Origin of the sequence: Delftia sp. DS1230 (genome assembly GCF_040112715.1) — a bacterium.
Taxonomy (GTDB): Bacteria; Pseudomonadota; Gammaproteobacteria; order Burkholderiales; family Burkholderiaceae_C; genus Comamonas; species Comamonas tsuruhatensis.
Window position 1 is genome coordinate 4337501 of record NZ_CP157763.1, and the last position, 55792, is coordinate 4393292.

The following is a 55792-nucleotide window of genomic DNA, read 5'->3' on the forward strand; positions in this document are numbered from 1 at the left end:
ACGGCCGAGCGTGGTGACGTGACCGTTGGGATCAATGCCCTGGAAGCCGGTGATGATGACCACGCGGCCAGCGTCGAGTTCGGCGCGAACGCGCTTGTCATCGATGGACTCGATGCGCGCCTTGGTGAAGCTGCTGTCCGTGCGCACGGGAACCTGCCAGCCCGAGAAGCTGATGGCTTCCAGGCCTTCGGCCTGCAGCGCAATGGCCAGCAGTGCCGACGACGCCTGCTCGCCCGTGGAGGCGAGCATGTCGAGTTCACGGTAGTACGCCGTTTTGGCCGAGCTGGGAGCCAGCTCGCTGGCCAGGCCCAGCAGACGGTTGGTTTCGCCACTCATGGCGCTGGGGACGACCACCATCTGGTGACCGGCCCTAGCCCACTTGGCCACGCGCTTGGCAACGTTGCGGATGCGCTCTGTCGAGCCCATCGAGGTGCCGCCGTATTTATGAACGATCAGTGCCATTGGATATCAGGGTGACGAAACTGCTAGGCACGGCGCTGTACGACAGGGGGTGCTTGTGCAAGCCAGGTGCTCAAGAGGACTGCGCATGTAGCGAAATGTCCGTCCAGACCCGTCTTGCGCAAGCCATTTGGTTTTGGCGCGCCGCCGGTTTTCGTGCAAAGTTGGACCAAAACCTGTCAATTGTACCAATCGAGCACTGACCCCAGGCGCCGCACAAAACCCCTGCCCATCTTGAGATGGATGCGGTGGCCTCGCGTACGGCAAACGCCGACCTGCGCGAGCAGTTGATCGAGCTGCGCGGCGCTCGGGGTGGTGGCATGCACGCTGCGCAGCCAGTGGCGCAGCACATTGGCCTGGCGCGCTGGGCTCAGCGCCTGCAATGCGGCGATGCGGGGCGGGTTGCCCACCGCACCCAGGTCGGCCTGGGCCATCTCCTGCAAGAGCTCGGCCGCTTCGGCGCAATGCCGGCTGCTGCGCGCAAAGGTGGCGCGAAACTGGGGGAAGGCCTGGTGCAACGCCGGCAGCAACTGGGCGCGGATGCGATTGCGGGTGTAGCGGGCATCGGCATTGGAAGGGTCTTCCACCCACTCCTGGCCGCGCGCAGCAAGCCAGTCCCGCAATACCTGGCCAGGCAGATCAAGCAGCGGTCGATACCACGCAAGTCCCGCCCTGCTCCACTGCGCCGGCATGGCGGCCAGCCCCGCAACGCCGGCGCCGCGCGACAGCGCCAGCAGCAGCGTCTCGACCTGGTCGTCGGCATGCTGCGCCAGGGCCAGGCTGCGAACGGCAGGCATGGGCACACCGCCCTGCGCAGGCCAGGGCTCGTTGGCCGCCTTGATCAACGTGGCGTAGCGCAACTGACGCGCCGCATCCTCAGGGCTTTGGCCCGGCGCGTGGCGCGCATCCACGCGGCAGATCTTCAAGGGGACGGCATGCTGCGCACAGGTTTTTTCACACTGGAGCACAAAGGCATCGGCGGCCGACTGCAAACCGTGGTGCACATGGATGGCGACGACCTGGCCCGGCCAGCGCTCGGCACAGGCCAGCAGCAACGCAGTGGAGTCCGCTCCGCCGCTGAAGGCAACGGCCAGCGGCAGCGGTGGCGCAAAGCGCTGGATGGCAGCACCCAAGGCGGCGCCTGACGCGACGCCTGACTCGGCGTCTGGTGAGGTGTCCGGCAGGTTTTGCGGCAGGTCGGTGATCGGCATTTCCACAGGCTTGGATCAGGTATGCCAGGGCTCAGGCCGAGTCCCGGCACAAAAAGAAAACGGCTCCCACAGGGGAGCCGTTCAGTGTGCCAGAGCGTGGCGCCGGCCTTCAGCGATTGTCTGCCTTGGTATCGGCGAAACGGCCGTAGCTTTGCAGGCGCTCGTAGCGGCGGTCCTGCAGTTCCTTGGGCTTGAGGTCGGCCAGCTGGCGGTAGGCATCGCCCAGCGCACGCTTGAGGAAGGCGGCCATTTGCTTGGGGTCGCGGTGGGCGCCGCCCACGGGCTCGTTGACGATCTTGTCCACCAGGCCCAGGGCCTTGAGGCGGTGGGCCGTGATGCCCATGGCATCGGCCGCGTCCTGGGCCTTTTCGCCGGTCTTCCAGAGGATGGAGGCGCAGCCTTCCGGGCTGATCACGGAGTAGACGGCGTATTGCAGCATCAGCACCTGGTCGGCAACGGCAATTGCCAGTGCGCCGCCCGAGCCGCCTTCACCGATAACGGTGGTGATGATGGGGGTCTGCAGCTGGGCCATTTCGTAGATGTTGCGGCCGATGGCTTCGGACTGGCCGCGCTCCTCGGCCTCGATGCCGGGGAAAGCGCCGGGCGTGTCCACGAAGGTGAAGACCGGCAAGCCGAACTTCTCGGCCGTCTTCATGAGACGCAGGGCCTTGCGGTAGCCCTCGGGGCGCGTCATGCCGAAGTTGCGCAGCGTGCGCTCCTTGGTGTCGCGGCCCTTCTGGTGGCCGATGACCATGCAGGACATGCCATTGAAGCGCGCCAGCCCGCCCACGATGGACTGGTCGTCGGCAAAGTGCCGGTCCCCGTGCATCTCGATGAAGTCGGTGAAGCAGTCGCGCACATAGTCCAGCGTGTAGGGACGCTCGGTATGGCGCGCGATCTTGGTGATCTGCCAGGGCGAGAGGTCGCTGTAGATGTCCTTGGTCAGCTGCAGGCTCTTTTTGCTGAGCTGCTCAATCTCTTCCGAGATATCGACTGCGCTTTCGGTCTGCACGTAGCGCAGTTCCTCGATTTTGGATTCGAGCTCGGCGATGGGCTGCTCAAAATCCAGAAAGTTCTTTTTCGCCAACTTGTTTCTCCTTGTCCCAGCCAGGCACGGTGCATGCGTTCCGGCCGGAAAACGGGGGGTTGATCGGGTGTGATCGGTTTGTCTTCAGGCGGCAGGCTGCGTCTCGAGCGAGCGCCAAATATACCAAGTCGCCACGGTGCACCACGGCTTCCAGGCCTCGGCAACCTCGCGCGCCTCGCTGCGGCTGACGGGGTCGCCTGAAAAATAGTTCTGGCTGATGCCCGAGATCAGGCCTGCATCGTCCAGCGGCAGCACATTGGGCCGCTGCAGGTAGAAGATGAGGAACATCTCGGCCGTCCACCGGCCCACGCCGCGGATGGACATGAGCTCAGCCACGATGGCTTCGTCGCTCATGCCCTGCCAGTCGTCCTGGTGCAGGCGGTGCTCGGTGAAATGCATGGCCAGGTCCACCAGGTAGTCCACCTTGCGGGCGGACAGGCCCACGGCGCGCATGTCATCCACCTTGAGCTTGAGCACCAGGTCAGGCGCCATCCGCGCAGGCAGGCGTGCGAACTTGTTCCACAGCGTCTGCGCGGCCTTCATCGAGATCTGCTGGCCCACGATGGAGCGCGCCAGCGTGGCAAAGGCATCGCCACCGGGCTGCAGGGCCAGGTGGGCAAAGCGCGGGATCAGGCGCTTCATCACGCGGTCGCGGCGCACGAGCTGGCGGCAGGCCTCGGCCCAGTAGGCAGGCGCGCCTTCGGGCGGCGCGGGCAGCGATATCTTGGCCTTGGGCGTGGCGGCAGCGGCCGCTGCGGCGGCAGGCGGCGAGCCTGCGCGCGCGCCCAGCGTCACCACCGGCAGCGGGGCCGGTTGCTGTTCGGGCACGGGCAGATCGGCCACCAGCGGCAACTGCTCGAAATCCATGGTGTCCAGGGGTTTGGCGGAGGCCATCAAAGCACCTCCCCGCACCTGGCGCGGCACGTCTGGCAAGGCATACGGATCAGCCCTTGGCGGCTGCCTCCCAGGTCGTGCCTGCAGGGGAGTCCTTGAGCACGATGCCCTGCTCCAGCAGGGCCTTGCGGATACGGTCGGCCTCGGCCCAGTCCTTGGCCGCCTTGGCGGCTGCGCGTGCGGCAATCTGCGCCTCGATGGCGGCGGCATCCACATCTGCCGCTCCTGCCTGCAGGAAGGCCTGGGGCTCGCCCTGCAGCAAGCCCAGGCATCCGGCCAGGGCCTTGAGCAGGCCCGCCGTCTCGGCACTCTTGCTGCGATTGACTTCTGCAGCCAGCTCGAACAGCACGGCCACGGCCTCGGGCGTGCCGAAGTCCTCGTCCATGGCCGCCTTGAAGCGTGCGGCAGCGGGATGGCTCCAGTCGATGGCGACCTCGGCAGGGGCCACCAGGCTCAGCGCCGTGTACAGGCGCTTGAGCGCGCCGCGCGCATCGTTCAGATGCACGTCGCTGTAGTTCAGCGGGCTGCGGTAGTGGCTGCGCACGACGAAGAAGCGAACGGTCTCTGCGTCGTACTCCTTGAGCACGTCGCGGATGGTGAAGAAGTTGCCCAGCGACTTGGACATCTTCTCGTTGTCCACGTTGATGAAGCCGTTGTGCATCCAGACCTGCGAGAAAGGCTTGCCGGTCGCGCCTTCGCTCTGGGCAATCTCGTTTTCGTGGTGCGGGAACTGCAGATCGGCACCGCCACCGTGGATGTCGAAGCTCTCGCCCAGCATCTCGCAGCCCATGGCCGAGCACTCGATGTGCCAGCCCGGCCGGCCCGCGCCCCAGGGGCTGGCCCACTTGACCTCGTCGGGCTCGCTGGGCTTGGCGCTTTTCCACAGCACGAAGTCCAGCGGGTCCTGCTTGCCGTCCTGCACGGCCACGCGTTCGCCGGCCTGCAATTCGTCCAGCGACTTGCCAGAGAGCTTGCCGTAGCCGGGGAACTTGCGCACGGCAAAGTTCACGTCGCCATCGCTGCCCTGGTAGGCCAGGCCCTTGTCCTGCAGGCGGCCGATCATGGACAGCATCTGCGGCACGTATTCGGTGGCGCGCGGCTCATGCGTGGGGCGTTCGATGCCCAGGGCGTCGGCGTCCTGGTGCAGCGCGTCGATCATGCGGTCGGTCAGCGAACGAATGGTCTCGCCGTTCTCCACGGCACGACGGATGATCTTGTCGTCGATGTCGGTGATGTTGCGCACATAGGTCACGCGATTTCCGCTGGCCCGAAGCCAGCGCTGCACCACGTCGAAAGCGACCATGGAGCGCGCGTGTCCCAGGTGGCACAGGTCGTACACGGTCATGCCGCACACATACATGCGCACATGGCCCGGTTCGATTGGCGAAAACGCTTCCAATGCACGCGACAGCGTGTTGTAGATACGCAAACTCATGGATGTTCATCAGGGGAGAAAGGGCCGCTGCAGGGGGCGCGTCCCACGCGCCGCCGGACCCTTGGCGCCGATGCAGGCATGCTCAGCAGGGAGCAGGAGCGGCAGGCGCAGAGCCCGTGTTACCCAGCACACCCCTCAGCTACAATTCACAGCAGTATAAGCCCGCGCCGCGGGGCGTTTCCCCGAGGCCCCGAAAGCACCTACATGCCTCTACGCAACTCGTTTCGCTCCGCCCTGCGCCTCGCGGCACTGGCGGCCCTGCTCGCAACAGGCCACGCCCACGCCGACGACTATACGGAAGTGAACCAGTTGCTGCGCAACGGCAAAAGCACCCAGGCCCTGGCACGCGCCGAAGCCTACCTTGCCAAGAACGCACGCGACCCCCAGATGCGCTTTCTCAAGGCCGTGGCCCTGACCGACAGCGGCAAGACCGACGAGGCCATCGCCGCGCTGAACCAGCTCATCGAGGACTACCCCGAGCTGCCCGAGCCCTACAACAACCTGGCCGTCATCTACGCAGGCCAGAACCAGCTCGACAAGGCCCGCTCCGCCCTGGAGTCGGCCGTGCGCAACAACCCCAACTACGGCGTTGCCTACGAGAATCTGGGCGACATCCACGCCCGCCTGGCCTACGAGGCCTACGGCAAGGCACAAGGCCTGGACGGCCGTGCTGCCAGCGTGCGGCCCAAGCTCAAGCTGCTGCGCGAATTGCTGGCTCCAGTCACCGGCACCAAATAGAAGACACGGCCCACACGCACGACCCCGGCGCCCAGGCACGGCGGTCTGCGCGCCATTTGGGTCTTGCCACGCCTGCGCGCACGCGCAGGAACCTGCCCGGGTTTTCCCACTCCATCCCCCAGCCCTTTGGCTTTCTCAGGAGATTTGCATGACCACACGCCGCATTGCGTCGCTTTCCCTGGCCGGCATGGCCCTGGCCGCTTCCCTTTGCACCGCCCTGCCCGCCATGGCGCAGAACGCCACACCCAAGGTGCAGCTCAAGACCAGCATGGGCGACATCGTGCTGGAGCTGAACGAGGCCAAGGCCCCCAAGACCGTGGCCAACTTCATGCAGTACGTGCGCGACAAGCACTATGACGGCACGGTGTTCCACCGCGTGATGGACGGCTTCATGATCCAGGGTGGCGGCATGGACGCCAGCCTCAAGGAAAAGCCCACGCGCGCGCCGATTCCGCTGGAAGCGGACAACGGCCTCAAGAATGACCGGGGCACCATCGCCATGGCGCGCACTGGCAATCCCAACTCGGCCACCTCGCAGTTCTTCATCAACGTGGTGAACAACGACATGCTCAACGCACCCAAGCCTGACGGACACGGCTACGCCGTCTTCGGCCGCGTGGTCCAGGGCATGGATGTGGTGGACAAAATCCGCACGGTGGCCACGGGCAACCAGGGCATGCACCAGAATGTACCCACCAAGCCGGTGACCATCCTCTCGGCCACCGAAGTCAAGTAAACCGCGCGCCGCGCCCAGCGTGGCACGCCCCTGCCCTCCACCCAACAAGGAATCGCCATGAGCAATCCCCAAGTCGAACTCCACATCGCCGACCACGGCGTCATCACCCTCGAACTCGACGCCGCCAAGGCCCCCAAGAGCACCGAGAACTTCCTAGCCTATGTGAACAAGGGCCACTACGACAACACCATCTTCCATCGCATCATCGATGGCTTCATGATCCAGGGCGGCGGCTTCGAGCCCGGCATGAAGCAAAAGGGCACCGATGCGCCCATAGAGAACGAGGCCAAGAACGGCCTGAAGAACGACAAGTACACCATTGCCATGGCCCGTACCGGCGACCCGCACTCGGCCACCGCCCAGTTCTTCATCAACGTGGCCGACAACGGCTTCCTGAACCACACCTCGCCCAGCGCCCAGGGCTGGGGCTATGCCGTGTTCGGCAAGGTGGTCAAGGGCACCGAGATCGTGGACAAGCTGCGCGGCGTGAAGACCGGCCGCAACGGCGGCCACCAGGACGTGCCCAAGGATGACGTGATCATCGAAAAGGCCGTGGCCCTGTAATCAGGCGCCATTCCGACAAGGCGGCTGCCCCCTTGGCGTGCAGCCGCCCTGTTGTCCATGCACATGGCCCGCCCCTGGCCGTGCCCATGGACAACAGCCCTGCTCCAGAGCCTTCCCCAGCCTTCATGCAGCGCCCTTGCCGGGCGCGCACCCGCCCATGGCCCAGACTGCCGCACCTCGCCCTCCCTGCGTGCCGCCCATTGCGGCCGAATGGACACTGCCCGCGGCCTGGCGCACGCTGGACTTCATCTCCGACCTGCACCTGCAGGCCTGCGAGCCCGCCACCGTGCAGGCCTTTCGCCGCTACCTGCACGCCACGCAGGCCGATGCCGTCTTTCTGCTCGGTGACCTGTTCGAAGTCTGGGTGGGCGACGACGCCTTGCTGGATCCCGGCAGTTTCGAGGCCGATTGCGCCGCCACCCTGCGCGAGGCCGCCGCCCGCAGGCCGCTGTTCTTCATGCAGGGCAACCGCGACTTCCTGACCGGAGCGCAGTTCGATGCGCTGTGCGGCACGACCACGCTGGCCGACCCCACCGTGCTCGACTGCGGCGACCAGCGCATCCTGCTCAGCCATGGCGATGCCTTGTGCCTGGACGATACGGACTACCAGCGCTTTCGCGCCATGGCGCGCTCCGCCGCGTGGCAGGCGGCCTTCCTGGCGCAGCCGCTGCCGCTGCGCCGCGAGCAGGCACGCGGCATCCGGCAGGAGAGCGAGTCGCGCAAACGTGAATCGGCCGGAGCGGACGCAGCCGCCCCCTCCGCCAGCCACACCGCCGCCATGCCCACCTATGCCGACCTGGATGCCGAGGCCACGCGCAGCTGGCTGCGCGCCGCACGCGCCGCCACCCTGGTCCACGGCCACACGCACCGCCCGGCCGACCATGAACTGGGCGATGGCCTGCGGCGTGTGGTGCTCAGCGACTGGGATTTGGCAGCCGCCGTGCCGCGCGCCGAAGTGCTGCGCTGGGAGCAGGGCCAGGGCCTGCGGCGCCTGCCGCTGTCCGAAGTACTTGAACAGGCGCCCCAACGATGAGCCTCTGGCGACAACTGGGCCACTGGGTCCGGCGGCTGGGCCGCCGCGCACGCTCCGCCGTCTCGCCGGTGCCTGAGATTCCAGCGCCGCTGTGGCTGTCCACGCTGGCCGCCTACCCCTTTCTTTCCTCGCTGACGCTGGAGGAGCAATCGAAGCTGCGCGCACTGGCCGCCGTCTTCCTGCAGCGCAAGCGCTTCCACGGCGCGCACGGCCTGCAAGTGAGCGACGCCATGGCGCTGGAGATTGCCGCCCAGGCCTGCCTGCCACTGCTGCACTGGGGCGAGCCGCAGGGCGCGCTGTCCTGGTATGACGACTTTGTCGGCATCGTGGTGCACCCGGGCGATGCCGTGGCGCGGCGCCAGAGCATGGACGAGGCCGGCGTCATCCACGACTACGACGAAGTGATCATGGGCGAGGCCATGCATGGCGGCCCCGTCATGCTGAGCTGGCAGGCCATCGGCGCAGGCCGCGGGCCGCATGCCAGCCACCACGGTCACGGCGGCCAGGCCGCCAACGTGGTGATCCACGAATTCGCCCACAAGATCGACATGCGCAACGGCGGCGCCGATGGCTGCCCGCCCCTGCCGCCCGGTTTCATGGGCAGCGGCTCCGCGCGCCAGGCCCGCGAGATATGGCAGGCCGCCTGGGCGCCGGCCTACGACGCCTTCCGTGAGCAGATCACCATCGCCGAACGCTTTGGCGGCGAATGGCCTTGGCTGGACGGCTATGGCGCCACGGCGCCCGCCGAATTCTTCGCCGTGGCCTGCGAAGCCTTCTTCGTGGACCGCGCCCGCTTTGCCCTGGAATTCCCCACGCTGGAGCCGCTGCTGGCTGCGCTCTTCAAGCCGGCCACCCGTCACCCCTGATCGGAGCAAACCTCCTTCAGCGCCTGGGCGAACAGGCGCTGCTCCTCGTACTGCCCGCCCGCCTTGCGCTCGAACAGGGTGATGGGTGGCAGGGTCCAGCCGAAACGGTGGCGCACAATGCCCACGCCCGCGATGCGCACCAGTTCCTCGGCAATGTCGGCCGGCACGATGGACACGGCCCGCTCATTGGCCGCCACCAGCTCGCCGATCACCTTGGCCGAGAGCGTTTCCACAAACGGCGGCGGCGGCTCCACGCCCGCGCGCAGAAAAAAGTCGGTGATCTGCTCGCGCATGGGCGTGCGGCGCTGGCCCAGCACCCAGTCAAGCCCCGTGAGTTCGGCCCACTGCAGAGGCCGGCGCCCCAGCCGCGTGGCCAGGCTGCGGTGGGCGATCAGGCGAGGCTCCTGCTCATAAAGCACGCTGTGCCGTATGCCGCTCATGTCCAGCACGGCCGAGGCGCGGCCAATCACGCAGTCCAGCTCATGTGCGCGCAACTTTTGCAGCAGGCGGTCGCTGGTGTCCTCATGCAGCGTGACCGTGATGCGCCGGCCTTGCGGCCGCGTCCTGCCGATGGCCTCGGCCAGCATGCGCGCAGGCAGGAAGGGGATGACACCCACCTGCAGGTGCGCCGCACGCTGCTGCCCCACGGCCTCGATGTCGTGGGCCCAATGGTCCAGGTCGGCCAGCATGCCCCGGGCGCGCGCCAGCACCAGCGCGCCCAGCTCCGTAGGCTCCATGCCACGCGCAGAACGCAGGAACAGCGGCGCGCCGAACAACGACTCCAGCTCGGCCAGGGCCTGGGTCACGGCGGGCTGGCTGGTGGCCATGCGCTCGGCCACGCGAGTCAGCGTGCCCAGCTCGCTGATGGAGCGCAGCAGCAGCAAATGCTTCATCTTCAGGCGCGTGGCCATGCGGTGGGCCAGTTGGGCAGCGGTCGATGCAGTGGGGTGTTGCGGCATGGCTTCAGGCGTGGCGCGTCATAAGCAAAACCATATTGAACAATAAAAACAAACGAATTTCTGCTTATGCATGCGTCCCAGAATTCCGGCGTCTTGCACACCCAGTACGAAAGGACCAGGCAGACCATGGATGGCATGTTTTTCATCATCGCGCTGGGCGCAGCGGCGGCCGGATTCGTGCAGGGCCTGTCGGGCTTTGCCTTCGGCATGGTGGCCATGTCGTTCTGGGCCTGGGTGCTGGAGCCGCGCGATGCGGCCGTGCTCACCGTCTTCGGCTCGCTGCTGGGCCAGGTGCTGTCGGCCATCACCGTGCGGCGCGGGTTTGCGCTGGCAAAGCTGCTGCCCTTCATCCTGGGCGGTCTTGCCGGCATACCCCTGGGTGTCTTGCTGCTGCCGCACCTGGACATGGCCTGGTTCAAGGCCTTGCTGGGCGGCATGCTGGTGCTGTGGTGCCCGGTGATGCTGCTGTCGGCCCGCCTGCCCAGGCTGGCGCGCGGCGGCAGTGTGGCAGACGGCGCCGTGGGCCTGGCGGGCGGCGTGATGGGCGGACTGGGCGGCTTCACGGGCACGCTGCCCACGCTGTGGTGCACGCTGCGCGGCTACCCCAAGGATGAGCAGCGCTCGGTCATCCAGAACTTCAACCTGTCCATGCTGGCCGTGACCATGGCCACCTACCTGGGCACCGGCATGGTCGCGCGCAACATGCTGCCGCTGTTCGCCATCGTGGCGCCGGCCATGCTCATTCCATCGCTGCTGGGCTCCAGGCTGTATATCGGCATCAGCGAGATGCGTTTCCGGCAGATCGTGCTGGGCCTGCTGTGCCTGTCCGGCGTGGCGCTGCTGGCCTCCTCGGTGCCGGTGCTGCTGCAGCGCGCGGGCTGAGCGCGCCGAACGCGCTGCCGGGAAGGCCTGGAACCAAGCCTGCCGGCTGCAGCAGATGGCCAGGCAACGGCAGCAACACGTGCAGGGGCTGGGCAACGAACTGGCCGCCGCCAAGAAGGATCTGCAGCGCGCGCAAGACTGGGCACTGCCCTCGAAAAAAGGCGGGGCAGGAATCGCTCCCTGCCCCGCCTTCAGGCGCCCGCCGCGTGGCGGGAACGCCTTCTTCTCCCTCGATGGCGCATCAGTACCGCGCGTCGGCCGGCTTCTTGTCCTTGGGCCAGTCCTTGTGCTTGTTGGCAAAGTCCGGGCGCGGCTGGTGGCTGAAGTACTCGGCCACGTCCACGGCCTCTTGGTCGCTGAGGCCGCCCTGGCCCAGCGGGAAATTGCCATGGAAGGCGATGGGCATGTTGCGCTTGACGAAGGCCGCTGCCGTGTAGGTGCGCGCCATGCCCGCACCGATGTTGAAGGACTGGTCACCCCACAGCGGCGGATAGACCCACTGGCCCTTGGCGTTCTTCACGCCTTCGCCCTCGCCGCCATGGCAGACCGCGCACTGGGCCGCATAGATCTTCTTGCCGTTGTCCACGTTGGGCACGATGGACTGGCTGATCTTGCCCACGCCCCGGCCTTCGACCTTGTCCTCGGGCTTGGTTTCGCGGCGCATCCAGTCGAAGTAGGCGACCATGGCCTTGATCTCGTCGGACTCCAGCGGCAGCGGCTTGCCGTTCATGGAGCGCAGGAAGCAGCCATTGATGCGGTCCTCCAGCGTGATGACGCGGCCCGCGCGCGGCGCATAGCCGGGGAAGAAGGCCGAGACACCGATGTAGGGCGAACCATCGGCCACCGTGCCCGCGTTCAGGTGGCAGCTGGCGCAGTTCAGCGCGTTGCCCACATTCCTGGGCAGCAGGTCGCGCGTCTCAATGTTCAGGCGGGCGCCGTAGACCAGTTGCTTCGCATTGGATTCGTCCAGCATGGCGGCCAGGCGCGGCGTCTCGAAGGGGCGTGCGCTTTCGCCCTTGGCATCGAGCTGCTTGCGCATGGATTGCACCTCCCTGGCATGGATCTCGCGCGCATCGGCACGGCCCCAGCTCTTGCGGGCGAAGTTGAGGATGTCGGCGATCTCCGCATCCTTGAGCTGTGCGAAGGCAGGCATGGTCAGCGGCCGGGCGTGGCTTTGCGTGACGGGCGCCTTCCAGCCCGCCAGCATCAGATGGATCAGCGTGGACGGGTCCTGCGACTGCAGCGAGAAATTGCCGGCCAGTGGCGGGAACACGTCCTTCACGCCGCCGCCATCGGCACGGTGGCAGTCGGCGCAGAACTGCAGATAGCCCAGGCCGCCCCGGCTGGCGTAGAGATCGGCAGGCACATCGGAAAACACTGCCGACGTGGCGGACGGCGCATGCCCGGAGGCCTGCGACGCCGGATGCGGGGCGATGACCGGCCCCGGCCCCTGGGCCACCTGCATGGGCAGGTCGTTCTTGCCTGCGGGCAGCGACTTCAGATAGATGCCGATGGCCAGCAGGTCCTCGTCACTCATGTACTGGGTGCTGTGCTGGACCACATCGACCATGTTGCCGGAGACCGTGCCGTGGCTGTTGCGCCCGGTCTTGAGCAGTTGGGCGGTCTCCTCGGGTGTCCACAGGTCGCGCAGGCTCAGTGCGCGCCAGTTCTCCACGGTCTCGCCGGCCAGGAAGTACTCGCCCTTGCGGCCCTCGCCGGTCATGGTCTTTTCCTGGAAGCCCACGCCGCGCGGCGTATGGCAGGCGCCGCAGTGGCCCAGGCCCTGCACCAGGTAGGCGCCCCGGTTCCACTGGGCAGTTTGCTGCGGTTGGGGCTGGAAGGGCGCGTCATCCAGAAACACCCAGTTCCACAGCGCCAGGCCCCAGCGCTGGTTGAAGGGAAAGCCCAGGTCGGACTCCTTGTTGGCCGCCTTCACGGGCGCCACGCCCTGCATCAGGTAGGCATACAGGGCCTGCATGTCCTCGGCCGTCATCTTGGCGTAGGAGGGATAGGGCATGGCCGGGTACATGTTGCGGCCATCGGCCGCCACGCCCTTGCGCATGGCGCGGTCGAACTGCTCGAAGCTGTATTTGCCCATGCCCGTATCGGCGTCGGGCGAGATATTGGTGGAATAGATCTTGCCGAATGGCGTCTCCAGCGCCAGGCCACCACCCATGGGCTGTGTTTTATTTCCGGTATGGCAGGCCACGCAATCACCCAGTCGCGCGATATAACGGCCACGGTCCACCAGGTTTCTTTGCTCGGCGCTCAGGTCCGCCGCATAGTCGGCGGGCAGGTCATCGATGATCTGCGGCATTTGCGCATGATCCACCTCGGGCGCCGGCGCCGAGATGGCGAGCTGCCATGCGGCAGCCGACAGCACGGCCACGCACAGCAGGCCTTGCTTGAGCGAGAGTTTCATCGTCTTCTATCCCGTGAAATAAATTATTATTGAAAGAGAAAATCGGATATTGACGAGATATTCCACCCAACGCATGCAACCATTGCAGCAAATATCAATCTCTTTGCGCAATATCTTCTTATATATACAAATTCTAGTGGAATCACCCTATTTTTTGATGCAAGCCGACGAAAAAGATAAGCCACTTGCGCATTTAACGCGGGCTTAATCCATCCACAGGAAAAGTGGCGGCGCAAATGGGGGCGCAGCAATGCAAAGCGGCCCCGCGAAGGGGCCGCCATGTGTACATCCCGGGGATGCCGGGTGCGTGGACAGGCTCGGCTCAACCCGCGTGGATCATCCGGCGCGCGGCCTGCGCCACGCTGTGTGCATCCACCCCAAAGTAGCCGCGCAGCGCCGCACGCGTGTCGCTGCGGCCGAAGCCGTCCGTGCCCAGCGTGAGGAAACGGCGGCCTGCGGGCAGGAAGGCGCGCACGGTCTCGGGCACCGCGCGCACATAGTCGGTGGCGGCAATCACCGGGCCCTGCGTACCTTGCAGCAGCTGCGCGATCCAGGGCTGGCCAGGTGCCTCGCCCGCCAGCATGCGCTGCTCGCAGGCCACGCCATCGCGCGCCAGCTCGCTCCAGCTGGTCACGCTGACCACGGTGGCGGCCATGCCCTCGCTGGCCAATTGCTCGGCGGCCTTGAGCACTTCGGTGAGGATGGCGCCCGATCCCAGCAAGGTGACATGCTGCGTGGCACGGTCCGCATCGCCAAAACGGCTGAACACATAGGCGCCGCGCAGCACGCCTTCGGCAGCGCCTGCGGGCAGGTCGGGCTGGGCATAGTTCTCGTTCATCAGCGTGACGTAGTAGAAGACATCGCGCTGCTCGACCAGCATCTCGCGCATGCCGGCGTCCAGGATCACGGCGAGTTCGCCGGCATGCGCAGGGTCCCAGGCCTTGCAGTTGGGAATGGTGGCCGCCACCAGATGGCTGGAGCCGTCCTGGTGCTGCAGGCCTTCTCCGCCCAGCGTGGTGCGGCCCGAGGTGGCGCCCAGCAAAAAGCCGCGCGCCCGCTGGTCGGCCGCCGCCCAGATGGCGTCGCCCACGCGCTGGAAGCCGAACATGGAGTAGTAGATGTAGAACGGAAGCATGGCCAGGCCGTGCACGCTGTAGCTGGTGGCCGCCGCCGTCCAGCTGGCAATGGCGCCGGCCTCGCTGATGCCCTCCTCCAGGATCTGGCCGTCCAGCGCCTCGCGGTAGGACAGCACCGAGCCGATGTCCTCGGGCGCGTAGCGCTGGCCCAGGCTGCTGTAGATGCCCACCTGCTTGAACAGGTTGGCCATGCCGAAGGTGCGCGCCTCGTCGGCCACGATGGGCACGATGCGCGGGCCCAGCTGCGCATCCTTGAGCAGGCTGCCCAGCATGCGCACAAAGGCCATGGTGGTGCTCATTTCCTTGCCGGCAGGCGCCAGCGCGAACTGGGCGTATTGCTCCAGCGCTGGAACGGGCACGCGGTCGCACACCGTTTCGCGGCGCGGCAGTGCGCCGCCCAGGGCCGTTCGGCGCTCGCGCAGGTACTGCATCTCGGCACTGTCATCGGCAGGCTTGTGGAAGGCCAGGCCCTTGGCCTGCTCGTCGCTCAGCGGCAGGTTGAAGCGGTTGCGGAACTCGATCAGGTCGGTCTCGTCCAGCTTCTTCTGGCTGTGCGTGGTCATCTTGCCCTGCCCGGCCGAGCCCATGCCGTAGCCCTTCTTGGTATGGGCCAGGATCACCGTGGGCTGGCCGCGATGGGCGGCAGCCGCTGCATAGGCCGCATGGATCTTCACCAGATCATGGCCGCCGCGCTTCAAGCGGTCGATCTGCTCGTCCGTCAGGCCCTGGGCCAGGGCGGCGAGCTCGGGGTTCTGTCCAAAGAAATGCTCGCGGTTGTAGCGGCCGTCCTTGGCGGCGAAGGTCTGCATCTGCCCGTCCACCGTGCCGCCCAGCGTGCGTGCCAGGGTGCCGGTGATGTCGCGAGCCAACAGCCCGTCCCAGTCGCTGCCCCACAGCAGCTTGACCACGTTCCAGCCCGCGCCGGCGAACAGCCGCTCCAGTTCATCGACGATGCGGCCGTTGCCGCGCACCGGGCCGTCCAGGCGCTGCAGATTGCAGTTGACCACCCAGACCAGGTTGTCCAGCCCCTCGCGCGCGGCCAGCGTGAGGGCACTCATGCTTTCGGGCTCGTCCATCTCGCCGTCGCCGAACACGCCCCAGACCTTGCGCTCCTGGCAGTCCAGCAGGCGGCGGTGCGTGAGATAGCGCATGAAGCGCGCGTGGTAGATGCTGCTGATGGGGCCTATGCCCATGGAGCCCGTCGGGAACTGCCAGAAATCGGGCATCAGCCAGGGATGGGGATAGCTGGACAGGCCTTGCGCGCCAGCGGCCGGCGCGCTGATCTCCTGCCGATAGTGCTGCAGGTCCTGCTCGCTCAGCCGCCCTTCCAGGAAGGCGCGCGCATACACGCCGGGGGCGCTGTGCGGCTGGAAGAACACCAGGTCGCCTCGGTGCTGGCCCGGCGCCAGCCCCTCCCGGGCATGGAAGAAATGGTTGAACCCGGTCTCGAACAGGTCGGCCGCGCTGGCGTAGCTGGCGATGTGCCCGCCCAGCTCGCCATAGGCCTGGTTGGCGCGCACCACCATGGCCAGCGCATTCCAGCGCATGATGGACGCCAGCCGCTCCTCCATGGCCAGGTCGCCCGGAAACACCGGCTGCTGCTGCGCGGCCACGGTGTTCACATAGGGCGTATTCAGGTCGGGCTGCCAGCCCAGGCGCTGCTCGCGCGCCATGCGCGCCAGCTCTTCGAGCACGAAGCGCGCGCGCTGCGGCCCCTCGGCGGCGACCAGGGCCGCGAAGGCCTCCCGCCATTCGGTGGTTTCCTGGGGATCGGTATCGATATCGGCCAGCGTGGCCAGCGGCGTGGGTGCGTTCATGCCCGCCACTTTAGGACTGGCGGACCGGCATGAGCAGCCGTTCATGGATAAGGGAAACGCCATATTCCAGCATTTCATGCCGGCATCTACATAAAATCCGGCACATGAAACTGGACACCATCGACTTGCGCATTCTGGCCGAGCTGCAAACGGACGGCTCGCTGTCCAACGTGGAGCTGGCGCGGCGCGTGCATCTGTCGCCCTCGCCCTGCCTGGCGCGCGTCAAGGCGCTGGAGAAGGCCGGCGTGATCGCGCGCTATGTGGCGCTGGCCAATGCGTCGGCCCTGGGGCTGGGGCTGAACGTGTTCATCAACATCAGCCTCAAGTCCCAGGCCAAGGAATCGCTGGCCGACTTCGAGCGCCGCATTGCCGAGCACGACGAAGTCATGGAGTGCTACCTGATGAGCGGCGACGCCGACTACCTGATCCGCGTGGCCCTGGCCGACATCGGTGCGCTGGAGCGCTTCATCGTGGAGCAGCTCACGCCGATTCCGGGCATAGAGAAGATCCGCTCCAGCTTCACCCTCAAGCAGGTGCGGTACAAGACCGCCCTGCCCCTGCCGGCCGCAGGCTGAGGCGGATGGAGACTGGCCTCAGCCCGCAGGCTTGGCCATCTCGCCGGTGGCGATGCGGCGGCGCAGCTCGCCCAGCACGGCCTTGAGGCGGCGCTCGTTGTCCAGCCCCACGCGCACCAGCATCTTCTGGCCGCTGGACAGGGCCTGCAGCTCCGGGTCGGCGTATTCGTAGCGTACCCAGGGCTGGACGGAGGGCACCTCGCCCTCCACCTTGGTCAGCCTGACCTGCACCGGGCCCGCGGGCTCGGGCGCGGCGCGCAGATGGTCTATGACGGCAATGAGACGATCGTTGAAATAGCGGCTGGGATAGCCCAGGTCTTCATAGGCGGTCTGGAACAGGGGATACAGCCGGGCATAGAGCTTGACGGCCCCGTCCATGGGAATGGACTCGGCGAAGGCCACGAAGGCCTTGTAGCGTGCGGCGTTGGCGGGGGAGATGGCCTGTGCCTCCCCGGCCTCCGCCGCGCCCTCCACCGTGAAACGCTGCGGCGCGGGGTGCACGGGCCAAAGCCGTGCTGGGGCCTGGGAGCGGGTCAGGTTGTCCACGGTGGCCACGGCGCGGCGCACAAAACCGTCCATCTGCAGAAAGCTGCCTGCCTTGTCACGGCCCAGCAGGCCGTTGAGGGCCTGGGCGACATGGGCGTCGGAGTCCTGCAGCGCGGGCAGGCCGGGCGCGGGTGGCTCCAGCGCATCGACAGGGTTCTGGGGCTCGGTCAGCTCGGGCGCGGGGACGGGTTCAGGCTCGGCAGGCTGGGCGGGCGCCTCTGCCACTTCGGGCGGCGCCTCGGGCACGTCGGCGGGACGCCACCAGTACCACCAGGCTGCGCCCCCCACGGCGGCAGCCGCCAGTACCGCTGCGGCGATGCCGAAAGCCGATGGGCCGGAGGATCTGGCGCGGGGGCGGAAGTCTTGGGGGTCGCGTTCTGGCATGGATGGGTCCTTTGGCTTGGGCAGGGGCTGGCAGCACAGTTGCCGCAGGACGTGCGACAGCAAAGCACAACCAGGGTTCCCCGGCTTTGCTGACACCGGCCCCTGCCTTGTGTTTATAAGCCGCTTCGCTCTCTGCGCAGGCCATCGTGCGCGCCCGGCAACAACGCGTTACCCGGCTTACCCGACCGTCTCAGCCCTGCGTGCCCAGATCCTGGAGCCAGGCCATGGCGGCCTGCAGCTCGTCGGGGCGGATCTCATGCATGCTCGGGTATTCGTGGTAGCTCAGTTGCAGCGGCAGGCGCTGCACGTGGCTGCGAATGGCGTGGGCGCTGGTCAGCGGAATGACGTTGTCGTAGGTGCCGTGGCTGACCCAGAGCGACTTGCCGTCGAAGGCCGCGTCAGGGGCCTGGTGCGGCAAGGCCTCGGGCAGCAGGCGGCTGTGCCAGCACATGGCGGCGCGCAGCAGCGCGGGCTGGGTCAGCAGCAGGCTGAGCGCCATGATGCCGCCCTGGCTGAAGCCGCCCGCCACGGTACGCTGGGCAGGAATGCCCAGCCGCGCGCCGGCCTGCTGCACGGTCTGGGCCACCAGGGCGCGGCTGTGCTCTTCCTGCGATGCGTGGATGTGGCGCGTGCCGTTGGCATCCACCGTGAACTGGAACCAGGCATGGGCACTGGGCCCCATGGAAAACGGGGCACGCAGGCTGAGCACGTGGAACTGCGGCGGCACGAACGATGCGAGGCCGAACAGGTCCTGTTCATTGCTGCCAACGCCATGCATGAGCACCAGCAGCCAGGGCTGCTGCCCCGGTGCGGGTTGTGCGGGGCGCTCCAGCGCCAGCAGGGGCAGGTCGATCATCACGGACTCCTTGGTTTTTAAGCGATTTCCGGGACCGGGGTGGTCCCGGGCAACGCGCCATTGTGGCGCCTCGCCAAGTCCGCGGGGGCAGGAGGTTATGCCGCCTGCGCGTCCTCGAAGGCCATCGCATCCATGGCCAGGATGGAGTACATGACTTCGCGGCTCAGATACCGAGGCCGCGCCGTGGCGCCGGCCGCGCCCAGGGCGAAGTACAGCGGCATGAAGTGCTCTTCGCTGGGATGGGCGCGCCGGGCCGAGGGAGCGCGTGCGCGGTAGTCCAGCAGCGCGGGCAGGTCCTGCGCCTGCAGGCGCGACTCGATCCAGCGGCTGAAATCCTGCACGTAGGGCGAGGAGGCGCTGGAGCCGCCGACGGCATGGTCGTCCTGCAGGCCATCCTGGCTGCGCAGGGCCTGCACGGCGTCGTCCACCCGCACCGTGGCCTCGCCCATACCGCCCCGGAATTCGGCCAGGTTGTGCGTCATGCTGCCGGAGCCGACGATGAGCACCCCTTCATCGCGCAGCGCCGCCAGGGCCGCGCCCAGCGCATGGGTTTCGGCCGGCCCGGCCGAGGCGGGAAGGGACAGCTGCACCACGGGCAGGTCGGCATCCGGCAGCAAATGCATCAGCGGCACCCAGGCGCCATGGTCGAAGGGCCGCTGCGCGTTGGCGGTGGAGGCAATGCCTGCGGCCTGCAGGCGGTCCATGACTTCCTGCGCCAGCTGGGGCGCGCCGGGGGCCGGGTACTGCAGTTCGTAGAGCGCGGGCGGGAAGCCGCCGAAGTCGTGCCAGGTGGAGGGCGTGGCTCCGGTCATGACTTCCACGCCATGCGACATCCAGTGCGGCGACATGACGACCACGCCGCGCAGCGGGCCGTGGGCCTGGCGCAGCGCCCTGCCCCATTGCGCGAGCACGGGGCCTGTTTCACCCGGCTCCAGCGCGAACATGGGCGAGCCATGGGAGACGTAGAGCACGGGCAGCCGAGTGCCGGCCGAAGCGGCTATGGAGGATGCGCCGGAATCGAGGGAAGCGTGAAAATCTTGCATTCCCCTAATGTAGGGACGCAAGCGGGCCGCGCCAAGCCGCCAAAGGCGGCACACATTGTTGCGCTGGCCGGCTCAATCGTCGCGCGGGCGGCCCCGCAGGGCCTTGGTGGCGCTGTGCCGGCTCTTGCTGTCCAGGCGCCGCCGCTGCGATCCCAGCGTGGGCCGGGTGGCGCGGCGAAGAATGGGTTCGGGATAGGCGGCGGCCACCAGCGCGTTGAGCCGCTGCAGCGCGGCGCGCAGGTTCTGCTCCTGCGTGCGGTATTGCTGGGCCTTGATGACGACCACGCCCTCGTTGGTGATGCGGCCGTCGCGCAGGGCCAGCAGGCGCTGCTGCACGGCCTCGGGCAGGCGCGAGGCGCGCACGTCGAAGCGCAGGTGCACGGCGCTGGAGACCTTGTTCACGTTCTGGCCGCCCGCGCCCTGGGCGCGCATGGCGGTCCACTGCACCTCGTGCAGCTCGATGGGGCGCATGCGCTCAGGCATCCAGCGCAGCGGCCAATGCCGCCACAAAGGCATCGGGACGCTCATGCATGACCCAGTGGCCTGCGCCGGGCACCAGGGCCAGCCCCCGGAAGTCGCGCGCATGGCGTGCAAAGGCCTGGGCCAGCTCCTGCATCATCGGTCCCGGGTAGAGCGCGTCGTGCTCGCCATAGATGGCCCATACGGGGCCGTCCACGGCCTGAAGGGCGCGGGCCAGCACATCGGTGTGCGAGAGGCGGCGGCGTGGAAGGCGGTCGCGCTCCACATTGAGCACATGCAGGGCCAGCGTGTCCTCGTCGATGAGGCTGGCGTCATGCAGCATCAGCGCCTGCAGGTTGTAGCGGTGGGCCACGGCCTGCGCCTCGGGCGTGGCCAGGTGGCGCCAGCCCTTGAGCCGCACGGCCAGGCCCTTGCCCACGCCCATGCCGGGCGCCCCGGCCAGCACCAGGCGCCGGGCCAGCGTGCCGTCGGCAGCGGCCAGCATGCCGGCCGTCATGCCGCCAAAAGAGAAGCCGACCAGATCGCACAGCGGGGCGGCGGGCGCTCCGCCATCGGCCAGCAGTTGCCGCAGGCCCTGGCGCAGCGGCTCGACCAGGGTGTCGGCATCCTGGCCGCCCGGTACCCCATCGGAATCGCCAAAGCCCGGCAGGTCCGGTATCCACAGCTGGCGGCCCTGGGCCAGCAGAGCGTCCATGCAGCGCAGCCAGTGCGTCCAGCTGCCGCTGCCGCCGTGCAGCATGACCACCGGCAGCACGCCCGCGCGCGCCTCGCCCCAGACATGCCAGACCATGTGGCCGTCTTCGGGCCGCGCGGCAGACAGCGGCGTGGTGAGGCGCCGCGCACGGGCGCGCAGGCGCTCTATGGCGACAGGCGTGCTCACCACTGGGCCACGGCGTCGATGGCCAGGCCGTAGCCGGCCACGCCAAAGCCGCACATCACGGCGCGCGCGGCCGCCGACAGGTAGGAGTGGTGGCGGAAGCTCTCGCGCGCATGCACGTTGCTGATGTGCAGCTCCACCAGCGGCACGCCCGTGCCCTTGACGGCATCCAGCAGGGCCACGCTGGTGTGGGTGTAGGCGGCGGCGTTGAAGATCAGGCCGGCCAGGCGGCCTTCGGCGTGCACGCGGCCGGCCTCGTGGATCCAGTCCACCAGCTCGCCTTCATGGTTGCTCTGGCGGAACTCCAGGGCCAGACCGTAGCGCGCACAGGCGGCTTCGCACAGCGCACGCACATCGGCCAGGGTCTGGGAGCCATAGATGGCGGGTTCACGCAGGCCCAGCAGGTTCAGGTTCGGGCCATTGAGGACATAGACGGTTTTCACGGCGGGGACACTCCAGGTTTCCAACGGGCTGGATTATGCGGGCCATCCCGGGCCCGGCCGCAACGCTGGCACCACGGAAAAAGCCGCCCCGGAGGGCGGCACAAGTCAATCCAGCCCGGTCCGGCTCAACGGCGCCAGTGACCGTGACCGTGACCGTGACCATGGCCATGACCATGGCGGTATCCGCCGCGATAGCCGTATCCATAGCCGGGAACGACCACGACGGGCGGCGCACGGTAGACGGCGCGCGGCGCGTAGTAGACCGGAGGCGGGGGAGCGTAGTAGATGGGCTGGGGCGGCGCCACATAGACGGGGGCCGGCGCCACATAGACGGGCGGGCCATACATGCCCGGCGAATTCAGGCTGATGGACCAGTGCACATCGCCCCGGGCCTGGGCGGCGCCCGAAGCCACCAGGGCGGCCAATGCGAGGCTGGCTGCTGCTGCTCTTGCAACCCACGGGGAAGCTGTCGTTGTCATGGTGTCTCTCCTCGAAGTTGGACAGGCGTGGCAGGCATTGCCGCTGGTGCCGCCTCCCCGCACTTTGGCACAGGGGGACGGCATACGCCCTGCATTCTCAACGCGCGAGAGGGGTCAACGGATGGCAGGCTTTTATACAAGTTTGTTTCCAAATGCCTCAACCCTTGCCCGGCGCGGCTGTCCCAAAGCCGTCCGGAGCGGGTCGGCAGGCGCGCGCCTACAATGCTGCGATGAGCTCTGCTGACGCCTCCCCCATCTCCAAAGATCCGGTCAAACCGAGTAACTTTCTGCGCCAAATCATCGAGGCCGACCTGGCCAACGGTACCTACGCCCAGCGCCGCTGGGGTGGAAGCCCCGGTGATGGCGACCACCACAACCAGGGCCAGGTGGACGTGGCGAAGATCCGCACACGCTTCCCGCCCGAGCCCAACGGCTACCTGCACGTGGGCCACGCCAAGGCCATCTGCCTGAACTTCGGCCTGGCGCGCGACTACCAAGGTGCCTGCCACCTGCGTTTCGACGACACCAATCCCGAGAAGGAAGACCAGGAGTACGTGGACAGCATCATCGATGCCGTCCATTGGCTGGGCTTCGGCTGGAAGGAAGCCGACGGTCACGAGAACCTGTACTTCGCCAGCAACTACTTCGACTTCATGTACCGCGCAGCCGAGTACCTGATCGAGCAGGGCCTGGCCTATGTGGACGAGCAAAGCGCCGACGACATGAAGGCCAACCGCGGCGATTTCTCGCGCCCCGGCGTGGACAGCCCGTTCCGCAGCCGCACCGTGGCCGAGAACCTGGCGCGCTTTCGCGAAATGCGCGACGGCAAGCTGCCCGATGGCGCTGCCGTGCTGCGCGCAAAGATCGACATGGCATCGCCCAACATCAATCTGCGTGATCCCGCCATCTACCGCGTGCGCCATGCCGAGCACCACAACACCGGCAACCAGTGGTGCATCTACCCGATGTACACCTTCGCCCATCCCATCGAGGACGCGCTGGAGCACATCACCCACAGCATCTGCACGCTGGAGTTCGAGGACCAGCGCCCGTTCTACGACTGGCTGCTGGACCACCTGCGCGCAGGCGGCCTGATCGCCGCGCCGCAGCCGCGCCAGTACGAGTTCTCGCGCCTGCACCTGACCTATGTGATCACCAGCAAGCGCAAGCTCAAGCACCTGGTGGACAACGGCATCGTCAGCGGCTGGGATGATCCGCGCATGCCCACCATCGTCGGCCTGCGCCGCCGTGGCTACACGCCGCAGAGCATCCAGGCCTTCTGCGAGCGCATCGGCGTGACCAAGGACTACGCCTGGATCGACTACTCCACGCTGGAAGGCTGCCTGCGCGAAGACCTGGAGAACCAGGCCCATCGCGGCATGGTGGCGCTGGACCCGCTCAAGCTGGAACTGACCAACTGGGCCGAGGTCTTCGGCAGCGCCGACCACCTGGAAGCCTGCGAGCTGCCCGCCCTGCCCCACGCCGCCGAAGGCCAGCAGGTGCCGGTGCGCCGCTTCACGCTGGGCCGCGAGGTGTGGATCGAGCGCGAGGACTTCGCCGAAGTGCCGCCCAAGGGCTACAAGCGCCTGTTCCCGGGCAACAAGGTTCGCCTGAAGGGCGGCTACGTGATCGAGTGCACCGGCTGCGAGAAGGATGCCGAGGGCAACGTCACCAAGGTGCTGGCCACCGTGGTGCCCGACACCAAGAGCGGCACGCCGGGCGCCGACAGCGTCAAGGTCAAGGCCGCCATCACCTGGGTGGGCGCGGCCGACGGCGTGCAGGCCGAAGTGCGCCTGTACGACCGCCTGTTCACCGACCCGCAGCCCGATGCGGGCGGCAAGGACTTCCTGGCCCTGCTCAACCCGGACAGCCTCAAGGTCGTGACGGCCTACGTGGAGCCGTCGCTGGCCCAGGCACAGCCTGACGACAAGTTCCAGTTCGAGCGCTTCGGCTACTTCGTGGCCGACCGCAAGGACCACGCACCGGGCAAGCCCGTGTTCAACCGCGCAACGGGTCTCAAGGACTCCTGGGGCAAGTAGGCGCACGGCCCGCTGGCGGGCACTTGCACCGCTCCCCCGAAGATGGCCCACCATCCTGCTTTGCAGGGGTGGGCCATCGCACATCGGCGCTTTTGCAGTGACCATGGCCTCAGCACAATTCCAGGCCATGAACCAAGCCTTGCCACAGGCGGCTTCCGCCGCCAAGTTCGACACCTCCCGCGCGGCCGAGTACGAGACGCAAAGCCGCATCGCCCTGGCCGGCTACGACGCCTGCCACGAGTTGGCCGCCTGCCTGCTGGCCGCCAGCCTGGATGCCGGGCCGAAGTCCGTGCTGATTGGCGGCGCCGGTGGCACGGGCCAGGAAATCCTGGCCACGGCGCGGCTCAGGCCGCAGTGGACATTCACGGCCGCCGACCCTTCGCCCCCCATGCTGGACCAGACCATGGACCGCATCGCAGCCGCCGGCCTGTCGGCCCAGGTGCGTGCAGCACCCTGTGCGGTGGAGGACCTGCCCGCCGGCACGGTGTTCGACGCGGCCACGCTGATCGGCGTGCTGCACCACATTCCTGACGATGCGGACAAGCTCAGGCTGCTGCAGGCCCTGTCGGCCAGGCTGGCGCCGGGTGCGCCCTTCATCCTGGCCTGCAATCGCCATCGCTACGACAGCGAGCCGCTGTTCCTGGACGCCTGGGCCATGCGCTGGCGCATGGCAGGCGCGGACGAGGCCGCTGTCCATGCGAAACTCGGCAAGATCCGGCAGGGCGCGGTTCCACCCGCCTCGGAAGAGGCAGTGGAGCAGATGCTGGCCCAGGCCGGCTTCGTTCAGGCCAAGCGCTTTTTCTCCAGCCTGTTCTGGTGTGCGTGGATTGCCGCCAAGGCCTGATCGCCCCGAGCCGATCGTTCTTTCTCCGCCTTCCTTTCTTTGATTTGCCTTTCAGCATGAACTTCTCCGCACGCCTTCAGCAACTGCCCACCGTCACCCACCTCGCCGCGCTGCAGCTGGCCGATGCCCAGGGCCAGGTCGTGGCCACCATCGAGAACAAGCCCGGCCAGACCGGCTCCCTGGCCGTGTACCACGCGCTGGCCGCCCTCTACGGCGGCAGCATCACGCCCGCCGCCGCCGAACTGGGCCTGGAGTGGTATGCCGAGCACACGCAGGACGCCATCGCCTTCCCTGGCAAGCACCCCAACATCGACCGCCTGCTGGCCTGGTCCAAGGGTGCCGAGAGCTACCAGGCCCGCCTGCTCGCGGCTTGATCGCGGCCTGATTCCGCCTGGGTAAACACCGCGTCACAGAAGTTGCGCGGACTGGGGGCATCGGCTGACACGCCGGTGTCAACGCAGCGTGCACTTTGGCGTTCAAATGACATGTGCCTTGCCGCTTCGGCGCGCAAGGCGTTCCTGCCCAGGAGAACGCAATGCTGCAATCCGCCGTGCCCAGAGCACGCACCATGGCCCCCTCAGCTTCCCACGCCGGCGCCCTGCGCCTGAGTGTGCTGGGCCTGGCCGCCGCCCTGGCGCTGAGCGCCTGCAACGAATCCCAGGACAAGCCCCCGCAGGCCGCCAGCGCGCCGCTGCCGCCTGCCACCGAAAGCGCCCAGCCCGTCGCCACGCCCGTGGCCTATGTGCCGCCGTCGGCCGAGACGCTCTACCAGATGGTGGCGCCCATTGCGCTGTACCCCGACAAGCTCGTGGCCCAGGTGCTGGCCGCCTCCACCTATCCCGACCAGGTCGGCGCCGCCGAGGTCTGGCTGGGGCAGAATCCGGGCCTCAAGCCCCAGGAACTGCAGGACGCCGTCAACGGCCAGGACTGGGACCCGTCGGTCAAGTCCCTGGCCCAGTTTCCCAACGTGCTGGCGCAGCTGTCTTCCAACATTCCCTGGACCACGGCCCTGGGCAGGGCCTACTACAACGATCCGGCCGACGTGATGAACGCCATCCAGGTAATGCGCCAGCGCGCCTACAAGGCCGGTACGCTCAAGGACTCCAGCCGGCTCAAGGTGGCCGTGGCCGCGGCCGACGCCCCGCCGCGCGATCCCCAGCCAGCGCCCCAGGACATGGGTGAGCCCCTGTCGTCCATGCTGCCGGTGCCGGTGATCGATGCGCCCTCGCAGTTCATCGAGATCACTCCCGCCCAGCCCGACACCGTCTATGTGCCGCAGTACGACCCGGGTGTGGTGTATGGCGAGCCGCTGCCGGTGTATGGCGGCTACCGCCCCATCGTGGCGCCGCAGCCCGTCTACGTGGGCAGTTCGGCCGCGCCCGTGGTGGCGGGGCTGATCGGCTTTGGCGCAGGCGTGATCCTCGCCGAGTCCGTGGACCGTCGCCCCTGGGGCTGGAACTCCTGGGGCATGCGCTGGGGCGAGCCCGGCTACCGCTGGCACCGCAACGAGCCGCCGCCACCGCCCTCGCGCCGGCCAGCCGTGATCTACAACAACAACACCTATGTGACACGCTCGACCACGGTGGTGCAGAACATCCGCAACACGCAGATCTACAACGGTGGCAACGTCACCCACATCGCGAACAACCCGCACTTCGAGCCCCGCCCTGCCGGCAACCCGCCCAACCCGCCACAGGGCGGCGATCCGCGCCCGGGCGGCATGGCCGCGGCGGCCCTGGCCGGCGCCGCCGGCATGGCAGGCGCGGCCGCCGCCGCGCATGGCGGCATGCCGCAGCGGCTGGGCCTGAGGCCACCGCAGGGCGGCCCGCCGGCGTCTTCCCAAGGCATGCTGCCGCCCGGCGCCACGCAAGGATCTGCCCGGCATGACGGCGCCGATCGCGGCCGCCCGGGCCTGCGGCCCGATGACCGGCCGCAGGCAGCGTTGCAGCCCAGGATGAACCCGGTGCCGGCCTCGCAGCCGGGCCAGTTCGGCAAGTGGCCGCAGGCTCCGCATTCGACCCAGGCTTTAGGGGTGCAGCGCCCGCCAGCCGCCCTGCCCGCTGCCGCCATGCCGGGCGAGCGGGGCCGCGATTCCCGCGTGCCTTCGTGGTCGTCTGCCGCCGCGCAGCAGGGCATGCGGCAGCAGGACCGGCAGGACCGGCAGGACCGCGACCGTTCCATGGCCGATGCCGCGCGCATGCGCCAGCAGCAGCAACAGCAGATGGAGATGCAGACCGCCCGCCTGCGTGGCGAGGAGCAGTCGCGGCAGCAACAGCAACAGCAACAACGGCAGCAACAACAGGCCCAGCGCCAGGCACAGATGCAGATGCAGGCCAGGGACCAGGCCCGCGAACAGGCGCAGATGCAGGCCCGCCAGCAGCAGTTGCAGCAACAACAGCAACAGCAACAAGCCCGTGCGCAGGAACAGATGCAGGCCAGAATGCAGGCCCAACAACAGGCGCAGCAGCAAGCGCAACGACAGGCCCAGATGCAGGAGCGTCAGGCGCAGCAGCAACGCATGCAGCTCCAGCAGGCACAGCAGGCCCAGGCGCGCGCCCAGCAGCAGCAGGCCCGCGCGCAGCAGGAGCAGCGCCAACAGCAGCAGCGCATGGCCAACGCATCCCGCCCGCAGGAACGGCGCGGCGGACGTGACGAACGCCGGGACCGCTGAACGGCCCGGCAGAGGTTTGGCTTGGCGCACGCTTGGCGGACAATGGGGCGATCGATAACGGCCCCATGCCGGCGCCAAGCCCGCCGCTTCATCCATGCAGATACCGACGACGAATCCCCGCTCCCGCCGACTGTTCGTGCAATCCCTGTGCGCCTCGGGCGCGGGCCTGATCCTTCCCTCCTGGGCCGCCAAGGCCGCAGCGCCCTCCAGCGAATCCCCCTGGCCCCATGACAGCCGCGTGCCCGGCGGCGTGGCCCGCCTGTCGCTGGGGCCCGCATCCCAGCGGCCCCAGGTACTGGCCGGCGACGTGCCCGTGCTGGTGGTGGGCGACATGATCGAATGGACGGCCGTGGTCGGCATTGCGCTGTCGGCCGCACCTGGCACCCACAGCGTGACCGTGAAGGGCGAAGGCGCAGCGCGCTCCCTGGCCTACGAGGTGCGTGACAAGAAGTACACCGAGCAGCGCCTGAAGGTCTCGCCCAAGACCGTGGACCTGTCGCCCGAGGACGATGCGCGCTACCAGCGTGAGCGCGCCCACCAGCAGACCATCATGGCGCTGTTCACCGAGCCGCCCGCACGCCCCGGCGACCTGCGCATGCGCCAGCCCGTGCCGGGCCGGCGCAGCAGCAGCTTCGGCCTGCGCCGCGTGTTCAACGGCCAGCCGCGCAATCCGCACAGCGGCATGGACATCGCGGCAGCCACCGGCACCAACGTCGTCGCGCCGCTGCCGGGCAAGGTGGTGGACGTGGGCGACTATTTCTTCAACGGCGGCACCGTGTGGCTGGACCACGGCGGCGGCCTGCTGAGCATGTACTGCCACCTGAGCAGCGTGCAGTGCAAGCTGGGCGATCAGCTGGACACGGGAGAGGCCTTCTGCAAGGTCGGCGCCACGGGCCGCGTCACCGGCCCGCACCTGCACTGGGGCGTGATGCTCAACCGCAGCATGGTGGACCCGGCGCTGTTCCTGGCGGCGTGAACGGAGCTGTGGCGCCCGCCGGCGTCAGTGGTCGGCCGAGGGAATGCTGTTCTGCGGCGCCACCGGCGTGGGCACGGCGATGGAGTCGCGGTCCTGCGCCAAGTAGCGCGAGACCAGCTCGAAGAAGCTGTCGTAGAAGCCGCTCTTGGCAATCGTCTCGCTGCCCACCTTGACCATGGAGTCGCTGCCCGAGGAGAACGGCAGCGACACGGACCCCAGCGCACCCACGCCCAGGCTGGCCGAGTTGGCGCTCTTCTTCAGGGTATAGCGGTCCTGCAGCGCCGTGACAAAGCCGATGCTGACCTGGCCGTCGGCGGTCTCCGGCACGCAGACCACGCGGATGTTCATCTGCAGGTTCAGCTCCGGGTCGGGCTGGAAGCTCTTGCTGCCTTCTATGAGTTCGGCCGTGCGCGCCATGGCGATGTAGCCCTGGCTCAGCAGCGCGCGGCGCGCGGCCTCGCAGGTCTGGGCCGGCGAGGCATCGAACATGCGCGAGAAGGTCTCGGTGGAGCCGAAGCTCTCCTGCACCGGCACATGCTGGGGAATCGTCGAGCCGCAGCCCGCCAGCACCATGATGACGGCCAAAGCCCCTGCGCAGCGCATGCCACGCACCCTGTTTGCTGCACTCCAACGTCGATACACGAACCTGCTCCTTGCTCCGGTGCCGCTGCCTGCGGATGGCATGGCGGCTGGCCGCCTATTCTCACCCGAGCGCAATGCAATGGCCGGCAACTTTGCAGCAATCGGTTTTTCCGTCTGCATCAAATAGATGCAAACGAATGTGAATAGCGCCCCGTTCTGACAAGCGCCGCCGCGCATCTGCGTTATGGTGCCCCGGTTCGGCCAGGGCCGGTGCGGCTCATGCCGCACCCGGGCTGCCCAAGCCTGCCGCCGCTGCGCCTGTACCTGTACCCCATCAACCAAGGAACTCAACATGAAGCCAAGCTGGACCTGGTGCCTGCCCGTGATCGTCACCATGGGGCTCGGCGCCTGCAGCCATATCGACAAGGGCGGCAACGCCGAAGACGGCGCCAAGCCCCAGGTGTCGGCTCCTGCCGGCCCGCCCGGTGACGCCCAATCGCTGACCGCCTACCACTGGAGTCTTCGCCAGGCCTTCACGCCCCAGGGCACCGAGGACCAGAGCTGGTTCCTGACGGCCGCCTCGCGCAAGCGGCCCCTGCAACTGGAGTTCGCCGACCAGCGCCTGGCCGTCAAGAACCTGTGCAACGTGGTAACCACGGGCTACCGCACCGAAGGCAACCGCATCGCCACCCAGCGCGCCGCCAGCACGCTGATGGCCTGCGATGACGACCAGCTGATGGCGCTGGAGCAAAAGGTGGCCCGCATCCTGCCCACGGCCAAGCAATGGTCCGTGCAACTGGGCGAAGGCAAGCAGCCTGCGCGCCTGACGCTCACCTTCATCGACGGCACGCGCTGGCAGCTCGACGGCTCGCCCACGGCCCAGACCCAGTACGGCAGCGCAGGCGAACGCATCTTCCTGGAAGTGGCGCCCCAGCGCACGGCCTGCAACCACCCGCTGATCAAGGACTTCCAGTGCCTGCGCGTGCGCGAGATCCGCTACGGCGACAACGGCGTGAAGACCTCCACCGGCGAGTGGGAGAACTTCTACAGCGAGATCGAGGGCTACAAGCACGAGCCCGGCATCCGCAACGTGCTGCGCATCCAGCGCTACAAGCGCCAGAACGTGCCGGCCGACGCATCGGCCTACGCCTATGTGCTGGACATGGTGGTCGAGAGCGAGCGCGTGGGCCGCTGAGCGCGCTGCAGCGTCTCGACAAGCCCCGATCAAGGCCTGCATTGCGCAGGCCTTTTTCTTTTTCGGAAGGAGACGGCCTGCGCCAGCCCATGTACGGGAATCTACTGGTTTGACACCCGTCAATCGGGACGACAACATGGTTGCCACGGTCGAGACCTCTCTCGCGCCCAACCTCAGCAATAACTGCTGACTCATATCGGCTATGAAAGCCCCTGACATGCGCCTACGGCGCCGTCGGGGGCTTTTTGCTTTTTGGAGCCTGCATGTCTTCTACGGAAAGTCTTCCTGACTCGCGCCCGCCGTCCACGGTATCCCCGGCATCCCCGAGGCCCCCGCTTGCGGTGGCCAGCATCCAGATGGAGCCTCGCGTGGGGCGCAAGGGCGAAAACCTTGCGCACTCGGTGGATCTGATCGAGCGCGCCGCCGCCCAGGGCGCCAACCTCGTGGTGCTGCCCGAGCTGGCCAACACCGGCTATGTCTTTGCCAGCCGCGCCGAGGCACTTGCGCTGGCGGAGTCCGTCCCGGACGGCTCCTGCACCCAGGTCTGGATGGATGTGGCGCGGCGCTGCAATGTGCACATCGTTGCCGGCATTGCCGAGCGCGCGGGCGACCGTCTCTACAACACCGCCGTGGTCCTGGGTCCCCAGGGATACCTGGGCACCTACCGCAAGCTGCACCTGTGGGGAGACGAGAACGTGTTCTTCGAGCCCGGGGACCGGGGCCTGCCCGTGTTCGACACCGAATGGGGGCGCCTGGGCGTGCTGATCTGCTATGACGGCTGGTTTCCCGAAACCTATCGCCTGCTGGCCATGCAGGACGTGGACATCGTGGCCATGCCGACCAACTGGGTCCCCATGGGAGGTCAGCCCGCAGACCGGCCGGCCATGGCCAATACGCTGGCCATGGCCAATGCACACAGCAACGCGTTGAGCATCGTCTGCGCCTGCCGCACCGGCACGGAGCGCGGCCAGCCCTTCATAGGCCAGAGCCTGATCGTGGGCGCTGAAGGCTGGCCGCTGGCTGGCCCCGCCTCGGTGCATGCCGAGGAGATCCTGCACGCATCGATCGAACTGGAGGACGCGCGCCGCAAGCGCCGGTTGAGCGCCTTCAACCATGTGCTGTGCGACCGCAGGACCGACATCTACGACGCCATGCTGGGCACGGGATGGCCGCGCCCACAGCCCTGAGCCCTTTCCATCCATCCCCCTCTTTTTTTGGAGCCATTTGCATGAAAACGCTCACATCTATTGCACGCCGCACTGCGGCCCTGGCTTTCGCGCCCTTGCTGGCATGGCAGGTACACGCCGCCGAGCCCCTGCGCATCGGCGTGGCGGTCGGACTTTCAGGCGCCAACAGCGTCGTGGCCCCGGCCGTGGTGCAGGCTTCGCAACTGGCGGTGGAGGAGATCAATGCGGCCGGCGGCATCCTGGGGCGCAAGGTCGAACTGGAGATTGCCGACGACGCCTCGGGCGCCGTGGGCGCGCAAAAGGCCTTCGACACCCTGGTGTTCCAGAAGAAGGTCAGCGCGGTGATCGCCATGGAAACCAGCGCCGCGCGCAACGCGGCGCTGCCCGTGATCAACCGGGGCAAGCTCCCCTATATCTACACGTCGTTCTACGAAGGCCGTTCGTGCAATCCCTGGATGTACGTCAACGGCTGGGTGCCCGAGCAACAGGTGGCGCCCATGGTGGATTTTCTCGCCAAGAACCGCAATGCCAAGAACTTCTTTCTGGTGGGCAATGACTATGCGTTCGGCCGCGGCATGCTGGCATTCACGCGCAAGTACATAGAGCAGCAGGGCGGTAAGGTGGTGGGCGAGGAATATCTGCCCATCGATGGCAGCGACTGGACTTCGGTGCTGTCCAAGCTCCGGTCGGCAAAGGCCGACGCCCTGATCAGCGCCACGGCGGGCGGCGCCCCCAATGTGTCCCTGGCCAAGCAACTCAAGGCTGCAGGCCTGTCGCTGGCCTACGGCAACCTGGCCGTCGACGAGGGAACGGCCAGGACCATGGGCACCGATGCGCAGGGGATGCTCCTGTCGGCCTCGTACCTGACCGGCATAGACACGCCGGAGAACAAACGTTTCATGCAGGCCATGCAAAAGAAGTTCGGAGCGGAAATGAAAACGCCGAACGAGCTGTCCGAACCGCAGTACGAAGCCTTCCATCTGTTCAAGGCGGCGGTGGAGAAGGCCGGCTCCACGGACGCGGCGCTGGTGATCAGGGCGCTGGCGGAGGTGTCCTTCAATGGCCCGCGCGGCGTCATCCAGATGAGCCGCAGCCGGCACACGCCGCTGGCCATGCGCCTGGGCCAGGTCCAGGCCGACGGGACGGTCAAGGTGCTGGAGACTTTCGAGAAGGTGGACCCCGGCATGCAGTGCCCGAACCTCAAGTGACGGGCAGCCCCCTTCCACCGCAACCCTGCAAGGAGGCACCATGGTGCTGCTACTGGATTTGCTGACCACGGCGAGCATGCTGTTCATCGTCACGGTCGGGCTGATGATGATTTTCGGGGTGATGAAAATCGTCAACTTCGCGCATGGCGCCCTGCTCACGCTGGGCGGCTATGCCAGCTACGTGGTGACCCGGCTGCAGATCGATCCCTGGCTGGGCTGGCCGCTGGCCTTCGTCACGGGCGTGGCGGCGGGCATGCTGGTGGAGCGGCTGATCGTCAGGCCGCTGTACCGGCGGCCGCTCGATGCCATTTTGGCCACCTGGGGCCTGGGCATCGTCATCGGCCAGTTGATCATGATGGCGTTCGGCCGCGAGGTGCAGTTCGTCAGCGCCCCGCTGTCCGGAACCTGGCAGCTCCTGGGGGTGGACTACTCGGCCTACCGGCTCCTGCTGGTGCCCGTCGCGCTGCTCATGTGCCTGCTGCTGGCGGGCCTGCTCAATGCCACGGACTTCGGTGTCAGGACGCGCGCCGTGATCATGAATGAGGACCTCGCCAGCAGCCTGGGCATCCATTCGGGACGGGTGCGCTTCATCACGTTCAGCCTCGGCGCCGGCCTGGGCACCCTGGCCGGCGCCATGATCACGCCGCTGTCCAGCGTGGACCCGAACATGGGCCTGTCCTGGCTGGTCAGCGCCTTCATGCTGGTCATGGTGTCCGGCCATTCCATGGGCGGCCTGCTGTTGACCTGTGCGGTGTTCGGTACGGCCCAGGTGCTGGTCAGCACCTATGCCAGCCCGGTCCTTGGCGGCCTGACCATCGCCGTTCTTGCCGCCGTCACGCTGCGCATCCGCCCACGGGGGTTCTCCCATGGCTGAAGCACACATACCTGGCAGCGCCGCGCTGCCCGCCCGGACCGCATCAGCGCCCTGGCTGCGCCCCACGGCAGTCCTGGCAACACTGGCCGTGCTGGCGTTCGCGGCAGGGCCCTGGATTTTCGACAGCTATCTGCAGAACATTCTCGTCAAGGCCTTTTTCTTCGCCATCGTGGCCGTGACCGTGGACATTCTCTGGGGCCATACGGGCTATCTGACCTTCGGGCAGTCAGCGTTCTTCGGCATGGGCGCCTATGCGGCCGGCCTGGTCTTCACATACATGGGGCCGGGTCCGGCCTCGGCCCTGCTGGCCATGGGGCTGGCGGTGGCTGCCTGCGCCGTCGTGGCGGCCCTGGTGGGCTGGCTGTCCTTTTACCGGGGAGCTTCCCCGTTCTTTGCCACGGTGATCTCGCTGGTGCTGCCCATCGTGCTGACGCAGTTGCTGCTGTCCGGAGGCGAGTGGACGGGGTCCAGTTCGGGCCTGACGGGCTACGAGAGTTTCGATCTGTCCATGCAGGCCTGGTACGGCATCGCAATGGGCGCGCTGGCAATGGCAGGCGGCCTGGGCTGGATGCTGGTGCGCAGCGACGCCGGCCGGGTGCTGTCGGCCATCCGCGACAACGAAGTGCGCTGCACCTACCTGGGCCTCGATACATCGATCGTCAAGATCCTCCTGCTGGTGGCCATGGCGGCCGTCGCGGGCCTGGCCGGATTCGGGTACGGCTCCTTCAGCGGCGTGGTGGCGCCCGAACTGGCGGGCTTTGCGCTGGGTACCGAGTTCATCATCTGGGTGGCGCTGGGCGGCAGGGGCACGCTGTGGGGCCCTCTGGCCGGCGCGGTACTGATCAATGTGGCCACCGCCTATCTGGGCAGCAGCATGCCGTTTGCCTGGCAACTCATCCTGGGGGCGGCCTTCGTCGTCGTGATCGTGCTGCTTCCGCAAGGCCTGATGCCCCTGCTGCTCAAGCCCTTCAGGACCGGGCAGGATGCTGCAGACCCGCCTCTTTTGCAGGAGCGCGCCCCGCGGGAGATGGACGGCATGCCGGACAGGGAAGACAGGCTGCAGAAAGCGGCCATCCACATGCAGGGTGTGGCCAGGCACTACGGTGCACTGAAGGTGCTGCAGGGCATCGACCTGGAGGCCCATGCCGGGGAGCTGGTGGGGCTGATCGGGCCGAACGGCGCCGGCAAGACGACGCTGATGCGCTGCATGAGCGACGGCGCCGAGCGCAGCGCGGGGACGGTACGGCTGTGCGGCCATGACATTGGGCGCCAGCCTCCCGAGGCCTGCGTGCGCTTCGGGCTGGGGCGCAAGTTCCAGAACGCCAATATCTTCGAATCGCTGACCGTGGCCGAGTGCCTGCGCATCGCAGGAACGCGGCTGGAGCGGCCTTCGCTGGTGCGCCGCGATGGCACGCTGCGCCTGCCGCCCTATGCCCTGCATGTGGTGCGCATGACGGCGCTGGAGCACAAGCTCGGCCACGTGGCGCGCGACCTGTCCCACGGCGAGCAGCAGGCGCTTGAACTGGCCATGGTGCTGGCGCTGGAGCCGCGCGTGGTGCTGCTGGACGAGCCCACAGCCGGGCTGACCCAAACCGAGCGCACGCAGATCGGCGAAGTCCTGGCCTCGCTGGCCGGGCGCTACCGGCTGTGCTGCCTGCTGGTCGAGCATGACCTGGACTTCGTGGAGCAGATCGCCACGCGCGTCGTGGTGCTGCACCAGGGAAGCATCGCCATGCAGGGCAGTTTCCGCGACGTGGTGGACTCGCCCCTGGTCAGGAAGATTTATTCGGGCAGTGCCCACGGGCACAAGGAGGCGGCATGAATTCCACCGTGCTGGCACTGGACGGTGTCACCAGCGGCTACGGGGGCTCGGTCGTCCTGCGCAATCTGTCGTTGGCCATCGGACAGGGCGAAGCCGTCGCCCTGCTGGGCAAGAACGGCATGGGCAAGAGCACGCTGCTCAAGACCATCATGGGTTTTCTGCCCAAGAAGACGGGGGCCGTACGCCTGCATGGCGAGGACATCACGCGCATGGCACCCCACCGCATCGCCCGGCGCGGCATGGCCTACGCGGCACAGGAGCATGCGCTGTTTGCCGATCTCAGCATCCGCGACAACCTGCGGCTGGGACTGGCGCAGCAGGCCTTGTTTCCGGAGCGCCTGGCCGCCGTGGAGCCCCTGTTTCCGCTGTTCGGCAGCCGGCTGCAGCAACCTGCGGGCACGCTGTCGGGCGGAGAGCAGAAGATGCTGCTGCTGGCCAGGGCGCTGATGATGCGCCCCTCGGTGATCGTGCTCGACGAAATCACGGAGGGCCTGCAGCCCTCGGTGATCGAGCGGCTGGCCCATGCCCTGGCCCAGGAGCGCCAGCGCCATGGCACGGCGATGCTGATCGTGGAGCAGAACGTGCCGTTTGCGCTGCAGGTGGCAGACCGGTACGCGATCCTCAAGCAAGGCGAGCTGATCGACGAGGGGCCGGCCCGTGCGGCTGGTACGGTCGAGGCGGTGTTCGGACATCTGCGGGTCTGACCCTTGCCAGCACGGAGCAAACCCCATGCCTTATGCCCCCGCATTCTTACCCGCATCCGCCGAAACTTCGTGTCTTGCTGCCCGTCCGGCAGGACCGCAGGCACTGGACGCGTATCCCGCGACCAGGAATCTCCAACCAGTGAAAGCCGCTCCATGACCCACGAAACACAGATGGACGATGGCTGGCGCATCGGCGTGCTGTTCTCGCGCTCCGGCCCCACGGGGGTGACGGAGTCCGAGCACTTCCTCGGCACTGCCCTGGCCATCGAGGAAATCAACCAGCTCGGCGGCGTTCTGGGCCGACCGCTGATCCCTGTGGCCTACGACCCCAGGGGCGATGCGACGGAGTACCGCAAGCTCGCCACGCGGCTGCTGCTGGAAGATGAGGTCAACGTGATCTTCGGCTGTTCGCGCTCTTCCAGCCGCAAGGCGGTGCTTCCGGTGATAGAGCGCAACAACGCACTGCTGTGGTATTGCTCGTTCTATGAGGGCTTCGAGTATTCGCCCAACGTGATCTACACGGGGGCCGTGCCCAACCAGAACAATGTGCCACTGGCCGCCTATCTGCTGCAGAACCGGGGCCGCAAGCTGTTTTTCGTGGGCGCCGACTACATCTACCCCCGCGAGTCCAACCGCATCATGCGCGACCTGGTGGAACAACACGGAGGCGAGGTGCTCGACGAGGTCTATCTGCCGCTGGAGGCCAGCCGCGCCGAAGTCGAGGAAGTCCTCGCCGATATCCGCACCGCGCAGCCCGATGCGGTGTTCTCCACCATGGTCGGCCAGTCTGCGCGGCAGTTCTACCAGCTGTACCGCGACTTCGGGCTGGACCCGCTGCGCATTCCCATTGCCAGCCTGTCCATGGTGGAGGAAGAGATACGCCAGATCGGCCCGCCGCTGTGCGAGGGACACATCACGGCTGCCACCTACTTCGGCTCGGTGGCCGGCGAGGGCAACCAGCGCTTCATCGCACTGTGGCGCTCGCGCTTTGGCGACCGACCCACCAGCATGTGGTCCGAGCTGGCCTATGCCCAGGTTCACCTGTTCGCCCAGGCGCTGCAGCGTTCGGGCAGCCTGGACAGGCGCAAACTGGTGGAGGCTGTGCATCAGGTGAAATTTGAAGCGCCCGAGGGGCTGATCACCGTGGACCCCGAGAACAACCATTGCAGCCTGACGCCGCGCATAGGCATCTGCCGCAGCGACGGGCAGTTCGACATCGTCTGGGAAGCCGGGGAGCCGATCCGGCCGGACCCTTATCTATCCACCTTCGGGTTTTCCGAGTTCTGGCTGAGGTGAGCCCATGAGTTCCAGCCTGCGACGCCTCTACGAAGACCTGCGCAGCATCTGCGTTGCCGTCGTCCACCCACCCGGGGAGGACCGCGACATCATCGTCGAGCAGCTGCAGCGCATCGGATGCCGGCTGCGGATCATCTGGCCGCTGCCTGGGGAGCCGCCCTCCGGCGCCGATGTGATCTTCTTCCAGGTCACCCAGGATCTGGAGGCCAACTCCGGCTGGAATGCCGGCACCGTAGACGCGGCGCTGGTCGCCCTGTCGGACTACGAAAGCCCCACCACCCTGAAGCTGCTGCTGGACACCCAGGCCCATGGCGTGATCACCAAGCCGTTCCGCTCCTCCGGCATTCTCAGCACGCTGGTGCTGGCCAGGTCGGCCCAGGGGTTCCAGCAGCGGCTGCAGGGCAAGATCGACAAGCTCGAATCCACCATCAAGTCGCGCCGCCAGATCGAGAAGGCCATCCGCGTGCTGGTGGACCACCAGCAGATGACGGAGGAGCAGGCCTATGTGCACATGCGCGAGCGCGCCACCGGCCTGCGGGTGACCGTGGCCGAGGTGTCGGCCCTGGTGCTGGAGACCCATGAGGCCATGGAGAAGCTGGGCTTCGCCAAGGCACCCGGGCCGGCGCGGCGGCGGTGATGCCTTCGGCTCACAGCACCGGACTGAGCATCGCCAGCAGGTTGTTCCAGATGCGCCGGCCCCAGGGCCAGGCGTGGACCTGGGCGGCGGTGATGCGGTCGGACTGGCGGATGTAGTCGGCCTGGCGCCGGCGGATGGCCTGGGTCACGGCCTCGTCCTGCAGCAGCACATTGTTCTCGAAGTTCAGGTCGAAGCTGCGCAGGTCCAGGTTGGTGGAGCCCAGCAAAGCCACTTGCCCGTCCACGCACAGGGTCTTGGCATGCAGCAGGCCGGGGCGGAATTCATGGAGCATGACGCCGGCACGCAGCAGGTAGCGGTAGGTGCTGCGGCTGGCCGCGCCCACGATCCACGAATCGTTGCGCGCGGGCAGGATGAGACTGACCTGCACGCCGCGCCAGGCGGCGGCGCACAGGGCCTCGAGCACCGTGGCGTCGGGAATGAAGTAAGGGGTGGAGATCACGACCTCGCGCCGTGCGCTGGCCAGCAGCGTGGACACGAGCTGCGAGGTGGAGCGGGGCCGCTCGGCCGGGCCTTCGGCAATGACGACGGCGGCAAAGCCGTCTGCAGGCCGGTCGGGCAGACCGTTTGCGGACCGGACAGCCAACGGCATGGGAGGAACCTGGGCGACGCTGCGTGCCTGCGCCCAGTCGCTGGCGAACACCTGCTGCATCTGCGCCACCACCGGACCCTGCATGCGCAGCATGACATCGACCCAGGGCGCATAGCGGGCCTTGACGGCAAAGGCTTCATCCGCGCAGTTCTGGCTGCCGCAGTAGGTGATGCGCTGGTCGATCACGGTGATCTTGCGGTGGTTGCGCAGGTCCAGGCGGCTGGTGAACATCACGCGGATCGGATGGCTGGTGGGCAGGGCCACGGCCAGTTGCACGCCCGCCTGGGCCATCTGCTGCCAGAGGTCGGTGCGCAGCAGCGCGCGCGAGCCCAGGCCGTCCACCATGGCGCGGCAGACCACGCCACGCCGTGCCGCGCGCACCAGCGCCTGGGCCACGGCCGTGCCCGTGTGATCAGCCAGCCAGATGTAGTACAGCACGTTGATTTCATGCTGGGCGGCGTCCATGTCGGCCAGCATGCGGGCGCGGGCCTCGGCGCCATCGGCCATGAGCTGCGCGGTGTGGCCCGGCTGTGCGGCAAAGCGGTTGATGGAGGCCGCATAGCCGAAGGCAGCCTGCCACTGCGGGGCGATGCCTGCTATCGGCACGGCGGCGCCGTGGTCCATGGCAGCGCCTGCCGCGAAGTCCTGCACCTTGCGGTACCGGGCCCGGCCGCGGCGGCGCAGCGTGACTTCGCCAAACAGGTAGTACAGCGCGCAACTGACGTAGGGCAGCAGCACGATGACGGTGAGCCAGCCCATGCGAACGTCGGGGCGCACATCGTCACGCAAAAGGATGCGCAGGCCGAAACCCGCGATGAGCAGCAGATGCAATGCGATAAGCAGCCAGGTCATGCGGCCAGCATAGCGGCGGCATTGCGGACCTGTTTCTCAGGCGCGCAATGTTTCACGGGGGCACGGGCCTTGATCTGCGGCGGGCGGCTGCACACCGGTGATGGATCCAGGAACAGAATTCCACGAAAAACCTGAATCATGACGAAAGTACACGCACACATCCCACGGAACTTTCCCGTTGGATGAAGAAAATGACGATGGCGTGACGGTTATGCCCAGCGACTGTGGGCCTGCCTGTGGACAAGCTTCGGGACAACCCGTGTTTGCGGCGCCAGCCTTGGCTTTGCCGGTGGCGCTCAAAAAACAGGCATGTTGCGCCGCCGCCGCAATGTTTCACGCAGCACCGGCAGGGTTCTCAGCGAAAGCGGAAACGGCCTTCGACGAACATGGAGGACCGGTGGCCGCCCTCGCTGGCCGGATCGGCAAAGGACCAGAAGGCCTGCACCGTTCCCTGGGCCGTGTCTATGACCTGGCTGACGGTGAAACCGGTTTTCTCGATCCAGTTGAGGAAGTGCAGGCTGTCGCTGACCTGCAGGTAGCTGAGCCGTTCGCAGCCGTCGGACACATGGCCCAGGGAATCGACCACATGCCAGACCATCTGGCCCTGCGGCGTGTACCGCACATCAGCCTTGCTATCGGGGAAATCGATGACCGCTTCGCGCCCGATCAAGGTGCCGGCGTATTGCATGGACAACATGGACATGGTGTGTTGCTCCTCTGATGCGGGGTTCTGGCCCGACCCGTGATGGCATGTTCACGCGCCGCGTCCCCGCTGTTTGTGGGAGCAGGCCGCATGCCTTCGTCGGCAGCATGGCGCAGGCGGTTCGGCCTGCAGGGCGGCGGCATTTCGCAGATACTGCGCGTGCTCTGCCACGGACTTCCGATCTTGCCCTCCTCCCCGCTTCCCCCCACTTCGGCCGACAGCCCCGCTGCCGGCCTGCGCAACAGCGCCTTCGTCCCTTTCGTCATGGCGCGCATGCTGTCCATGTTCGCCCAGCAGATGCAGGCCGTGGTCGTCGCCTGGCAGGTCTACGACCTGACGCGCGACCCCATGTCCCTGGCCTATGTGGGACTGGCCCAGTTCCTGCCCATGCTGGCGCTGCTGATTCCGGCAGGCGACCTCAGCGACCGCATGAGCCGCAAGCGCCTGCTGTCGGGCAGCTGGGCCGTGGCGGCGCTGTGCTCCCTGCTGCTGCTGTGGCTGTCCTGGCACGAAGGCGCTGCCGCGCACGATGTGCACTGGATCTACGCCGTGCTGGTGCTGTTCGGCTGCAGCCGCGCCTTCACGGGGCCGGCCCTGCAAAGCCTGCTGCCGCAGATCGTGCCGCGCGAGCAGCTGGCCCAGGCGCTGGCCACCAACAGCATGCTGATGCGCACGGCCGCCATCGCGGCGCCCGTGCTGGGCGGCCTGCTCTACGCCTGGGGCGGCGCCGTGCTGACCTATGCGGTCTGCGGCGTGTCCCTGGTGCTGGCCGTGCTGCTGCTGGGCACGGTGCCCGTGCGCTATGCCGAAGCCATGGCGCCGGCCGGCGGCTCGCTGTGGCTGCGCTTTGGCGAAGGCATCCACTTCATCCGCACGCGCCCCATCATCCTGGGCACGATTTCGCTGGACCTGTTCGCCGTGCTGCTGGGCGGCGTGGTGGCCCTGCTGCCCGTGTACGCGCACGAGGTGCTCAAGGTCGGGCCCGAAGGCCTGGGCCTGCTGCGCTCGTCCATGACCGTGGGCGAGGTGGCCATGGGCCTGTGGCTGTCGGCCCGCCCCATACAGCGCCATGTGGGCCGCGTGATGTTCGCCGCCGTGGCCATCTTCGGCGTGGCCAATCTGGTGTTTGCGCTGTCGCACTGGTTCTGGCTGTCCATGGCGGCGCTGATGCTGGCGGGTGCGGCCGACATGGTGAGCGTGTACATCCGCTCGGCCCTGGTGCAGTTTTCCACGCCCGACTCCATGCGCGGGCGCGTGAACGCGGTGAACATGCTGTTCATCGGCTCGTCCAACGAACTGGGCGAGTTCCGTGCCGGCACCAGCGCCGCCTGGCTGGGCGCGGTGCCCGCTGCCGTGGTGGGCAGCCTGTGCACACTGGGCGTGGTCGGCAGCTGGATGACCCTGTTCAAGCCGCTGCGCGACGTGGACCGGCTGGAAGACGCGGCCCGCGTGGGCCAGGGCTAAAGCAGCTCGGCCCGCAGCTGCTGCGCAGTTTTGGGCGACAGCAGGCCGGGCGCCACGTCAAAGACGGTCCTGCAGCCCGTCTGCCCCGATTGCTGCAGCCGGTGCACGGCGCGCGCATAGGCCACGAGCACGCTGGCCGTGAACTCCGGGTTGCTGTCCAGCTGCAGCCGGTATTCGATGGAATGGCGCAGCCCATCGGAGCTGCTGCCGCTGCGGATGACGAAGCCGCCATGCGGCATGGCCGCATGGTCACGGGCCAGCTCCTGCGCGCTGATGAAGTGCACCGTGGTGTCGTACTCGTCGAAGTAATGCGGCATGCCGGTGATGGCCTGGCGCACGCCGTCGGCATCGGCCCCATGCTCCAGCACCACAAAGCACTCGCGCCGGTGCCGCTCGCGCGCAGACAGTTCGGGCCGCACGCCGCTGCGCACGCGCTGCACGGTCTCGTCCACGGGAATGGTGTACTGCACGCCGCCGGCCACGCCGGGAATGCGGCGGATGGCGTCGGAGTGCCCCTGGCTCAGGCCCTTGCCCCAGAAGGTGTAGGTGGCGCCATCGGGCAGCAGGGCCTCGCCCATGAGGCGCTGCAGGGAGAACATGCCCGGGTCCCAGCCGGCCGAGATCAGCGCCGTGGTGCCCGCCGCGCGGGCCGCCGCGTCGACCAGCTCGAAATGCCCGGGAATGCGCGCATGCGTGTCAAAGCTGTCCACCAGGCTGAAATGTGCGGCCAGCGCGGGGGACTGCTGCGGCAGGTCGTCCTTGGAGCCGCCGCACAGCACCAGCACGTCGATGCCTGCGCGATGGGCCAGCAGGCTGTCCATGCCGTGCACGGGCGTGCCGGGCTGCAGCGGACGCAGCTGCGCCGGATCGCGGCGGGTGTAGATGCCGGCCAGCACCATGTCGGGGTTGCGGGCAATGGCCGCCTCCACGCCACGGCCCAGGTTGCCGTGGCCGACGATGGCGATGCGGATGGGAGCGGTGCTGCGATGGTCCATGCGGTGCGGTGCCTTTGCGATGAGGTTCAAAAACTGCGGCTCGAAAATGAGGTTCATGCGCCAGCGCAGAACCAGGCGCGATCTTGCATCGCCACGGAGCCGCCAGTCGTGCACTGCCGGGCAGCACTGCGTTGCCCTGCGCGGGGGTACTGAGCGGCGATATTGGGCAGGGGCATTGGGAGAGGGTCGTGGGCCGTGGTGGACAGCAGCGCCTACACTCACGCCCTCATGTCCCAGCCCTCATCCCCCATCGCCCAGCCGCTGCCCTCGGAGTGCGGCGACGCACCGCTGCACATCCTCTGGCGCGACGAGCACCTGGTGGCGGTCTACAAGCCCGCAGGCTGGCTGGTGCACCGCACGGGACTGGACGCGCACGAGACGCGCTTCGTGCTGCAGACCCTGCGCGACCAGCTGGGCTGCCATGTGCACCCTGCGCACCGGCTGGACAAGGGCACCTGCGGCGTGCTGGTGATGGCCCTGCATGCCCAGGCCGCGCAGCGGCTGGGCCAGGCGTTTGCCGGGCAGCAAGTGCGCAAGCAATACCTGGCGCTGGTGCGCGGCTGGCTGCCCGATGCGGTGGAGGTGGACCACGCGCTCCGACCCGACGATGCGCCCGAGGACGCGCCAGCCCAGCCCGCACGGACTGCGCTGCGCTGCCTGGCCCGGCTCGAATGGCCCGAGGCCTTTGATCCGCGCCATGCGGCCACGCGGATTTCGCTGGTCCAGGCGCTGCCTGCCACGGGCCGCCGCCACCAGATACGCCGCCATCTCAAGCATGTGGCCCATCCCATCATTGGCGACGCCACGCATGGCAAGGGGCCGCTGAACCGCTGGTGGGCCGAGCGCCTGGGCCTGCAGCGGCTGTGGCTGCATGCCCATGCGCTGGAGCTGGCGCACCCGATGACGGGCGAGCCGCTGCGCTTGGAGGCCGACTGGAGCCGGCTGGGCCATGTGCCCGATGTGCAGCAATGGCGCGCGCTGTGCGCCCTGCCCGGCTGGCAGGCCTGTGCGGGCCTGCCGGCGACGGCCGGGCTGGATCAGGCAGCTTCGGCAGGCGCGCCCGTTTCAGGCTGCTCCATCAGCGGCGCGGCCACGTAGGCGTAGTCGGCCGAGGCATCGGCCTTGAGCACGCCCGACAGCAGCTCCACCAGACGCTCGTTGCCCATCTTGAAGCCGCAGGCCTGGGCATGGCCGCCGCCGCCGAAGCTTTCGGCCAGCGCAATGCAGTTGAACTCCGAGCGCGATCGCAGCCCGACCTTCACCCCCTTGGTGCTGGCATGCCACATCAGCGCGAAGCTGCCGCTCTGGCGCGCCAGCAGGTCGCCGACCTGGCTGTGGAACATGCCGGGGCAGTTGACCATCAGGCCCTGCATGCCGTTGAAGACCAGGGGCTGGGCGGACTCGGAAATGTCGGCGCACAGCTTCTGGAATTTCTCGTCCATGGCGCCGCCGCGTGCCATGAAGGCAGCTTCCTGCTCGGGCGTGAAGGCCGCGATCTCGGCCCAGCGCTCGAAGCTGCGCGGCTCCATGTCCAGCGCCGCGAGAAAGCCCGCGCTCTCGGCGAATTCCCACTTCCAGATGTCGCGGTCCTCGATGAATCGGATCAGGCCCGGCACGGGCTTGTCGGCCTGGAAGAACTCCCAGGCCAGGCGCGCGCCGGACTTGTTCATGTCGAAGTGCACGACGCCGCAGCGGCACTGGTAGCCGGTGAGCTTTTCGGCAGCGCTCTTGTGGTGGTCCAGCACCACGAGCTTGGACACGCGCGACTCGATCTCGGCCATCAGTTCGGGCTCGAAGGCGAAGTCCAGCACGTAGACCGCGCGGCCGGCCAGCTCGCCCAGGTCGTCGGCCGTCTGGATCTCGCCATGGTCCAGCCCGCGGAATTCGGCCTGCCCGCCGTAGAACAGCCAGGCCGCCAGCGCCGCGCCATAGCCGTCCGGGCAGCGGCGGCCGTGGTACAGGATCAGGGGCTGGGGATCGTCATGCTCGGGACGCACGAACAATTGCAGGGGCAGGATGGTGTTTTTCATGATGGGGGCGATTGTCGGTCCTGGCGCCATTCCCCTGCATCTGCGCCAACTCCCGGGCCAGGGCATTGCGCGGGCAGCTATCAAAGAACGTAGCGCAAAGCCTCGGCAGCACAAGGCCTATCGGCGCGGCAGACGGCATAGGCAAACCCCAGGACCTATCATGTCCGCCTTGTCATTGAATTGCTGCGACCGCCTGCGGACCCGCTTGGCGTGCAGGCCGTCGCGGCCCCTGTATGCGATCCACACCCGACATCACCCCCCATCTCGGCTCCCTGCTGAAGTTCCGCCACGACCTGCATGCCCACCCCGAGCTGCGCTACGAGGAGCACCGCACCGGCGACAAGGTGGCGGCCTATCTCCAGGCGCTGGGGCTGCAGGTGCATCGCGGGCTGGGCAGGACCGGCGTGGTGGCAAGCATCCACGGCCGGGGGCGCAGCGCCGCCAACCCGGGCCGCAGCCTCGGCATCCGTGCCGACATGGATGCGCTGCCGGTGACGGAACTCAATGCCTTCGGCCACGCCAGCCAGAACCCGGGCTGCATGCATGCCTGCGGCCATGACGGCCATACCACCATGCTGCTGGGTGCGGCCACGCTGCTGGCGCAGCAGCCCGATTTCGATGGCACGGTGCACCTGATCTTCCAGCCCGCCGAGGAAGGCGGCGCAGGCGCCAAGGCCATGATGGAGGACGGCCTGTTCGAGCGATTCCCCTGCGAGGCCGTGTTCGCGCTGCACAACTGGCCTGCCCTGCCTGCCGGCGAAATGGCGGTGCGCGTGGGGCCCATCATGGCGTCCACGCTGCGTTTCGAGATCCGCGTGCATGGCAAGGGCGGCCACGCTGCCATGCCCCACACCACGCTGGACCCGATTCCCGTGGCCTGCGCCATCGTCGGCCAGCTGCAGACCCTGGTGTCGCGCAGCACCGATCCGCTGGACAGCGCCGTGCTCACCGTGGGCAAGATCACCAGCGGCACGGTGGAAAACATCATTCCCGACGAGGCCAGTATCTTCGGCACGGTGCGCGCCCTCAGGACCGAGACGCAGCAGATGTTCATCGAAGGCATGCAGCGCATCAGCGAGCATGTGGCGGCCGCCCATCTGTGCCGCGCCGAGTTCATCCTCAAGCCCGGCTACCCCAACACCACCAACCACGCGCACGAGGCCCGCTTCATGGCCGACGTGATGCGCGAGGCGGTGGGCGAGGACCGCACCCACGCCGACATCCTGCCGGCCATGACGGCCGAGGACTTCGGCTTCATGCTCGAGGCCGTGCCCGGCGCCTATGGCTGGATAGGCAACGGTCCCGCCACGGGCCAGCCCGGCGTGGGCCTGCACAATCCCGGCTACGACTTCAACGACGACAACCTGGGTCGTGGCGCACGCTTTTGGGATCTGCTGGCGCGCCGCTGGCTGGAGCAGCCCGCCAACCAGGCCAGGGACTGAGACAGGCCGCGCCAGGGCCGCGACCCTGGCGTGCCTACGGCCTCACACGCCGGCCGCCCCCACTTGAAGATCCACCCACTCGGCGGCAGGCAGCGGCCGGCCGTAGTGGTAGCCCTGGAACAGCACATCCTGGTTCCAGGCGCGCAGGGTGCCGGCCTGCTCCTCGGTCTCCACGCCTTCGGCCACCACGCGCAGGTGCAGGCGACGGGCCATGAGCAAAATGGCTTCGACCATGGCGGCATTGCCGGGCGAGGCATGGCAGTCCTGCACAAAGGACTTGTCGATCTTGAGTTCACGGAACGGCAGCCGCTGCAGATAGGCCAGCGATGAATAGCCGGTGCCGAAGTCGTCCAGCCCCATCTCCACGCCCAGCAGCTGCAGCTCGGTCATGCGCTCGCGCGCCTCGTCCACGTCGCGCATGACCACGCTTTCCGTGACCTCCAGCGTCAGCCGGCGCGGGTCGGCGCCGGTGGTGGCCAGGATGCGCTTGAGCTTGTTCACCACATCGGGCTGGCGGAACTGCCGCCAGCTGACGTTGACCGACAGCCGCCAGCCGTGCTGCACGAATTCGGGCCGCACCAGCATGCGGCAGGCCTGCTCCAGCATCCAGTCTCCCAGCTGTACGATCAGGTCCGACTCCTCTGCCACGGCAATGAAGTCGCCGGGCTCGACCATGCCCAGGCGCGGATGGTTCCAGCGCACCAGCACCTCGGCGCCCACGCAGCGCCCCATGCGGTCCACCTGGGACTGCAGGTAGGGCTGCAGCTCGCCGGCAGGGATGGCGCGGCGCAGGTCCTTTTCGATGCGAAAGCGCTTGCCCACGGCCTCGGCCATGTCGGGCTGGAAGATGACGACCTGGCCCAGACCGGCCTGCTTGGCCTGGTGCAGGGCCACGCCGGCGCGGCGCAGCACGTCATGGCCGCCGCTGTCGGTGCGCGAGGCGGCAAAGCTGGCCGCGCCAATGCTGCAGCTGGCCTGCACTTCCTCGCCGGTTTCCTCCAGCCATAGCGGCCGCTCCAGCGCGTCCTGCAGCACCTGGGCCAGGGCGCGCATGTGCTGGTCGACCTCGGCGGCCTCGTGGCCTGCCTTCTCCAGCAGCACGGCGAATTCGTCGGCGCCCATGCGGGCCAGCAGCACGCCGTCGGGCAGGGCATCGGCCAGGCGCAGCGCCAGCGCGCCCAGCAGCGCGTCGCCGCGCACCGTGCCGCGCACGTCGTTGAAGGCCGTGAAGCGGTCCATGTCCAGCAGCAGCAGGCCGTGGCGCGGCTCGCCACCCTTGCCGCCCTCGCGGAACTCGCGCGCCAGCGCGCGCAGCCGCTGGGTCAGCGACAGGCGGTTGGGCAGGCCGGTGAGCGCATCGAAATGCGCCAGCGCATGGATCTGGCGCTCCGCGCGCATGCGCTCGGACAGGTCCTGCTTGAGCTCCACATAGTTGACGATGCTGCCGTCCGAGGCCCGTATCGGCGCCACGAGCACGGCCTCGGGCAGGTCCTCGCCCTGGCGCGTGCGGTTGGTCATCTGGCCACGCCACAGCGCGCCCCGGCCCAGCTGGTGCAGCGCCTCTTCCCAGGCCGGAGCATCCAGCCCCATGGTGGAGTAGCGGTGCGTGGGCTGGCCCAGGACTTCGTTGCGCGCAAAGCCCGTGCGCTGCAAAAAGGCCTCGTTCACATAGACGATGTTCTGGTGCACGTCGGTGATGACGATGCTCTCGGGGTTCTGCTCCACGGCGCGGTAGAACTTGCGCAGATCGTCCTGGTGCTGCTCCAGCGCGCCCAGTGTGTCCTGCAGCTCCTGGGCGCGGCGGATCAGGCTGCGCCGCGCCATCAGCGTGACCGTGCCCGTCAGCCCCAGCATGCCCACGAAGTAGAGCATGGAGAACACGGGCGAGGTCTCGCGCTGGCCGATCCAGTCAACGCCTTCCCGGCCCGCCACCCAGAAACCGGCCATGGTCAGCACGGACAGGACCAGCATGACCAGCGTGGTGCGCACGCCCAGCACCCAGGCGCACATGACCAGCAGGGCAGGAAAGGCCAGCACCGAGCCGCTTTGCACGCCGCCCGTGGCGGCCACCACGGTCACGGCCGCCGTCCAGGTGCCCCAGACAAGCACATTGGAGGCCAGCCGCCAGTGCCGGCGCCAGCCCAGCAGCACGGCACCGAAGCTCACGCCTGCGGCAACCAGGTTCAGCCGCACGCTGAGCCAGGGAACGGGGTCCTGCATCAGCAGCGCCATGGCCAGCATCACGGTGAGGCTGGTGATCCATATGCTGCCCACCAGGACCACCCTGCGCAGGGACAAATGGGTTTCCGCCTCGACTCGATGACGCCGCATGAAAAAGCCCCAACAGAGAAAGAACACTCAACATGCTAGCGGTCGGCGCCGCCTGCGGCTGTGGTGGTTGTGCCACCGCCCCGGTCGGACGCGCTCTTGCACCAAACAGGGTATGCGGGCGCCGGTTCAGGGCGCGCTTTTGCGCTCGCGCGGCGGCCGCTTGCGCGCCTTGACGGCATCCTTGCGCGCCTGGCGCTCGGCATCGCGTTGCTGGCCCACGGCCAGCCATTGCGCGTACTCCTCGGGAGTCTCCAGCGTGATGCGGCCCAGGACCGCTGCGCGGAAATCCGTGAGCACCAGCTCGGCCGCCTTTTGCACATTGACACGTCCGCCGCCCATCATGGCGCCGCGGCGCCGGCCGATGGCGTCCAGCAGCTCGTCGTCGTGCAGGGCGGCGATGCGTTCGTTGTCCAGGCCCAGCTTGTAGCGCGCCTCCAGCATGTCCGCGTAGTTCTTCTGCAGATAGCCCAGCAGCTCCAGCGCCACCAGTTCCTCGTCATAGGCGTTGCGGCCGACGGCGCCGCTGGCGGCCAGGTTGTAGCCGCTTTGCTCGACGATGATGCGCGGCCACAGCATGCCGGGCGTGTCCCAGAGGTAGAAGTCGTCGGCCAGCACGATGCGCTGCTCCAGCTTGGTGATGCCGGCCTCGTCCCCCGTCTTGGCCTGCCGCTTGCCGCTCATGGAGTTGATCAGCGTGGACTTGCCCACGTTGGGGATGCCGCAGATCAGCACGCGCATGGGCTTGGCCATGCCGCCACGGTTCGGCGCCAGCAGCTTGCAGGCCTCGATCAGCCGGCGCGTGGGCGCGGGCTCGGAGGCGTCCAGCGCAATGGCGCGCGTGTCGCTCTGGGCGTTGTACCAGTCCAGCCACAGCGGCGTGCGCGCGGCATCGGCCAGGTCCTGCTTGTTGAGCACCTGCAGGCGCGGCTTGTGGCCCGTCAGCTCCTGCAGCAGCGGGTTGCTGCTCGACCCCGGCAGGCGCGCATCCAGCACTTCGATGACCACATCGATTTCCTTGACGCGCTCGGTGATCACCTTGCGCGTGAGATTCATGTGACCGGGGAACCACTGTATGGCCATGGGATTACTTTCTGGGAAACGGGGGGACTGGCAGGGGCGCAAGGATAATTCATGGCTTGCGCAGACAGGATGCAACAACGCGCGGCGCCCCGGCGCAACCCGCAGACTTCCATTTTTTCTTGCGCAAGCCGCAATTGTCCCCCGCTTTTACGCCCAGCCTCACTGCCCATGTCCTTGCCCGATACCCCCTCGTCCCGCTCCGCCTCGCGCAAGGCAGACATCGAACTGCTGATCAAGGGCGTGACCTGCGCCGTGATCGGGCTGGTGATTCTGCTGGCGCCACAGTTCATGGCGCCCGGGGGCATCGTGCAGATGATGGCCCAGTCGTACCTGGTCGGCTGGTTCGCCCTGCTGCTGGGCACGGCCTTCATCGTGCTGTTTGCGGTGCGCCGCAGCAAGGCGCGGCGCTGAGCATGGTGCAGGGGCCGCTGGAGCAGGCGCTGTCGCAGATCCAGCTGTGGCAGCAGCGCGCCCAGGCCGCAGGCATTGCACTGCGCCCTGCGCCGCCCCAGCCCACGAGCTGCTGCGGCCGCGGCTGCAACGGCTGCGTCTGGGAGGGCTTCTACGACGCCGTGCTGTTCTGGTGCGAGGACGCAGGCCAGGCGCTGGGCGCCGGGCGGGGCTGAAGCGCGCTCAGCGCAGGTTCTCCGGCGCCATGTAGCGCAGGCGCCATTCCTCGAACGACAGCGTGTCCGCGGCCTCGATGTCGCGCTGCTCCTGCACGGACTGCGCCGACCATTGCTCGAAGCGCTGCTGCTGCGCCTGGCTCCAGGGCAGGGCCAGCAGCGAGTCGCGGGCCTGCTCGGACCGGGCCAGCGTGAAGTTCGCAAAGCTGTTGCCGTATGCGCCCGTCAGTTCGCCCAGCACATGGGCCGACGGCGTGCGCTCGGGGTGCTCCAGGCGCTCCAGCGCCTGGGCCAGAGCGGCGCTGTAGTCCTGCGTGCCGTGGGTGCTGTCCAGCGCCTGGGCGTAGGGTCGGCACTGGTCCAGCACTTCATGGGCCCAGTCGCGCAGCGGCACTTCTCGGCCGGCGCGCACCAGCTGCAGGCCCGGCTCGCGGCCGCGCTCGGCCGTCAGGTGCTGGTTGTGCTTGAGTTCCGCGATCTCGTCCGGCGTATCCGGCGGGCTGTCGGCGTTCAGGCAGTGCAGCAGGAACACGTCCAGCATGCGCATGGTGGGAGCGGCAATGCCCACGTCCTCGAAGGGATCGAGGTCCATCAGGCGCACCTCCACATACTCCACGCCGCGCTCGCGCAGCGCGTGCAGCGGGCGCTCGCCGCGGCTGACGGTGCGCTTGGGGCGGATGGTGCCGTAGAACTCGTTTTCGATCTGCAGCAGGCCCGTGCCCAGCTGGTTGTAGTCGCCGCCCGGGTTGCGCACGCCCAGCATCTCGTAGGCGGGATAGGGCTGGGTCAGCGCGTCGTACAGCGAATTCGCATAGCCTTCCAGGCCGTTGTAGCTGACGTTGATGCTGGCCTGCGCATCGCTCTGGTAGCCCAGGCGTCCCATGCGCAGCGAGGTGGCGTGGGGCAGGTACAGCGCCTGGCCCGTATTGCCCAGCGGCTGCAGCCGGTGCTCGCGCCCCTCGACGAAACAGGGACACAGCGCGGGCGACGCGCCATACAGGTACAGCAGCACGAAGGCATGGCGCCGGAAATTGCGGATGAGCGAGAAATACTGGTCGCTGGTCACGCCGGGCAGCGACCAGTTGTAGTGGATGCCCGAAATCGTCTGCATGCGCCGGCCGTAGCGGTGGCCCAGCCCCATGCGGTACACGCTCTTGGAGCGGCCCGAGTGCGAGGAGCCGTAGCGCGCCAGCGGAATCGTCTCGTCCGTGGGCAGCTGGCAGGGCATGCTGGACGACCACAGCATCTCGCCACCCGCATCGCGCAGGCTGCGCAGCACGAACTGGTGGATCTGCACCAGCTCGTCCAGGCATTCCTGCACGCCCAGCCGCGCGCCGGTGATCAGCTCGATCTGCGATTCGCTGTAGTCGGTGGTGATGTGCGGATGAGTGAGCGCCGAGCCCAGCGCCAGGGGATGCGGCGTCAGTGCCAGGCTGCCGGAAGGCAGCACGCGCAGGCCCTCCTTTTCTATGCCACGGCGTATGCCCTTGAGCCGCTCAGGACCGGGAACCGCCATGGATGCCTGCGATGTTTTCATTCTTGTTTACCGATTCGTTGATGGGCATCGGCCCACACGGAAACCACCAGGATTCCCGGCGGACCCGACCCGGACGCCGAATGATAGAGAAACGGCAGGAAACGCGATGGCGCCTGTCCGCTTAACCACGCGTTTTGGCCTGTTGCCCCGCATGGGATCGCCGCGAGCGAAAGGAATATGTCAGAGTTTCGCCCTCCCGACCGGCGCTGCCTTGATACCGGGCAAGGGCAGGCCGGCCAGCGGTGAAATCACTTGCCGGCCCCCGCTTCATCAACGGGCAGCGGCCATGGCCTTGCCCACTTCCAGCGTGCCCTGCGCGGCGCCGCTGGCGGGCACCTGTTCGCCGCTGCGGTCCAGCACCTGGGCCAGCTGCGCGGCCAGCTGTTCCGGCACCTGCTCGCCCTGGCCCAGGTAAACGCCTTCGGTCAGCGTGATGAAGGCGGCCTCGAAGCCGCCCGCGCCTGCGCACAGCGTGGTGCGTGTGGGCGCACTTTCGTGGGCCAGCACCAGCATGGCGGGCACCACGGCCTCGGGCTTGAGGGCGGCCAGCACGGCCTCGGGCATCAGGCCTTCCGTCATGCGGGTGGCCGCCGTGGGTGCCAGCGCATTCACATGGATGCCGTGCTTGGCGCCTTCGATGGCCAGCGTCTGCATGAGGCCGACCTGGGCCAGCTTGGCCGCGCCGTAGTTGGCCTGGCCGAAGTTGCCGTACAGGCCCGTGGAAGACGTGGTCATCACGATGCGCCCGTAGTTCTGCGCCTGCATGTGCGGCCACACGGCCTTGCAGCAATGGGCGGCGCCCATCAGGTGCACTTCCACCACCAGGCGGAAGTCGTCCATGCCCATCTTGGCAAAGCTCTTGTCGCGCAGGATGCCGGCGTTGTTGACCAGGATGTCCACGCGGCCCCAGGCATCGACGGCCTGCTGCACCATGGCCTGCACGGCCTCGAAATCGGTGACCGATGCGCCGTTGGCCAGCGCCTGGCCGCCCGCCGCGCGGATCTCGTCCACCACGGCCTGGGCCGCCGTGGCCGAACCGCCGCTGCCATCGACCGCGCCGCCCAGATCATTGACCAGCACCTTGGCGCCGCGCGCCGCCAGCGCCAGCGCATGCAGGCGCCCCAGGCCGCCGCCGGCCCCCGTCACGATGGCCACGCGGCCTTCAAACTCAATCGCCATGGAGATGCTCCCTTTGTGTCGTTGGATGCCGGTTGCGCCCTCCGGATGGCAGGGCACCGGCCACCCAGCAATGTAGACGGACGCCGGCCGCATTCCGGTTGCCGAAGCGACTGCGGCAGGCCCGCCGGCCTTGTCCCCATCATTTCGTGACAAGCCTGTGGAAAACCATGTGCAGGCTCGGGACTGGCTGGTTAAGTAATTGTTTTGATTAGATTTTTTCGCTTTGCCTATTTTTTAATCAAATCCACAAGTCGTGTGCCCGACTTATCCCGCCTCACCCTGAACAATCTTGTGAACAACTTTCACAGCGGGCGGGATAAGACACGCAAGTCATTGATTCAAAAGAGAAACAGGAGGAACGCTTAAAAAATAGGCAGAAGACCCCGGATTTTCGGGCCGCGTCCCGCTTATCCACCGCGCAACCCGCATGTACGCATTTACCCCCATTCGTACTGGACAAGCATGTGGACAAGCCGCCAAAAATGCCGAATTCGCAACATAAGTCATTGATTTGACAAACAAGCCAGCCAATTGCTCAAAAAACAGGCAAACCTGTGCGTCGCAGCCGGACGCGTTCAAACGCCTTGCGACCCGCTCCCCTCACAGGCCTCATCACGCGCATGCGCTGCAAGCGCCCCGCAGACGGCACCGGCAACCAGGGGAAAGACATAGACGCCGAGGGATTTGAGAAACGGCGTGCCGGAGGTCGCTGAAAAGCATGCAGCCAGCGCGGCGACACCGCTCACCGCACCCAGCACGGCGCCGAACTCCCTGGTGCTCAGTACCTGGAGCAGGCCCCTGAGAGGCCAGCCGACCACATAGATCACCCCCGCCAAAGCGGCAGGAACAGCACCTATGCCATAGCCGAACACGACGAGCAGCCAGTTCACCGGCAGGACCGGCGCACCGTCCGCGCCCATAAGCATCACGGTCAGCACGCCCACACCGGGACCGACCAGCAGGAAAACGAGCACAGGCAGGAGGTAGGGCTTGATATGCATGGCGCCAAGCCTAGCGCACCGCTGACCGCTGCCCGGGAGACCCACCTCAACCCGGCCCCTTGTGCCAGACATTGCCTGATATAGGCCCGATACAGAGCCCGATACAGGGTACAAACACCCTTCGCCCCACAGAATTGCAGCCCCCCCTTGATAGCCATGAGCCAGGATTCCCCCGCCTCCTCCCCTTTTTCCCCGCCCTTCTTCACTGCCCGCCTCACGCCCAGCGGTCTGCAGGTCGATGCCTGGGCCGACCAGCCGCTGTTGCACTCGCTGGAGCAGGGTGGCGTGGACTGGCCCAGTTCCTGCCGCAACGGCACCTGCCGCACCTGCATCGGGCAGTTGGTGTCGGGCAGCGTGCGCTACGAGATCGAATGGCCGGGCGTGACGCGCGAGGAGCGGGCCGAGGGCTGCGTGCTGCCCTGCATCGCCTATCCCGAAGGCGATGTGGTGCTGCAGGACCCCGGCCCCTGAATCCGGCCAAAGCCCGCGCCGCCTGCGGCCGATGGCCGCTGGAATAGAATGTGCGCTTTCGCAAGGTCATTCCGGGTCATGCCGATTGCCGACAGCGGCTGCGCCGCGCCACACGTTCTTTGGAAGCCCACTTCTGACGCCTGCCAGGCCGAGGAAGCCGGCGCGTGTGCCGCGCCCCGTCCGCACGACCCGGCTCCTCCAGAAGGCACTCCATGAACAACTCCACGTCCCCCGTGCCCATCTCGCCGGTGGAAGACATCATTGCCGACATGCGCGCGGGCCGCATGGTCATCCTCGTCGATGAGGAAGACCGCGAGAACGAAGGCGACCTGGTGCTGGCCGCCGACCATGTCACCCCCGAGGCGATCAACTTCATGGCGCGCTTCGGCCGCGGCCTGATCTGCCTGACGCTCACGCGCGAGCGCTGCGAATACCTGAAGCTGCCGCCCATGGCCGCGCGCAACGGCACCGTGTACAGCACGGCCTTCACCGTCTCCATCGAAGCGGCCGAGGGCGTGACCACCGGCATCTCCGCCGCCGACCGCGCCCGTACCGTGCAGGCCGCCGTGGCCAAGGACTCCAAGCCCACGGACCTGGTCCAGCCGGGCCACATCTTCCCGCTGCAGGCCGTCGACGGCGGCGTGCTCATGCGCGCCGGTCACACCGAGGCCGGCTGCGACTTCGCCGCCCTGGCCGGCTGCAGCCCCGCCGCCGTGATCTGCGAGATCATGAAGGACGACGGCACCATGGCCCGCCTGCCCGACCTGCAGCTGTTCGCTGCCGAGCACGGCCTGAAGATCGGCACCATTGCCGACCTGATCCAGTACCGCAGCCGCAACGAAACTCTGCTCAGCAAGGTCGGCGAGCGCCCGCTGCAGACGGCGCATGGCGAGTTCATCGCCCATGCCTTCCGCGACCTGCCCAGCCAGTCCGTGCACCTGGCCCTGGTCAAGGGCCAGTGGGATGCCGACACGCCCGTGCCCGTGCGCGTGCATGAGCCGCTGTCCGTGCTGGATGCGCTGGAGACCGGCCGCACCCTGCATTCCTGGAGCCTGGACACCAGCCTCGAATACATCGCCCGCCAGGGCCACGGCGTGGCCGTGCTGCTCAACTGCGGCGAAAGCGGCGACCAGCTGCTGGCCCAGTTCGACGGCAGCGCACGCGCCGCCCAGGCGCCCGAGCGCGGCCGCATGGACCTGCGCACCTATGGCGTGGGCGCGCAGATCCTGCGCGAGTGCGGCGTGCAGCGCATGCAGCTCATGGGCCAGCCGCGCCGCCTGCCCAGCATGGCCGGCTACGGCCTCGAAATCAGCGGCTACATCCCCAAGGAATAAGAAATGTTGAACGCAGAAAAGGGCCAGGCCCTGAATCTTGATGGTGCGCAACTGCGCATTGGCATCGTGCAGGCCCGCTTCAATGAAAGCATCACCAACAGCCTGACCCAGGCCTGCCGCGAAGAGCTGCTGGCCCTGGGCGTGCAGGCCGGAAACATCGACCACGTCACCGTGCCCGGC

At 67.6% G+C, this 55792-nt stretch carries 53 protein-coding genes (2 of these 53 cut by a window edge); 28 read left to right on the top strand and 25 right to left on the bottom strand.

The genetic code is table 11. The features are described 5' to 3' along the window. The 5 genes from AAN986_RS19575 to cysS all read right to left on the bottom strand — a co-directional run. Positions 1-462: the beginning of an aspartate kinase gene (locus tag AAN986_RS19575; RefSeq protein WP_016450530.1), read on the bottom strand. It extends 804 nt beyond the left edge of the window; only the first 462 of its 1266 coding nucleotides appear in the window; the start codon lies at positions 460-462; the stop codon falls past the left edge of the window. A 176-nt stretch (positions 463-638) separates the two neighbouring features. Continuing rightward, the gene (tilS, locus tag AAN986_RS19580; RefSeq protein ID WP_047219659.1) at positions 639-1670 is read right to left on the bottom strand and encodes a tRNA lysidine(34) synthetase TilS; all 1032 of its coding nucleotides are present in this window, start codon (positions 1668-1670) and stop codon (positions 639-641) included. A 109-nt stretch (positions 1671-1779) separates the two neighbouring features. Then, a complete protein-coding gene (locus AAN986_RS19585) occupies positions 1780-2757 on the bottom strand; it encodes an acetyl-CoA carboxylase carboxyltransferase subunit alpha (protein WP_016450532.1) in 978 nt (325 codons plus the stop codon). Between the two features lie 84 nt (positions 2758-2841). Further along, positions 2842-3651: a DNA-3-methyladenine glycosylase gene (locus tag AAN986_RS19590; RefSeq protein ID WP_016450533.1), complete on the bottom strand. Its 810-nt coding sequence runs from the start codon at positions 3649-3651 to the stop codon at positions 2842-2844. 49 nt (positions 3652-3700) lie between these two features. Then, positions 3701-5086 carry a cysteine--tRNA ligase gene (gene cysS / locus AAN986_RS19595; protein ID WP_047219658.1) on the bottom strand — a complete coding sequence of 462 codons (1386 nt, stop codon included), beginning with the start codon at positions 5084-5086 and terminating at the stop codon, positions 3701-3703. Between the two features lie 204 nt (positions 5087-5290). Here cysS and AAN986_RS19600 point away from each other — a divergent pair, with 204 nt between their 5' ends. From AAN986_RS19600 to AAN986_RS19620, 5 genes are all read left to right on the top strand, one after another. Next, a complete protein-coding gene (locus AAN986_RS19600; protein ID WP_016450535.1) occupies positions 5291-5824 on the top strand; it encodes a tetratricopeptide repeat protein in 534 nt (177 codons plus the stop codon). A 148-nt stretch (positions 5825-5972) separates the two neighbouring features. Further along, a complete protein-coding gene (locus AAN986_RS19605; RefSeq protein ID WP_016450536.1) occupies positions 5973-6560 on the top strand; it encodes a peptidylprolyl isomerase in 588 nt (195 codons plus the stop codon). A gap of 57 nt (positions 6561-6617) precedes the next feature. Beyond that, complete coding sequence (locus AAN986_RS19610; RefSeq protein ID WP_016450537.1) at positions 6618-7124, top strand: peptidylprolyl isomerase; 507 nt, start codon at positions 6618-6620, stop codon at positions 7122-7124. Between the two features lie 157 nt (positions 7125-7281). Beyond that, a complete protein-coding gene (locus AAN986_RS19615; protein WP_016453877.1) occupies positions 7282-8157 on the top strand; it encodes a UDP-2,3-diacylglucosamine diphosphatase in 876 nt (291 codons plus the stop codon). Next, the gene (locus AAN986_RS19620; protein WP_016450539.1) at positions 8154-9023 is read left to right on the top strand and encodes a M90 family metallopeptidase; all 870 of its coding nucleotides are present in this window, start codon (positions 8154-8156) and stop codon (positions 9021-9023) included. The genes AAN986_RS19615 and AAN986_RS19620 overlap by 4 nt, the downstream gene beginning before the upstream one ends. On the opposite strand, the gene AAN986_RS19625 is transcribed toward AAN986_RS19620, so the two are convergent. Then, on the bottom strand, positions 9014-9982 hold the full coding sequence (locus tag AAN986_RS19625) for a LysR substrate-binding domain-containing protein (RefSeq protein ID WP_043791874.1): 969 nt from the start codon (positions 9980-9982) through the stop codon (positions 9014-9016). The genes AAN986_RS19620 and AAN986_RS19625 overlap by 10 nt on opposite strands. 126 nt (positions 9983-10108) lie before the next feature. Between AAN986_RS19625 and AAN986_RS19630 the strand changes: the two genes are divergently transcribed. Further along, positions 10109-10864, top strand: coding sequence for a sulfite exporter TauE/SafE family protein (locus AAN986_RS19630; RefSeq protein ID WP_241150454.1), 756 nt, complete (start codon positions 10109-10111; stop codon positions 10862-10864). A gap of 241 nt (positions 10865-11105) precedes the next feature. Here the strand turns inward: AAN986_RS19630 and AAN986_RS19635 are convergent, their stop codons facing one another. Together AAN986_RS19635 and mdeB are read right to left on the bottom strand one after the other, a co-directional pair. Then, a complete protein-coding gene (locus AAN986_RS19635; protein WP_047219656.1) occupies positions 11106-13286 on the bottom strand; it encodes a c-type cytochrome in 2181 nt (726 codons plus the stop codon). Between the two features lie 322 nt (positions 13287-13608). Next, positions 13609-16239 carry an alpha-ketoglutarate dehydrogenase gene (gene mdeB / locus AAN986_RS19640; RefSeq protein ID WP_047219663.1) on the bottom strand — a complete coding sequence of 877 codons (2631 nt, stop codon included), beginning with the start codon at positions 16237-16239 and terminating at the stop codon, positions 13609-13611. 104 nt (positions 16240-16343) lie between these two features. Between mdeB and AAN986_RS19645 the strand changes: the two genes are divergently transcribed. Next, on the top strand, positions 16344-16814 hold the full coding sequence (locus AAN986_RS19645) for an Lrp/AsnC family transcriptional regulator (protein ID WP_012204416.1): 471 nt from the start codon (positions 16344-16346) through the stop codon (positions 16812-16814). Between the two features lie 18 nt (positions 16815-16832). Here AAN986_RS19645 and AAN986_RS19650 read toward each other — a convergent pair whose 3' ends face one another. The 7 genes from AAN986_RS19650 to AAN986_RS19680 form a co-directional block, all read right to left on the bottom strand. Next, positions 16833-17744: a DUF3014 domain-containing protein gene (locus tag AAN986_RS19650; RefSeq protein ID WP_047219662.1), complete on the bottom strand. Its 912-nt coding sequence runs from the start codon at positions 17742-17744 to the stop codon at positions 16833-16835. 190 nt (positions 17745-17934) lie between these two features. Further along, positions 17935-18600: a phospholipase/carboxylesterase gene (locus tag AAN986_RS19655; protein ID WP_016450545.1), complete on the bottom strand. Its 666-nt coding sequence runs from the start codon at positions 18598-18600 to the stop codon at positions 17935-17937. A 95-nt stretch (positions 18601-18695) separates the two neighbouring features. Continuing rightward, positions 18696-19643 (bottom strand): class III extradiol ring-cleavage dioxygenase, encoded by a 948-nt coding sequence (locus AAN986_RS19660; RefSeq protein WP_047219655.1) that lies wholly within the window; start codon positions 19641-19643, stop codon positions 18696-18698. Between the two features lie 72 nt (positions 19644-19715). Next, the gene (arfB, locus tag AAN986_RS19665; protein ID WP_016450547.1) at positions 19716-20126 is read right to left on the bottom strand and encodes an alternative ribosome rescue aminoacyl-tRNA hydrolase ArfB; all 411 of its coding nucleotides are present in this window, start codon (positions 20124-20126) and stop codon (positions 19716-19718) included. Next, positions 20119-21003: an alpha/beta hydrolase gene (locus tag AAN986_RS19670; protein WP_047219661.1), complete on the bottom strand. Its 885-nt coding sequence runs from the start codon at positions 21001-21003 to the stop codon at positions 20119-20121. Before AAN986_RS19670 ends, arfB begins: the two co-directional genes overlap by 8 nt. Further along, complete coding sequence (aroQ, locus tag AAN986_RS19675) at positions 21000-21443, bottom strand: type II 3-dehydroquinate dehydratase (RefSeq protein ID WP_016450549.1); 444 nt, start codon at positions 21441-21443, stop codon at positions 21000-21002. Before aroQ ends, AAN986_RS19670 begins: the two co-directional genes overlap by 4 nt. 125 nt (positions 21444-21568) lie before the next feature. Continuing rightward, positions 21569-21922, bottom strand: a complete 354-nt coding sequence (locus AAN986_RS19680; protein WP_047219654.1) for a hypothetical protein — start codon at positions 21920-21922, stop codon at positions 21569-21571. Positions 21923-22152: 230 nt separating this feature from the next. Here AAN986_RS19680 and AAN986_RS19685 point away from each other — a divergent pair, with 230 nt between their 5' ends. The 5 genes from AAN986_RS19685 to AAN986_RS19705 all read left to right on the top strand — a co-directional run bounded on the left by AAN986_RS19685 (position 22153) and on the right by AAN986_RS19705 (position 28452). Beyond that, complete coding sequence (locus tag AAN986_RS19685) at positions 22153-23961, top strand: glutamine--tRNA ligase/YqeY domain fusion protein (RefSeq protein WP_016450551.1); 1809 nt, start codon at positions 22153-22155, stop codon at positions 23959-23961. A gap of 127 nt (positions 23962-24088) precedes the next feature. Beyond that, positions 24089-24805, top strand: coding sequence for a class I SAM-dependent methyltransferase (locus tag AAN986_RS19690; RefSeq protein WP_034367120.1), 717 nt, complete (start codon positions 24089-24091; stop codon positions 24803-24805). 56 nt (positions 24806-24861) lie between these two features. Continuing rightward, positions 24862-25179 (top strand): DUF2322 family protein, encoded by a 318-nt coding sequence (locus AAN986_RS19695; protein ID WP_016453887.1) that lies wholly within the window; start codon positions 24862-24864, stop codon positions 25177-25179. A gap of 161 nt (positions 25180-25340) precedes the next feature. Then, positions 25341-27476: a DUF3300 domain-containing protein gene (locus tag AAN986_RS19700; RefSeq protein ID WP_349335443.1), complete on the top strand. Its 2136-nt coding sequence runs from the start codon at positions 25341-25343 to the stop codon at positions 27474-27476. A gap of 94 nt (positions 27477-27570) precedes the next feature. After that, the gene (locus tag AAN986_RS19705; RefSeq protein WP_016450475.1) at positions 27571-28452 is read left to right on the top strand and encodes a peptidoglycan DD-metalloendopeptidase family protein; all 882 of its coding nucleotides are present in this window, start codon (positions 27571-27573) and stop codon (positions 28450-28452) included. A 24-nt stretch (positions 28453-28476) separates the two neighbouring features. Here the strand turns inward: AAN986_RS19705 and AAN986_RS19710 are convergent, their stop codons facing one another. After that, positions 28477-29055, bottom strand: a complete 579-nt coding sequence (locus AAN986_RS19710) for a DUF2242 domain-containing protein (RefSeq protein ID WP_016453889.1) — start codon at positions 29053-29055, stop codon at positions 28477-28479. A gap of 331 nt (positions 29056-29386) precedes the next feature. Between AAN986_RS19710 and AAN986_RS19715 the strand changes: the two genes are divergently transcribed. From AAN986_RS19715 to AAN986_RS19750, 8 genes are all read left to right on the top strand, one after another. After that, entirely contained in the window at positions 29387-30229 is an 843-nt protein-coding gene (locus AAN986_RS19715; RefSeq protein WP_016450473.1) for an META and DUF4377 domain-containing protein, read from the top strand. Positions 30230-30492: 263 nt separating this feature from the next. Continuing rightward, positions 30493-31416, top strand: a complete 924-nt coding sequence (locus AAN986_RS19720) for a nitrilase family protein (protein WP_277422861.1) — start codon at positions 30493-30495, stop codon at positions 31414-31416. Between the two features lie 41 nt (positions 31417-31457). Further along, positions 31458-32624 carry a substrate-binding protein gene (locus tag AAN986_RS19725; RefSeq protein WP_047218586.1) on the top strand — a complete coding sequence of 389 codons (1167 nt, stop codon included), beginning with the start codon at positions 31458-31460 and terminating at the stop codon, positions 32622-32624. Between the two features lie 40 nt (positions 32625-32664). Then, positions 32665-33498: a branched-chain amino acid ABC transporter permease gene (locus tag AAN986_RS19730; protein ID WP_047218587.1), complete on the top strand. Its 834-nt coding sequence runs from the start codon at positions 32665-32667 to the stop codon at positions 33496-33498. After that, entirely contained in the window at positions 33491-35320 is a 1830-nt protein-coding gene (locus tag AAN986_RS19735; RefSeq protein WP_082138101.1) for an ATP-binding cassette domain-containing protein, read from the top strand. The genes AAN986_RS19730 and AAN986_RS19735 overlap by 8 nt, the downstream gene beginning before the upstream one ends. Beyond that, positions 35317-36024 (top strand): ABC transporter ATP-binding protein, encoded by a 708-nt coding sequence (locus AAN986_RS19740; protein WP_047218588.1) that lies wholly within the window; start codon positions 35317-35319, stop codon positions 36022-36024. The genes AAN986_RS19735 and AAN986_RS19740 overlap by 4 nt, the downstream gene beginning before the upstream one ends. 153 nt (positions 36025-36177) lie before the next feature. Beyond that, complete coding sequence (locus tag AAN986_RS19745; RefSeq protein WP_047218589.1) at positions 36178-37320, top strand: transporter substrate-binding domain-containing protein; 1143 nt, start codon at positions 36178-36180, stop codon at positions 37318-37320. 4 nt (positions 37321-37324) lie between these two features. Then, positions 37325-37957: an ANTAR domain-containing protein gene (locus AAN986_RS19750; RefSeq protein WP_206424536.1), complete on the top strand. Its 633-nt coding sequence runs from the start codon at positions 37325-37327 to the stop codon at positions 37955-37957. 10 nt (positions 37958-37967) lie between these two features. Here the strand turns inward: AAN986_RS19750 and cls are convergent, their stop codons facing one another. Both cls and AAN986_RS19760 read right to left on the bottom strand, forming a co-directional pair. Then, positions 37968-39419, bottom strand: coding sequence for a cardiolipin synthase (gene cls, locus AAN986_RS19755; RefSeq protein WP_016453891.1), 1452 nt, complete (start codon positions 39417-39419; stop codon positions 37968-37970). Between the two features lie 355 nt (positions 39420-39774). Continuing rightward, entirely contained in the window at positions 39775-40122 is a 348-nt protein-coding gene (locus tag AAN986_RS19760) for a hypothetical protein (RefSeq protein WP_012204400.1), read from the bottom strand. 90 nt (positions 40123-40212) lie between these two features. On the opposite strand from AAN986_RS19760, the gene AAN986_RS19765 reads away from it, so the two are divergent. Beyond that, positions 40213-41586: an MFS transporter gene (locus AAN986_RS19765; RefSeq protein ID WP_016450471.1), complete on the top strand. Its 1374-nt coding sequence runs from the start codon at positions 40213-40215 to the stop codon at positions 41584-41586. Here the strand turns inward: AAN986_RS19765 and AAN986_RS19770 are convergent. Continuing rightward, positions 41583-42581, bottom strand: a complete 999-nt coding sequence (locus tag AAN986_RS19770; protein WP_047218626.1) for a diaminopimelate dehydrogenase — start codon at positions 42579-42581, stop codon at positions 41583-41585. The two genes, AAN986_RS19765 and AAN986_RS19770, sit on opposite strands and share 4 nt — an antisense overlap. 228 nt (positions 42582-42809) lie before the next feature. On the opposite strand from AAN986_RS19770, the gene AAN986_RS19775 reads away from it, so the two are divergent. Then, the gene (locus AAN986_RS19775) at positions 42810-43679 is read left to right on the top strand and encodes a pseudouridine synthase (protein ID WP_223275230.1); all 870 of its coding nucleotides are present in this window, start codon (positions 42810-42812) and stop codon (positions 43677-43679) included. Here the strand turns inward: AAN986_RS19775 and AAN986_RS19780 are convergent. Further along, positions 43619-44611, bottom strand: coding sequence for a DHHA1 domain-containing protein (locus tag AAN986_RS19780; protein WP_016453896.1), 993 nt, complete (start codon positions 44609-44611; stop codon positions 43619-43621). The genes AAN986_RS19775 and AAN986_RS19780 overlap by 61 nt on opposite strands. 233 nt (positions 44612-44844) lie before the next feature. Between AAN986_RS19780 and AAN986_RS19785 the strand changes: the two genes are divergently transcribed. After that, positions 44845-46053: a M20 aminoacylase family protein gene (locus AAN986_RS19785; protein WP_047218590.1), complete on the top strand. Its 1209-nt coding sequence runs from the start codon at positions 44845-44847 to the stop codon at positions 46051-46053. Positions 46054-46095: 42 nt separating this feature from the next. On the opposite strand, the gene AAN986_RS19790 is transcribed toward AAN986_RS19785, so the two are convergent. After that, complete coding sequence (locus AAN986_RS19790; protein WP_017405581.1) at positions 46096-48351, bottom strand: GGDEF domain-containing phosphodiesterase; 2256 nt, start codon at positions 48349-48351, stop codon at positions 46096-46098. A gap of 159 nt (positions 48352-48510) precedes the next feature. After that, the gene (gene ylqF / locus AAN986_RS19795; protein WP_016453899.1) at positions 48511-49464 is read right to left on the bottom strand and encodes a ribosome biogenesis GTPase YlqF; all 954 of its coding nucleotides are present in this window, start codon (positions 49462-49464) and stop codon (positions 48511-48513) included. Positions 49465-49632: 168 nt separating this feature from the next. Here ylqF and AAN986_RS19800 point away from each other — a divergent pair, with 168 nt between their 5' ends. Both AAN986_RS19800 and AAN986_RS19805 read left to right on the top strand, forming a co-directional pair. Next, complete coding sequence (locus tag AAN986_RS19800; protein WP_013803403.1) at positions 49633-49875, top strand: hypothetical protein; 243 nt, start codon at positions 49633-49635, stop codon at positions 49873-49875. Between the two features lie 2 nt (positions 49876-49877). Continuing rightward, positions 49878-50090: an oxidoreductase-like domain-containing protein gene (locus tag AAN986_RS19805; RefSeq protein WP_016450464.1), complete on the top strand. Its 213-nt coding sequence runs from the start codon at positions 49878-49880 to the stop codon at positions 50088-50090. A gap of 7 nt (positions 50091-50097) precedes the next feature. Here AAN986_RS19805 and gshA read toward each other — a convergent pair whose 3' ends face one another. The 3 genes from gshA to AAN986_RS19820 all read right to left on the bottom strand — a co-directional run bounded on the left by gshA (position 50098) and on the right by AAN986_RS19820 (position 53807). Next, positions 50098-51627, bottom strand: a complete 1530-nt coding sequence (gene gshA / locus AAN986_RS19810) for a glutamate--cysteine ligase (RefSeq protein ID WP_034348046.1) — start codon at positions 51625-51627, stop codon at positions 50098-50100. 270 nt (positions 51628-51897) lie between these two features. Then, the gene (locus tag AAN986_RS19815; protein ID WP_016450462.1) at positions 51898-52806 is read right to left on the bottom strand and encodes an SDR family NAD(P)-dependent oxidoreductase; all 909 of its coding nucleotides are present in this window, start codon (positions 52804-52806) and stop codon (positions 51898-51900) included. A 575-nt stretch (positions 52807-53381) separates the two neighbouring features. Beyond that, positions 53382-53807, bottom strand: a complete 426-nt coding sequence (locus tag AAN986_RS19820) for a hypothetical protein (protein WP_047218627.1) — start codon at positions 53805-53807, stop codon at positions 53382-53384. A 156-nt stretch (positions 53808-53963) separates the two neighbouring features. Between AAN986_RS19820 and AAN986_RS19825 the strand changes: the two genes are divergently transcribed. The 3 genes from AAN986_RS19825 to ribH form a co-directional block, all read left to right on the top strand. Further along, the gene (locus tag AAN986_RS19825) at positions 53964-54278 is read left to right on the top strand and encodes a 2Fe-2S iron-sulfur cluster-binding protein (RefSeq protein WP_016450460.1); all 315 of its coding nucleotides are present in this window, start codon (positions 53964-53966) and stop codon (positions 54276-54278) included. Positions 54279-54490: 212 nt separating this feature from the next. Then, on the top strand, positions 54491-55612 hold the full coding sequence (gene ribBA, locus AAN986_RS19830) for a bifunctional 3,4-dihydroxy-2-butanone-4-phosphate synthase/GTP cyclohydrolase II (protein ID WP_016450459.1): 1122 nt from the start codon (positions 54491-54493) through the stop codon (positions 55610-55612). A gap of 3 nt (positions 55613-55615) precedes the next feature. After that, on the top strand, positions 55616-55792 hold the 5' end (the start) of the coding sequence (ribH, locus tag AAN986_RS19835) for a 6,7-dimethyl-8-ribityllumazine synthase (RefSeq protein WP_016450458.1). 294 nt of this gene lie beyond the right edge of the window; 177 of the gene's 471 nt are visible here — the first part of the coding sequence; it begins with the start codon at positions 55616-55618; its stop codon lies beyond the right edge, outside the window.

Bases quoted from the DNA above. Each gene is read 5' to 3' on its own strand.
- cysS (WP_047219658.1), bottom strand. From the start codon at position 5,086: ATGAGTTTGCGTATCTACAACACGCTGTCGCGTGCATTGGAAGCGTTT.
- AAN986_RS19685 (WP_016450551.1), top strand. From the start codon at position 22,153: ATGAGCTCTGCTGACGCCTCCCCCATCTCCAAAGATCCGGTCAAACCG.
- AAN986_RS19805 (WP_016450464.1), top strand. From the start codon at position 49,878: ATGGTGCAGGGGCCGCTGGAGCAGGCGCTGTCGCAGATCCAGCTGTGG.
- gshA (WP_034348046.1), bottom strand. From the start codon at position 51,627: ATGAAAACATCGCAGGCATCCATGGCGGTTCCCGGTCCTGAGCGGCTC.
- AAN986_RS19720 (WP_277422861.1), top strand. From the start codon at position 30,493: ATGTCTTCTACGGAAAGTCTTCCTGACTCGCGCCCGCCGTCCACGGTA.
- AAN986_RS19815 (WP_016450462.1), bottom strand. From the start codon at position 52,806: ATGGCGATTGAGTTTGAAGGCCGCGTGGCCATCGTGACGGGGGCCGGC.
- AAN986_RS19775 (WP_223275230.1), top strand. From the start codon at position 42,810: ATGTCCCAGCCCTCATCCCCCATCGCCCAGCCGCTGCCCTCGGAGTGC.
- AAN986_RS19820 (WP_047218627.1), bottom strand. From the start codon at position 53,807: ATGCATATCAAGCCCTACCTCCTGCCTGTGCTCGTTTTCCTGCTGGTC.
- AAN986_RS19800 (WP_013803403.1), top strand. From the start codon at position 49,633: ATGTCCTTGCCCGATACCCCCTCGTCCCGCTCCGCCTCGCGCAAGGCA.
- ylqF (WP_016453899.1), bottom strand. From the start codon at position 49,464: ATGGCCATACAGTGGTTCCCCGGTCACATGAATCTCACGCGCAAGGTG.
- AAN986_RS19660 (WP_047219655.1), bottom strand. From the start codon at position 19,643: ATGCAAGATTTTCACGCTTCCCTCGATTCCGGCGCATCCTCCATAGCC.
- AAN986_RS19655 (WP_016450545.1), bottom strand. From the start codon at position 18,600: ATGATCGACCTGCCCCTGCTGGCGCTGGAGCGCCCCGCACAACCCGCA.
- AAN986_RS19765 (WP_016450471.1), top strand. From the start codon at position 40,213: ATGCCTTCGTCGGCAGCATGGCGCAGGCGGTTCGGCCTGCAGGGCGGC.
- AAN986_RS19695 (WP_016453887.1), top strand. From the start codon at position 24,862: ATGAACTTCTCCGCACGCCTTCAGCAACTGCCCACCGTCACCCACCTC.
- AAN986_RS19680 (WP_047219654.1), bottom strand. From the start codon at position 21,922: ATGACAACGACAGCTTCCCCGTGGGTTGCAAGAGCAGCAGCAGCCAGC.
- AAN986_RS19740 (WP_047218588.1), top strand. From the start codon at position 35,317: ATGAATTCCACCGTGCTGGCACTGGACGGTGTCACCAGCGGCTACGGG.
- AAN986_RS19600 (WP_016450535.1), top strand. From the start codon at position 5,291: ATGCCTCTACGCAACTCGTTTCGCTCCGCCCTGCGCCTCGCGGCACTG.
- AAN986_RS19770 (WP_047218626.1), bottom strand. From the start codon at position 42,581: ATGGACCATCGCAGCACCGCTCCCATCCGCATCGCCATCGTCGGCCAC.
- AAN986_RS19715 (WP_016450473.1), top strand. From the start codon at position 29,387: ATGAAGCCAAGCTGGACCTGGTGCCTGCCCGTGATCGTCACCATGGGG.
- AAN986_RS19705 (WP_016450475.1), top strand. From the start codon at position 27,571: ATGCAGATACCGACGACGAATCCCCGCTCCCGCCGACTGTTCGTGCAA.
- arfB (WP_016450547.1), bottom strand. From the start codon at position 20,126: ATGCCTGAGCGCATGCGCCCCATCGAGCTGCACGAGGTGCAGTGGACC.
- AAN986_RS19710 (WP_016453889.1), bottom strand. From the start codon at position 29,055: ATGCGCTGCGCAGGGGCTTTGGCCGTCATCATGGTGCTGGCGGGCTGC.
- mdeB (WP_047219663.1), bottom strand. From the start codon at position 16,239: ATGAACGCACCCACGCCGCTGGCCACGCTGGCCGATATCGATACCGAT.
- AAN986_RS19630 (WP_241150454.1), top strand. From the start codon at position 10,109: ATGGATGGCATGTTTTTCATCATCGCGCTGGGCGCAGCGGCGGCCGGA.
- AAN986_RS19780 (WP_016453896.1), bottom strand. From the start codon at position 44,611: ATGAAAAACACCATCCTGCCCCTGCAATTGTTCGTGCGTCCCGAGCAT.
- AAN986_RS19745 (WP_047218589.1), top strand. From the start codon at position 36,178: ATGACCCACGAAACACAGATGGACGATGGCTGGCGCATCGGCGTGCTG.
- AAN986_RS19590 (WP_016450533.1), bottom strand. From the start codon at position 3,651: ATGGCCTCCGCCAAACCCCTGGACACCATGGATTTCGAGCAGTTGCCG.
- AAN986_RS19635 (WP_047219656.1), bottom strand. From the start codon at position 13,286: ATGAAACTCTCGCTCAAGCAAGGCCTGCTGTGCGTGGCCGTGCTGTCG.
- AAN986_RS19645 (WP_012204416.1), top strand. From the start codon at position 16,344: ATGAAACTGGACACCATCGACTTGCGCATTCTGGCCGAGCTGCAAACG.
- AAN986_RS19610 (WP_016450537.1), top strand. From the start codon at position 6,618: ATGAGCAATCCCCAAGTCGAACTCCACATCGCCGACCACGGCGTCATC.
- cls (WP_016453891.1), bottom strand. From the start codon at position 39,419: ATGACCTGGCTGCTTATCGCATTGCATCTGCTGCTCATCGCGGGTTTC.
- AAN986_RS19735 (WP_082138101.1), top strand. From the start codon at position 33,491: ATGGCTGAAGCACACATACCTGGCAGCGCCGCGCTGCCCGCCCGGACC.
- AAN986_RS19605 (WP_016450536.1), top strand. From the start codon at position 5,973: ATGACCACACGCCGCATTGCGTCGCTTTCCCTGGCCGGCATGGCCCTG.
- AAN986_RS19760 (WP_012204400.1), bottom strand. From the start codon at position 40,122: ATGTCCATGTTGTCCATGCAATACGCCGGCACCTTGATCGGGCGCGAA.
- AAN986_RS19615 (WP_016453877.1), top strand. From the start codon at position 7,282: ATGGCCCAGACTGCCGCACCTCGCCCTCCCTGCGTGCCGCCCATTGCG.
- AAN986_RS19825 (WP_016450460.1), top strand. From the start codon at position 53,964: ATGAGCCAGGATTCCCCCGCCTCCTCCCCTTTTTCCCCGCCCTTCTTC.
- AAN986_RS19650 (WP_047219662.1), bottom strand. From the start codon at position 17,744: ATGCCAGAACGCGACCCCCAAGACTTCCGCCCCCGCGCCAGATCCTCC.
- AAN986_RS19725 (WP_047218586.1), top strand. From the start codon at position 31,458: ATGAAAACGCTCACATCTATTGCACGCCGCACTGCGGCCCTGGCTTTC.
- AAN986_RS19785 (WP_047218590.1), top strand. From the start codon at position 44,845: ATGCGATCCACACCCGACATCACCCCCCATCTCGGCTCCCTGCTGAAG.
- AAN986_RS19700 (WP_349335443.1), top strand. From the start codon at position 25,341: ATGCTGCAATCCGCCGTGCCCAGAGCACGCACCATGGCCCCCTCAGCT.
- tilS (WP_047219659.1), bottom strand. From the start codon at position 1,670: ATGCCGATCACCGACCTGCCGCAAAACCTGCCGGACACCTCACCAGAC.
- AAN986_RS19625 (WP_043791874.1), bottom strand. From the start codon at position 9,982: ATGCCGCAACACCCCACTGCATCGACCGCTGCCCAACTGGCCCACCGC.
- ribBA (WP_016450459.1), top strand. From the start codon at position 54,491: ATGAACAACTCCACGTCCCCCGTGCCCATCTCGCCGGTGGAAGACATC.
- AAN986_RS19690 (WP_034367120.1), top strand. From the start codon at position 24,089: ATGAACCAAGCCTTGCCACAGGCGGCTTCCGCCGCCAAGTTCGACACC.
- AAN986_RS19730 (WP_047218587.1), top strand. From the start codon at position 32,665: ATGGTGCTGCTACTGGATTTGCTGACCACGGCGAGCATGCTGTTCATC.
- AAN986_RS19750 (WP_206424536.1), top strand. From the start codon at position 37,325: ATGAGTTCCAGCCTGCGACGCCTCTACGAAGACCTGCGCAGCATCTGC.
- AAN986_RS19620 (WP_016450539.1), top strand. From the start codon at position 8,154: ATGAGCCTCTGGCGACAACTGGGCCACTGGGTCCGGCGGCTGGGCCGC.